This is a genomic window from Brevundimonas sp. NPDC046655 (assembly GCF_044901625.1).
GTDB lineage: Bacteria > Pseudomonadota > Alphaproteobacteria > Caulobacterales > Caulobacteraceae > Brevundimonas.
This window is the reverse complement of sequence record NZ_JBJDPV010000006.1, coordinates 113286-168434: the sequence shown is the minus strand read 5'-3', so window position 1 is coordinate 168434 and position 55149 is coordinate 113286. Positions and strand designations below refer to the sequence as shown.

At 67.8% G+C, this 55149-nt stretch carries 58 protein-coding genes (2 of these 58 running past the window's edge); 21 read left to right on the top strand and 37 right to left on the bottom strand.

The window, feature by feature from the left end; all coding sequences use genetic code 11:
• The 4 genes from ACI2KI_RS15730 to ACI2KI_RS15715 all read left to right on the top strand — a co-directional run.
• Window positions 1–675, top strand: the 3' portion of a protein-coding gene (locus tag ACI2KI_RS15730; protein WP_312062321.1) for a CaiB/BaiF CoA-transferase family protein. The gene continues 420 nt to the left of window position 1, outside the view; only the last 675 of its 1095 coding nucleotides appear in the window; its start codon lies beyond the left edge, outside the window; the stop codon is at window positions 673–675.
• A 110-nt stretch (window positions 676–785) separates the two neighbouring features.
• On the top strand, window positions 786–1064 hold the full coding sequence (locus tag ACI2KI_RS15725) for a hypothetical protein (protein ID WP_313102062.1): 279 nt from the start codon (window positions 786–788) through the stop codon (window positions 1062–1064).
• A gap of 56 nt (window positions 1065–1120) precedes the next feature.
• Window positions 1121–2914 carry an autotransporter assembly complex family protein gene (locus ACI2KI_RS15720; RefSeq protein ID WP_331033499.1) on the top strand — a complete coding sequence of 598 codons (1794 nt, stop codon included), beginning with the start codon at window positions 1121–1123 and terminating at the stop codon, window positions 2912–2914.
• Window positions 2911–7128, top strand: a complete 4218-nt coding sequence (locus ACI2KI_RS15715; RefSeq protein ID WP_404621568.1) for a translocation/assembly module TamB domain-containing protein — start codon at window positions 2911–2913, stop codon at window positions 7126–7128. Before ACI2KI_RS15720 ends, ACI2KI_RS15715 begins: the two co-directional genes overlap by 4 nt.
• Before the next feature lie 3 nt (window positions 7129–7131).
• Here the strand turns inward: ACI2KI_RS15715 and arsC are convergent, their stop codons facing one another.
• From arsC to ACI2KI_RS15700, 3 genes are read right to left on the bottom strand one after another with little or no spacing between them, the layout of a single operon-like run.
• The gene (gene arsC, locus ACI2KI_RS15710; protein WP_404621566.1) at window positions 7132–7473 is read right to left on the bottom strand and encodes an arsenate reductase (glutaredoxin); all 342 of its coding nucleotides are present in this window, start codon (window positions 7471–7473) and stop codon (window positions 7132–7134) included.
• Window positions 7473–8009 carry a hypothetical protein gene (locus ACI2KI_RS15705; protein ID WP_312062311.1) on the bottom strand — a complete coding sequence of 179 codons (537 nt, stop codon included), beginning with the start codon at window positions 8007–8009 and terminating at the stop codon, window positions 7473–7475. The genes arsC and ACI2KI_RS15705 overlap by 1 nt, the downstream gene beginning before the upstream one ends.
• 22 nt (window positions 8010–8031) lie before the next feature.
• On the bottom strand, window positions 8032–8505 hold the full coding sequence (locus ACI2KI_RS15700; RefSeq protein ID WP_404621564.1) for a hypothetical protein: 474 nt from the start codon (window positions 8503–8505) through the stop codon (window positions 8032–8034).
• Window positions 8506–8622: 117 nt separating this feature from the next.
• Between ACI2KI_RS15700 and ACI2KI_RS15695 the strand changes: the two genes are divergently transcribed.
• From ACI2KI_RS15695 to astB, 5 genes are read left to right on the top strand one after another with little or no spacing between them, the layout of a single operon-like run.
• The gene (locus ACI2KI_RS15695; protein WP_404621562.1) at window positions 8623–9873 is read left to right on the top strand and encodes a hydrolase; all 1251 of its coding nucleotides are present in this window, start codon (window positions 8623–8625) and stop codon (window positions 9871–9873) included.
• Between the two features lie 4 nt (window positions 9874–9877).
• A complete protein-coding gene (locus ACI2KI_RS15690; RefSeq protein ID WP_312062305.1) occupies window positions 9878–10885 on the top strand; it encodes an arginine N-succinyltransferase in 1008 nt (335 codons plus the stop codon).
• Window positions 10886–10899: 14 nt separating this feature from the next.
• Window positions 10900–12318, top strand: a complete 1419-nt coding sequence (gene astD, locus ACI2KI_RS15685; RefSeq protein ID WP_404621560.1) for a succinylglutamate-semialdehyde dehydrogenase — start codon at window positions 10900–10902, stop codon at window positions 12316–12318.
• Window positions 12315–12677, top strand: coding sequence for a hypothetical protein (locus ACI2KI_RS15680; RefSeq protein WP_404621558.1), 363 nt, complete (start codon window positions 12315–12317; stop codon window positions 12675–12677). Before astD ends, ACI2KI_RS15680 begins: the two co-directional genes overlap by 4 nt.
• On the top strand, window positions 12674–14011 hold the full coding sequence (gene astB, locus ACI2KI_RS15675; RefSeq protein WP_404621556.1) for an N-succinylarginine dihydrolase: 1338 nt from the start codon (window positions 12674–12676) through the stop codon (window positions 14009–14011). Before ACI2KI_RS15680 ends, astB begins: the two co-directional genes overlap by 4 nt.
• A gap of 327 nt (window positions 14012–14338) precedes the next feature.
• On the opposite strand, the gene phhA is transcribed toward astB, so the two are convergent.
• Together phhA and hspQ are read right to left on the bottom strand one after the other, a co-directional pair.
• Complete coding sequence (gene phhA / locus ACI2KI_RS15670) at window positions 14339–15214, bottom strand: phenylalanine 4-monooxygenase (RefSeq protein ID WP_404621554.1); 876 nt, start codon at window positions 15212–15214, stop codon at window positions 14339–14341.
• Window positions 15215–15286: 72 nt separating this feature from the next.
• A complete protein-coding gene (gene hspQ / locus ACI2KI_RS15665; protein WP_404621552.1) occupies window positions 15287–15601 on the bottom strand; it encodes a heat shock protein HspQ in 315 nt (104 codons plus the stop codon).
• 148 nt (window positions 15602–15749) lie between these two features.
• On the opposite strand from hspQ, the gene ACI2KI_RS15660 reads away from it, so the two are divergent.
• Window positions 15750–16877, top strand: coding sequence for a Ppx/GppA phosphatase family protein (locus tag ACI2KI_RS15660; protein WP_404621550.1), 1128 nt, complete (start codon window positions 15750–15752; stop codon window positions 16875–16877).
• On the opposite strand, the gene ACI2KI_RS15655 is transcribed toward ACI2KI_RS15660, so the two are convergent.
• The 5 genes from ACI2KI_RS15655 to gyrA are packed head-to-tail and all read right to left on the bottom strand — an operon-like array spanning window position 16850 to window position 22752.
• The gene (locus tag ACI2KI_RS15655) at window positions 16850–17734 is read right to left on the bottom strand and encodes a peptidylprolyl isomerase (protein WP_404621548.1); all 885 of its coding nucleotides are present in this window, start codon (window positions 17732–17734) and stop codon (window positions 16850–16852) included. The two genes, ACI2KI_RS15660 and ACI2KI_RS15655, sit on opposite strands and share 28 nt — an antisense overlap.
• Window positions 17735–17758: 24 nt before the next feature.
• On the bottom strand, window positions 17759–18601 hold the full coding sequence (locus ACI2KI_RS15650; protein ID WP_404621546.1) for a peptidylprolyl isomerase: 843 nt from the start codon (window positions 18599–18601) through the stop codon (window positions 17759–17761).
• 14 nt (window positions 18602–18615) lie between these two features.
• Window positions 18616–19098 carry a pantetheine-phosphate adenylyltransferase gene (coaD, locus tag ACI2KI_RS15645; RefSeq protein WP_292084594.1) on the bottom strand — a complete coding sequence of 161 codons (483 nt, stop codon included), beginning with the start codon at window positions 19096–19098 and terminating at the stop codon, window positions 18616–18618.
• 52 nt (window positions 19099–19150) lie between these two features.
• Complete coding sequence (locus tag ACI2KI_RS15640) at window positions 19151–19954, bottom strand: aminotransferase class IV family protein (protein WP_404621544.1); 804 nt, start codon at window positions 19952–19954, stop codon at window positions 19151–19153.
• Between the two features lie 29 nt (window positions 19955–19983).
• On the bottom strand, window positions 19984–22752 hold the full coding sequence (gene gyrA, locus ACI2KI_RS15635) for a DNA gyrase subunit A (RefSeq protein WP_404621541.1): 2769 nt from the start codon (window positions 22750–22752) through the stop codon (window positions 19984–19986).
• 213 nt (window positions 22753–22965) lie between these two features.
• Between gyrA and ACI2KI_RS15630 the strand changes: the two genes are divergently transcribed.
• A complete protein-coding gene (locus tag ACI2KI_RS15630; RefSeq protein ID WP_404621588.1) occupies window positions 22966–23496 on the top strand; it encodes a superoxide dismutase family protein in 531 nt (176 codons plus the stop codon).
• Window positions 23497–23500: 4 nt separating this feature from the next.
• Here the strand turns inward: ACI2KI_RS15630 and ACI2KI_RS15625 are convergent, their stop codons facing one another.
• A complete protein-coding gene (locus ACI2KI_RS15625; protein WP_404621539.1) occupies window positions 23501–24403 on the bottom strand; it encodes a DMT family transporter in 903 nt (300 codons plus the stop codon).
• A 129-nt stretch (window positions 24404–24532) separates the two neighbouring features.
• Here ACI2KI_RS15625 and ACI2KI_RS15620 point away from each other — a divergent pair, with 129 nt between their 5' ends.
• Window positions 24533–25105 carry a nucleoside 2-deoxyribosyltransferase domain-containing protein gene (locus ACI2KI_RS15620; RefSeq protein ID WP_404621537.1) on the top strand — a complete coding sequence of 191 codons (573 nt, stop codon included), beginning with the start codon at window positions 24533–24535 and terminating at the stop codon, window positions 25103–25105.
• 61 nt (window positions 25106–25166) lie between these two features.
• Here ACI2KI_RS15620 and ssb read toward each other — a convergent pair whose 3' ends face one another.
• From ssb to ACI2KI_RS15540, 16 genes are all read right to left on the bottom strand, one after another.
• Entirely contained in the window at window positions 25167–25676 is a 510-nt protein-coding gene (ssb, locus tag ACI2KI_RS15615) for a single-stranded DNA-binding protein (RefSeq protein ID WP_292084601.1), read from the bottom strand.
• A gap of 89 nt (window positions 25677–25765) precedes the next feature.
• Window positions 25766–26188, bottom strand: coding sequence for a hypothetical protein (locus ACI2KI_RS15610; protein WP_404621535.1), 423 nt, complete (start codon window positions 26186–26188; stop codon window positions 25766–25768).
• Complete coding sequence (locus ACI2KI_RS15605) at window positions 26188–26865, bottom strand: hypothetical protein (protein WP_313102244.1); 678 nt, start codon at window positions 26863–26865, stop codon at window positions 26188–26190. The genes ACI2KI_RS15610 and ACI2KI_RS15605 overlap by 1 nt, the downstream gene beginning before the upstream one ends.
• A 132-nt stretch (window positions 26866–26997) precedes the next feature.
• Window positions 26998–29688, bottom strand: coding sequence for a transcriptional regulator (locus tag ACI2KI_RS15600; RefSeq protein ID WP_404621533.1), 2691 nt, complete (start codon window positions 29686–29688; stop codon window positions 26998–27000).
• Between the two features lie 255 nt (window positions 29689–29943).
• Complete coding sequence (locus ACI2KI_RS15595) at window positions 29944–30825, bottom strand: flagellin (RefSeq protein ID WP_404621531.1); 882 nt, start codon at window positions 30823–30825, stop codon at window positions 29944–29946.
• A gap of 133 nt (window positions 30826–30958) precedes the next feature.
• Window positions 30959–31201, bottom strand: coding sequence for a flagellar protein FlaG (locus ACI2KI_RS15590; protein ID WP_292084606.1), 243 nt, complete (start codon window positions 31199–31201; stop codon window positions 30959–30961).
• Window positions 31202–31316: 115 nt separating this feature from the next.
• The gene (locus tag ACI2KI_RS15585) at window positions 31317–32129 is read right to left on the bottom strand and encodes a flagellin (RefSeq protein ID WP_404621529.1); all 813 of its coding nucleotides are present in this window, start codon (window positions 32127–32129) and stop codon (window positions 31317–31319) included.
• Between the two features lie 113 nt (window positions 32130–32242).
• Window positions 32243–33049: a flagellin gene (locus ACI2KI_RS15580; protein ID WP_313412983.1), complete on the bottom strand. Its 807-nt coding sequence runs from the start codon at window positions 33047–33049 to the stop codon at window positions 32243–32245.
• Window positions 33050–33159: 110 nt separating this feature from the next.
• Window positions 33160–33969 carry a flagellin gene (locus ACI2KI_RS15575; RefSeq protein WP_292081752.1) on the bottom strand — a complete coding sequence of 270 codons (810 nt, stop codon included), beginning with the start codon at window positions 33967–33969 and terminating at the stop codon, window positions 33160–33162.
• A 109-nt stretch (window positions 33970–34078) separates the two neighbouring features.
• Window positions 34079–34936, bottom strand: coding sequence for a flagellin (locus ACI2KI_RS15570; RefSeq protein ID WP_404621526.1), 858 nt, complete (start codon window positions 34934–34936; stop codon window positions 34079–34081).
• A gap of 234 nt (window positions 34937–35170) precedes the next feature.
• Entirely contained in the window at window positions 35171–35359 is a 189-nt protein-coding gene (locus tag ACI2KI_RS15565) for a hypothetical protein (protein WP_404621524.1), read from the bottom strand.
• A 22-nt stretch (window positions 35360–35381) separates the two neighbouring features.
• Window positions 35382–35807 carry a hypothetical protein gene (locus ACI2KI_RS15560; RefSeq protein ID WP_404621522.1) on the bottom strand — a complete coding sequence of 142 codons (426 nt, stop codon included), beginning with the start codon at window positions 35805–35807 and terminating at the stop codon, window positions 35382–35384.
• Window positions 35804–36187: a M15 family metallopeptidase gene (locus tag ACI2KI_RS15555; RefSeq protein WP_404621520.1), complete on the bottom strand. Its 384-nt coding sequence runs from the start codon at window positions 36185–36187 to the stop codon at window positions 35804–35806. The genes ACI2KI_RS15560 and ACI2KI_RS15555 overlap by 4 nt, the downstream gene beginning before the upstream one ends.
• Complete coding sequence (locus ACI2KI_RS15550) at window positions 36184–36456, bottom strand: hypothetical protein (protein WP_292081761.1); 273 nt, start codon at window positions 36454–36456, stop codon at window positions 36184–36186. Before ACI2KI_RS15550 ends, ACI2KI_RS15555 begins: the two co-directional genes overlap by 4 nt.
• Window positions 36453–36608 (bottom strand): hypothetical protein, encoded by a 156-nt coding sequence (locus ACI2KI_RS15545; RefSeq protein ID WP_292081763.1) that lies wholly within the window; start codon window positions 36606–36608, stop codon window positions 36453–36455. Before ACI2KI_RS15545 ends, ACI2KI_RS15550 begins: the two co-directional genes overlap by 4 nt.
• A gap of 5 nt (window positions 36609–36613) precedes the next feature.
• Complete coding sequence (locus tag ACI2KI_RS15540) at window positions 36614–38113, bottom strand: DUF2793 domain-containing protein (RefSeq protein ID WP_404621517.1); 1500 nt, start codon at window positions 38111–38113, stop codon at window positions 36614–36616.
• Window positions 38114–38334: 221 nt separating this feature from the next.
• Here ACI2KI_RS15540 and ACI2KI_RS15535 point away from each other — a divergent pair, with 221 nt between their 5' ends.
• Window positions 38335–39294, top strand: coding sequence for an endonuclease/exonuclease/phosphatase family protein (locus tag ACI2KI_RS15535; RefSeq protein ID WP_404621515.1), 960 nt, complete (start codon window positions 38335–38337; stop codon window positions 39292–39294).
• On the opposite strand, the gene ACI2KI_RS15530 is transcribed toward ACI2KI_RS15535, so the two are convergent.
• The 6 genes from ACI2KI_RS15530 to ACI2KI_RS15505 are packed head-to-tail and all read right to left on the bottom strand — an operon-like array spanning window position 39269 to window position 44137.
• The gene (locus ACI2KI_RS15530; RefSeq protein WP_404621513.1) at window positions 39269–40474 is read right to left on the bottom strand and encodes a CCA tRNA nucleotidyltransferase; all 1206 of its coding nucleotides are present in this window, start codon (window positions 40472–40474) and stop codon (window positions 39269–39271) included. The genes ACI2KI_RS15535 and ACI2KI_RS15530 overlap by 26 nt on opposite strands.
• Window positions 40471–41133 (bottom strand): NUDIX hydrolase, encoded by a 663-nt coding sequence (locus ACI2KI_RS15525; protein WP_404621511.1) that lies wholly within the window; start codon window positions 41131–41133, stop codon window positions 40471–40473. Before ACI2KI_RS15525 ends, ACI2KI_RS15530 begins: the two co-directional genes overlap by 4 nt.
• Window positions 41130–41681, bottom strand: coding sequence for a DUF1285 domain-containing protein (locus ACI2KI_RS15520; protein WP_404621509.1), 552 nt, complete (start codon window positions 41679–41681; stop codon window positions 41130–41132). The genes ACI2KI_RS15525 and ACI2KI_RS15520 overlap by 4 nt, the downstream gene beginning before the upstream one ends.
• A 48-nt stretch (window positions 41682–41729) precedes the next feature.
• Window positions 41730–42239, bottom strand: coding sequence for a GNAT family N-acetyltransferase (locus tag ACI2KI_RS15515; RefSeq protein ID WP_404621507.1), 510 nt, complete (start codon window positions 42237–42239; stop codon window positions 41730–41732).
• Window positions 42240–42290: 51 nt separating this feature from the next.
• Window positions 42291–43067 (bottom strand): enoyl-CoA hydratase, encoded by a 777-nt coding sequence (locus ACI2KI_RS15510; protein ID WP_404621505.1) that lies wholly within the window; start codon window positions 43065–43067, stop codon window positions 42291–42293.
• A complete protein-coding gene (locus ACI2KI_RS15505) occupies window positions 43064–44137 on the bottom strand; it encodes an MBL fold metallo-hydrolase (RefSeq protein WP_404621503.1) in 1074 nt (357 codons plus the stop codon). The genes ACI2KI_RS15510 and ACI2KI_RS15505 overlap by 4 nt, the downstream gene beginning before the upstream one ends.
• Before the next feature lie 131 nt (window positions 44138–44268).
• Here ACI2KI_RS15505 and ACI2KI_RS15500 point away from each other — a divergent pair, with 131 nt between their 5' ends.
• From ACI2KI_RS15500 to ACI2KI_RS15485, 4 genes are all read left to right on the top strand, one after another.
• Window positions 44269–45231: a hypothetical protein gene (locus ACI2KI_RS15500; RefSeq protein WP_404621501.1), complete on the top strand. Its 963-nt coding sequence runs from the start codon at window positions 44269–44271 to the stop codon at window positions 45229–45231.
• A 103-nt stretch (window positions 45232–45334) separates the two neighbouring features.
• Window positions 45335–46120: an exodeoxyribonuclease III gene (locus tag ACI2KI_RS15495; protein ID WP_404621499.1), complete on the top strand. Its 786-nt coding sequence runs from the start codon at window positions 45335–45337 to the stop codon at window positions 46118–46120.
• A gap of 3 nt (window positions 46121–46123) precedes the next feature.
• On the top strand, window positions 46124–46639 hold the full coding sequence (locus tag ACI2KI_RS15490) for a hypothetical protein (protein ID WP_292081786.1): 516 nt from the start codon (window positions 46124–46126) through the stop codon (window positions 46637–46639).
• 76 nt (window positions 46640–46715) lie between these two features.
• The gene (locus ACI2KI_RS15485) at window positions 46716–47636 is read left to right on the top strand and encodes a cobalamin biosynthesis protein CbiG (protein ID WP_404621497.1); all 921 of its coding nucleotides are present in this window, start codon (window positions 46716–46718) and stop codon (window positions 47634–47636) included.
• A 155-nt stretch (window positions 47637–47791) separates the two neighbouring features.
• Here the strand turns inward: ACI2KI_RS15485 and ACI2KI_RS15480 are convergent, their stop codons facing one another.
• The 3 genes from ACI2KI_RS15480 to ACI2KI_RS15470 form a co-directional block, all read right to left on the bottom strand.
• Window positions 47792–48097 (bottom strand): GIY-YIG nuclease family protein, encoded by a 306-nt coding sequence (locus tag ACI2KI_RS15480; RefSeq protein ID WP_404621495.1) that lies wholly within the window; start codon window positions 48095–48097, stop codon window positions 47792–47794.
• Between the two features lie 5 nt (window positions 48098–48102).
• Window positions 48103–49800: a DNA repair protein RecN gene (gene recN / locus ACI2KI_RS15475; protein WP_404621493.1), complete on the bottom strand. Its 1698-nt coding sequence runs from the start codon at window positions 49798–49800 to the stop codon at window positions 48103–48105.
• Between the two features lie 87 nt (window positions 49801–49887).
• Window positions 49888–50703 carry an outer membrane protein assembly factor BamD gene (locus ACI2KI_RS15470; protein ID WP_404621586.1) on the bottom strand — a complete coding sequence of 272 codons (816 nt, stop codon included), beginning with the start codon at window positions 50701–50703 and terminating at the stop codon, window positions 49888–49890.
• Between the two features lie 241 nt (window positions 50704–50944).
• On the opposite strand from ACI2KI_RS15470, the gene ACI2KI_RS15465 reads away from it, so the two are divergent.
• From ACI2KI_RS15465 to pth, 4 genes are all read left to right on the top strand, one after another.
• Window positions 50945–51880 (top strand): ribose-phosphate pyrophosphokinase, encoded by a 936-nt coding sequence (locus ACI2KI_RS15465; RefSeq protein WP_292081794.1) that lies wholly within the window; start codon window positions 50945–50947, stop codon window positions 51878–51880.
• 108 nt (window positions 51881–51988) lie between these two features.
• The gene (locus ACI2KI_RS15460) at window positions 51989–53023 is read left to right on the top strand and encodes a hypothetical protein (protein ID WP_404621491.1); all 1035 of its coding nucleotides are present in this window, start codon (window positions 51989–51991) and stop codon (window positions 53021–53023) included.
• 145 nt (window positions 53024–53168) lie between these two features.
• The gene (locus ACI2KI_RS15455) at window positions 53169–53777 is read left to right on the top strand and encodes a 50S ribosomal protein L25/general stress protein Ctc (RefSeq protein ID WP_292081799.1); all 609 of its coding nucleotides are present in this window, start codon (window positions 53169–53171) and stop codon (window positions 53775–53777) included.
• 87 nt (window positions 53778–53864) lie between these two features.
• Window positions 53865–54470 carry an aminoacyl-tRNA hydrolase gene (gene pth, locus ACI2KI_RS15450; protein WP_404621489.1) on the top strand — a complete coding sequence of 202 codons (606 nt, stop codon included), beginning with the start codon at window positions 53865–53867 and terminating at the stop codon, window positions 54468–54470.
• Window positions 54471–54514: 44 nt separating this feature from the next.
• On the opposite strand, the gene ACI2KI_RS15445 is transcribed toward pth, so the two are convergent.
• A protein-coding gene (locus ACI2KI_RS15445; protein ID WP_404621487.1) for a DUF4139 domain-containing protein crosses the window boundary here: on the bottom strand, window positions 54515–55149 show its final stretch. The gene runs 991 nt beyond the window's last position; 635 of the gene's 1626 nt are visible here — the last part of the coding sequence; the start codon falls outside the window, past its right edge; its stop codon occupies window positions 54515–54517.

Below are 55149 nucleotides of genomic sequence, written 5' to 3'. Positions count from 1 at the left end.
CTCTATCCCATGGGGGCGGGCGATCAGCCGCCCTGCCCGCCGTTGAACCTAGTCGGTGACTACGGCGGCGGAGCCATGATGCTGGTCAGCGGCGTGTTGGCGGCCCTGCTGGAGGCGAAGACCACCGGACGCGGGCGCGTGGTCGACGCCGCCATGACCGACGGCTCGGCCCTGCTCACCAGTCTGTTCCACGCCCTGAGGGCGCGCGGCCTGTGGAGCGAGCGGCGTGAAGCCAACCTGCTGGACGGCGGCACGCCCTTCTATCGCTGCTACGCCTGCCGCGACGACGGCTTCGTCGCCGTCGGAGCGCTGGAGCCGCGCTTCTACGCCGCCCTCATCAGGGGGCTTGGCCTGACGCCTGACGAAGCGCCGCAGTTCGACCGGGAGAACTGGCCCGCCCTGCAGGCCCGCTTCACCGCTCTGTTCGCCACGCGCGACCGCGACGACTGGGCGGCGCATTTCGCCGGGACCGAGGCTTGCGTCACCCCCGTCCTGTCCCTGAGCGAGGCGCCGGCGCACCCTCACAATCAGGCGCGCGGGACCTTCGTGAGCGCCGGAATCGATCAGCCCGCCCCCGCGCCGCGCTTCGCCGCCGCAGCCGCGCCGATCAGCGCCGACCGCCCTCTCCTGCCGCTGGATCAGGCCCTGGCCGACTGGACGAACGAAAACGCCTGAAGCCGTGACGAAAAGGGTTCAGTTGCGGTTCATTCTCGTTCGGTAGACAAGCCGAGGGAACCCAGCCGGGCAGACGACGTTTGCCACCCCACAGGGGGAAGAAAAACCAGATGAACCGATTGATTGTAAAACGTTTGCTCCTGGCCGCAGGCCTGGCCGCCGCCACCACCCTGGCGGCTTGCGATGAGCCGCGTTCGGAAAACGACTACGAGGCCGTCGAGGTCCAGACCGAAGAGCCCGCCGCCCCCGCCGCCGAAGACTCGGCCGCGCCCGCCGTGGCCGAGGCTCCGGCTGCGACCGAGGCCCCGCCTCCGGTCGACGCCCTGCCGCCCGAAACCCGCACCTCGGAACAGACGGTGCAGCCGGAAAGCGATACGCTGTTCTACTGATTCCGCTTGAGCGGCGTTTGCTTCCGGTTGTCGCGCCCTGAACCCAAGGCTCCAGTTTGACGTCGAGGTCTCATCTCCTTCTCGCCAGCGTGGCGCTCTGGGCCGTGTGCGGCCACGCGGCGGTCGCCGCCCAGCCCAAGGCCGAGATTCGCGGCGACGTCGACGCCGAACTGCGTCGACGGCTGGAGCAGGCCGTCGGTCAGGTCGACGAAGCCCCCGCCAACCGTTTCGAGGCCCGCCGCCGCGCGCGCTCGGCCATGGAGGCGGCCCAGGCCCTGCTTCGCTCTGAAGGCTATTACCAGCCGACGCTGCAGGACGACGTCGAGGGCGAGGAAAAGCCGGTCGCCGTCGTCACCGTCATGCCCGGACGGCGCTTTGAACTGAGCGAGACCAAGGTCAACTGGGTCGCCCCCGTGCCTGACCCCGCCGCACAGTCCGCCGCCACCGCCGACATCGGCCTGAAGCCGGGCGATCCGGGTCGCGCCGCCGACATCCTGGACGCCGAAGGCCGGATCGTCGCCAACCTGACGCGCGAAGGCTACGCCGACGCCAAGGCCGAACCCCGCCGGGTGGTCGTCGATCACGCCACCTTCACCGTGCAGCCCAATTTCAACATCGCTTCGGGCGAGCTGGTGCGGCTGGACGGCGTGCTGGTGCGCACCCGGGGGCCGACCAACCCAGACTGGGTCGCCAATCTGGCCCCGTGGAAGGCCGGCGACCGCTACGACCCCGAGGACGTGGCCGAACTGGAGCGGCGTCTGCTGGACACCGGCGTCTATGACGGCGTCAACGTCTCCCTGGCCTCGCTGGATCAGGTGACGCCCGAGGGACTGCGCCCGGTCGTCGTCGGCCTGTCGGACCGTCCGCGCAGCCTGCTGGAGGCCGGCGCCACCTATTCGACCGCCGAAGGCGTCGGCGTCGACGTCTTCCAAACCCGCTACAACCGCTTCGGCCGCGCCGCGACGCTGAAGTACGGCGGCCGCTACGCCAGCATCGACAGCCGCCTGGGCGCCGAGGCCAGCTTCCCCCACTGGGGCAAGGCCGGCCGGACGTTGAAGCTGTCCGGCTACCTCATCAACGAGCAGACCGACGCCTATGACCGCAGCGCCGTCAGCGTGAACGCCGACCTGTCGCAGCGCATCGGCAAGACCTCCTTCTTCACCTACGGCCTCGGCGTCGACGCGGGACAGTACACAGAGAACCGCTTCGACCCGATCACCCAGGCGCCGATCACCTTCGATCGCGACCTGGCCATCGTGACGGGGCGCGCCATCGCCTTCATGGATCGCTCCAACGATCCGCTGGATCCGACCCGCGGCTATCGTCTCTACGTGTCGGCCCAGCCGACGGCCGTGACGGGCGAGGACACCGTCCTGTTCCTCAAGACCGAGGGCCAGGCCACGGCCTACCTGCCCCTGCAGGACGGGGCCAAAACGGTGCTGGCTGGCCGCGCCCGTATCGGTTCGATCGTCGGCGGCGAGGAGCTGACGGTGCCGTCGGACCGCCTCTTCTATTCCGGCGGCGGCGGCTCGGTGCGCGGCTATTCCTATCAGAGCATCAACCCTCGCCTGCCCGACAACACGCCGCGCGGCGGCCTGTCGCTGTTCGAGACCTCGATCGAGGTGCGCCACGACATCGGCCAGAAGTTCCAGGCCGTCGGCTTCGTCGACGCCGGAGCCATCGGCTTCCAGGAGACGCCCAACCTGACCAACATGCGCTACGGCGCAGGCGTCGGGGTCCGTTACAAGCTGCCGTTCGGCCCGGTGCGCGCCGATATCGCCGTCCCGCTGAACAAGCGCGAGGGCGACGCGGCCTTCCAACTCTACATCAGCATCGGCCAGGCGTTTTGACCGACACTCCTCCGCCTCATGAACCCGAAGCGGAAACGCCGGCCAAGGCCGAGAAGCGCAAACGCACGCGTCTGCAGCTCATCGCCTTCGTCTCAGGCGTCGTGGTCGCCGCCCTGCTGGCCCTGAGCATCGTCCTGGCGATTGGCGGGCGAATGTATCTGGTCTCGGATTCCGGCCGCGAACTGATCACCAGTTTCGTCGCCGGCAAGAAGATCAGCCGCTATGGCCGCATCAACGTCGAGGGCCTGAAGGGCGACCTGTTCGACGACTTCACCCTGGAGCGAGTGACCATCACCGATGCGGACGGCGTCTGGCTGGAGGCGACCAATGTTCGCCTCGACTGGTCCTACTGGCCCCTGCTGATGCGGCGCTTCCATGCGACCGAGATCCGCGCGGACCAGATCCGTCTGCTCCGTCGTCCCCAGTTCGAGCCGCGGACCGAGCCCGGCGGCCCCCAGGCCCTGAGCATCGACATCGACAAGTTCAGCGCCAAGGTCGAGCTGATGGAGGGCTTCTCCAAGGAATACGGCCGCTGGACCCTGAGCGGCGACGCCGAGGTTCCGCGTCGGGGCGACAAGAAGATCAACGTCGACGCCTTCAGCCTGAACCGCCAGGGCGACCATTTGCTGCTCAAGGCGATCATCGGCAAGAAGCCCGAGGACCTGCGGGTCAACCTGCGCGCCGGCGAGGCCCAGGGCGGCCCGATCGCCGGCGCGCTGGGCTATTCCCCCGACAGGCCCTTCTCGGCGATCGCCGTGGTCAACGGCGAACGGGTCGATGTCGAGGTGAAGACCGGCGACTTCATCCCCCTGACCGTCAAGGGCCGCTACGGCAAGACCGGCGCCCGGATCGGCGGCGCCGCCGATTTCTCGGGCTCGGACCTGCTGGAGCCCTTCGCCCGCCGCATCGGCCAGACGGCCCGCTTCGGCTTCGCCAGCCTGCCGGTTCGGGACGCCGAGGATGTCCAGGCCATGAGCTGGACCCTGACCGCCGAGAACATCACCACCCGCGCCTCGGGCCTGATCAACCTCAAGCAGCGCGCCGCGCCGGACGGCGTCAAGCTGACGGTCGCGACGCCCTCGCTCACCCGTCTGGCCGGCCCGACCCTGGCTGGTGCGACCATCTATACGGGCGTATTCAAGGGCGACGCCAACCGCTGGAGCCTACAGGGCTCGGCCAGCCTTCAGGACACAGACATCGCCAGCTATCGCGCCGCCCGCGTCTCGGGGCCGCTCGACCTCAGCTACAACAAGGGCCAGTTCGATGTCGTCACCGACGCCCGCGCCGTCGGCGGCTCGACGGCCGGCATCATCGGCGCCCTGCTGGGTGCCACCCCCCATGTGAAGCTGGAAGGCTCGCGCACTTCCGACGGCGCCTATCTGCTGAAGAAGATCGACGGGCGAGGCCAGGCCCTGACCCTGACCGGATCGGGCGGCCGCAACCTCACCGGCGGCCTCAGCTTCCGCGGTGATGCAGACATCACCGACATCTCGCGTATCCGCCCCGGCGCCAAGGGCTCCTTCAAGGGACCGATCCAGGCGGGCAAGGCCCGAAACGGCCCCTGGACCATCAGCTTCGACGGCCGCGCCTCGCGCCTGAGCGTCGGCATGGACGAACTGGATCGCCTTCTGGGTCAGACCCCGCGTCTGGCCATGGCCGGAACCTATGACCGGGGTGTCCTGGCCATCAACCGGGGCGAACTGACGGGCGCCGCCGGGCGCATGGGCGCCAAGGGCCTGATCGAGGGCGGCAAGCTGCGTCTGGCCCTGGACTGGGACGCGCACGGGCCGTTCGGCGTCGGTCCCGTGGCCATCGACGGCGCCATGAGCGGAAACGGCGCCCTGACCGGCACCCTGGCCCAGCCCAGGGCTGACCTGCGCGCCGCCTTCGACAAGGTCGCGGCCGGCGGCCTGATCCTGACCAACGCCGATCTGATCCTCAGCTTCCGCAGGGGCGCCGACGCGTCTGACGGACGGATCGTGCTCAACTCGGGCTCCAACTACGGCCCGGCGCGGGCGTCGGGGAACTTCTTCCTCGGCGGCAAGAGCCTTCGCCTGACCGAGGTGGACGTCAACGCGGGCGGCGTGACGGCCCAGGGGGCCATCGCCCTGTCCAACAACTATCCCTCCAGCGCGGACCTGACCTTCACCGCGCGTCAGGGCGCCTTCCTGGCCTCGGGAGAAGCCAATGGCCGGGTGCGCCTGACCGACGGAGGCGGAGATCAGAGCGCCGTCCTGGACGTCACCGGCCGCAACGTCCGCCTGGCCGGCTCAACCTGGGTGGTCCGCAACCTGTCGCTCAAGGGCCAGGGCACGCTGGAGCGCCTGCCCTTCTCCCTGGCCGCCGACGTCGGCGGGCCCAATCCGGTCCAGTTCAACGGCACGGGCGAATATTCGCGCCAGGGCCCGGCCCAGAGCGTCACCCTGCGCGGTGGCGGCCGCGTGCGCGAGGTCGCCTTCACCACCCGCGCCCCCGCCGTCATCGCCCTGAACGGCGACGGCCGCGTCATCCGTGTCGACCTGGGCGTCGGCGGCGGCGTCCTGACCGGCGAGCTGCGTCAGGACAAGGCCGGCAGCGCCATCCAGGCCGAGCTGACCAACGTCGAAATGGGCTCTCTCGTCCCCGACCTGCGCGGCCAGGTCACCGGCCGTGTTTCGCTGCAGGGCGCGGGCGACAGGCTGAACGGCTCGGCCAATGTCGACCTGAAGCAACTTCGCAGCATCGACGCCCCGCGCGGCCTGGCCGTGGACGGCACCCTGAACGCCGACCTCAACGACAATGTCCTGCGCATCCGCGCCCAGGCCAATGACGGCACGGCGGTTCAGGCCTCCGCCGACGTCAGTCTGCCGGTCGTGGCCTCGGCCGCGCCGCTGCGCCTGGCGGTCGAGCGCACCCGCGAGATGTCCGGTCAGATCGCTGTCAACGGCCAGATCCAGCCCATCTGGGACCTCTTCCTCGGCGGCGCCCAGTCGCTGTCCGGCCAGATCGCCAGCCGCGCCACCCTCGGCGGCACGCTGAACGACCCCCGCCTGAACGGCCGTCTGGACCTGACCCAGGGCGCCTTCCGCGACAGCATCACCGGTCTGCGTCTCGCAGGCGTCAGCCTGGCCAGCCGGTTCGACGACAACCAGGCGGTGATCGAGCGCTTCGAGGCCGCCGACGGCGTCAAGGGCACGGTGACCGGCAACGGCAACCTGGGCCTGCGTCAGGGCTCGGGCTCGACCCTGAGGCTGGAGCTGACCCGCTTCCGCGTCATCGACAACGATATCGCCGAGGCCCGCGCCAACGGAGTGCTGACCGCCGTGCGCGGCGCGGACGGCAATATCCAGCTGAGCGGCGATCTGAACATCGACGAGGCCAATATCTCGCCCAACCTGCCCGGCTCGAACGGCGTGGTGAAGATGGACGTGGTCGAGATCAACCGCCCCGGCGGCGATCCCATCGAGGTGGAGACTCAGTCGCGCGGCCCGCAGATCGGCCTGAACCTGAACCTGACCGGGCGCGAGATCCATGTGCGCGGACGCGGCCTGAACGTCGAGCTGACCGCCAACGCCCGCGTTCGCGGCACCATCACCCGCCCGCAACTGACCGGCACGGCCAATGTCGTGCGCGGCGACTATGAGTTCGCGGGCAAGCGCTTCGTCTTCGACGACAGCGGTTCGGTCATCCTGTCCACCGATCCGGCGCGCATCCGCCTGAACCTGGCGGCGGTGCGCGAAGACCCGGCCCTGACCGCGACCATCAAGGTCACCGGCACGGCGGCCCAGCCCAAGATCGAGCTGACCTCCAGCCCCTCCCTGCCTCAGGACGAAATCCTGTCCCAGGTTCTGTTCGGGCGTTCGGCGTCCCAGCTGTCAGGGTTTGAAGCGGCGCAACTGGCCTCGGCCGTGGCCTCTCTGGCGGGCGGCGGCGGGTTCGACGTCATCGGCAATCTGCGCCAGTTGGCGGGTCTGGACCGCCTGTCCTTCGGCGGCGAGGCTTCCAGCCTGACCATCGCTGGCGGTCGCTACATCACCGACGACGTCTATCTGGAGATCATCGGCGGCGGCGAAGGCGGGGCGGCGGTCAATGTCGAGTGGCAGGTGCGCCGCAACCTGGCCGTCAGCTCCAAGTTCGGCGGCGAAGGCGACGCCAGCATCTCGGTCCGCTGGCGCCGCGAAAGCGACCGGCCCGGCGGCGGCGCAACCGACCGGCGCCGCAACCGCAGTCGCTAAGCCCTAGAGGATTTCCAGAATGCTCTCGACGGGGCGCCCGATCCGGGCGCCCTTGTCGCTCTCGACGATGGGGCGTTCGACCAGCACCGGCTCGGCGATCATGGCCGCGCGGATCACGTCGTCCGACGCCCCGCTTTCCAGCAGTTCGACCGCCTTGGCCTCGCGCTTGCGCAGCATCCCCGACAGGCCCACGCCCGTCTCCTTGGCCAGCCGGTCCAGCGTCGCCGCGTCCCAGCCGGTCTTCAGATACTCGACCACCACCGGCTGGACGCCCTTCTCCTGCAGCAACGCCAGCGCCTTGCGCGAGGTCGAGCATTTCGGATTGTGGAAGAGGGTGACGGTCATCAGTAGGTCCGTTTCAGTTTTTCAAACATGCGTCCGCCGCGGAACGCAGCGACATACATGGCTATTGTCGCGAGATTGACGAGCCACATCAGCGCACTGACGAAGGCGAACTCAAACTCGATCGACGAGCCGATTTTCAAAAGGGCGCCGAACCCGCTCAAGAGGCCATAGGCCATGAAGGCGAGCATGATCGTCGGGATCACCCAGGTCATGCGCCGCCACTGCGCCACCGCCAGAACGACATAGACAACTGCGAGCACCAAGGTGGTGACCAGCATGAACACGGGTAGCATGCCCACGATGGCGTCCTGAATGGCGACTTGCTGAGCCGTCATGACCTGCCCCTTTTGCTGAGCAGCCAGCACCTGAGCCAGCGCCTCGGCCTTCGGCATAGACAGCAGGCCGACGAACAACTGCACTAGGCCGATCCCCAGCGCCACCGCGCCAACTCGCGCCGCCCTCTGCGCCTCGGCCATGCCACGCGGCGGCGTGAACGGATTGGCCGCGCGCAGCCACAGTTTGGCGTTTTGGTTCATCATCGCCCCCCGGCTGCAAACCCTATCTCTTAGACGCAGTCGGCGCCGTGGCAAGCCGCGCCAGCGCAGCCGAGCCGCGCAGGCCGCCGACATGCAGGATCGCGCAGGCCAGCATGGCCGTCGCTGCGATCATCCCGCCCCAGGCGGGCACGCCCGCCACGCCCAGCGGCGCCCCGACCATCAGGCTGACGCCCGTGGAGCTCAACTCATACAGCGCCCAGGCCAGGCCGAAGACCGGCAGGATGCGGTTGGGCCGTCGCCATTGCGCCCAGCCCAGAACCCCGGCGATCAGGGCGAAAAAGATCGCGAACCCCGTCGTCGCGCCCCGGAACTCGGCATAGGCGGCGTCAGAGGCGTACCAGACCAGCCCCGCCTGCATCAGACCCGTCGCCGCCCACAACCCGAAGCCCAGAGCGCTCAACCGCGCCATGTCCACCGCCGTCGAACCCGAATCGACGGGACCGAAGGGGTTGGGGAAGCTGAAACGACGGTTCATGCGCGACTCCTCGACTGCGGCGGCAAACCTATCCCGCGCGCCCCCTATTTCCCAAGCCTGTGAGCGAGAAACCGCCTCGCCTTCACCTTTGCCCCGCCCCCGTCTAGGGTCGCCGTCATGCGGATCGAACCCCACGACCAGGCCGTTCTCGACCACGTCGCGGCCCAGGGCGACGTGATCGTCGCGCGGACCATCGAATGGGCCAATATCAACTCCGGCAGCCGTAACGCCGCCGGTCTGGCGCTTATGCTGGACGTGCTCGAGGCCGAGGCCCGCCGCCTGCCCGCCGCCGTCGCGCGCGTACCCACGAAGGCCTCGACCACCGTGGCCGACAGCGGCGCGGTGATCCCCGAAAGCTACGCCGACTGCCTGACCATCACCGCCCGCCCCGAGGCGCCGATCCAGGTGGTCCTGACCGGCCACTACGACACCGTCTTCCCCGCCGACAGCGCCTTCCAAAAGGTCGTCATGCGCCCCGACGGCGCTCTGAACGGTCCCGGCGTCGCCGACATGAAGGGCGGGATCAGCGTCATGCTGGCCGCGCTGGAAGCCTTCGAGACCCACCCGGACAAGGCCCGCGTCGGCTGGACGGTGCTGCTCAGCCCCGACGAAGAGATCGGCTCGCCCGCCTCGGCCCCCCTGTTGGCGACCCTGGGCGCGCGCGGCCATGTCGGCCTGACCTACGAGCCCGCCCTGTCGGACGGGACCCTGGCGGGCGAGCGCAAGGGCAGCGGCAACTTCCACCTGATCGTCACGGGCAAGGCCGCCCACGCGGGCCGCGCCTTCCACGAGGGCGCCAACGCCGTCGCCGGCGCCGCCATGATCGCCGCCCGCCTGCACGCCCTGAACGGCCAGCGCGAGGGCGTCACCGTCAATGTCGCCAGGATCGCCGGCGGCGGCCCCCTGAACGTCGTGGCCGACAACGCCGTGGTCCGCTTCAACGTCCGTGTGCCGGACGCCGACAGCGCCGCATGGATCGACGAGACGGTGCGCGCCATCGCTGCCGAGCCCCCCTTCCCCGGCCTGAGCCTTGACCTGCACGGCGGCATGACCCGCGCGCCCAAGCCGATGGACGCGTCGCAAACCGCCCTCTTCCACGCCGTCCGCAACGCAGGCGAACTGCTGGGGCAGACCATCGCCTGGAAACCCTCCGGCGGCGTTTGCGAGGGCAACAACCTGCACGCCGCGGGCCTGCCCAATGTCGACACCCTCGGCGTCGTCGGCGGCGAGATCCATTCGGATCAGGAGTTCGCCTGGCCCGCCAGCTTCGTCGAACGCGCCCAACTGTCCGCCCTGATCCTGTGCAAGATCGCCTCGGGCGAGATTGACGCGTTGAAACTGAAACAGCTCCGACTGGAGACCATGTAACCGCATGCTCGTTGTTCGCCCCGCCGGTCCCGCCGACCTCCACCACCTGCTCGAACTGGCCATCCTGTCCGGCCCCGGCTTCACCAGCCTGCCCGAAGACGCCGACGTCCTGAGCGAGCGCCTGGAACTCAGCCAGGCCAGCTTCGAGGGCCGCGTCCCACCGCAGGAGGCCTGGTACACCCTCATGCTGGAAGACGGCGACACGGGCGACATCGACGGCATCGGCTCGGTCAAGGCGACGGTGGGGCTGAAGCGCCCCTTCTTCTCGTTCCGCGTGGTCAACAACACGGTCCAGTCACCCTCGCTGGGCATGAAGCTGAACCATCAGACGCTCGTGCTGGTCAACGAATGCACCGGCTGGACCGAGGTCGGCTCCCTCTTCCTCAAGGCCGACCGTCGCAAGGGCGGCGCCGGGCGCCTGCTGAGCCAGTCGCGCTACATGCTGATCGGCGCCCAGCCGGATCTGTTCGCCGACAACGTCCTGGCCGAACTGCGGGGCGTCTTCACCCCCGATGGCTACTGCCCCTTCTGGGACCATGTGGCGCATAAGTTCTTCCCCATGGACTTCGACGACGCCGACCGCATGAGCGGCTCGACCGACAAGCAGTTCATCCTCGACCTGGCCCCCCGCCACCCCATCTACATCGACCTGTTGCCCGAACCGGCCCGCGCCGTGATCGGCAAGGTCCACCCGCAGGGCGTGCCGGCCATGGCCCTGCTGGAAAGCGAAGGCTTCCGCCCCAACGGCCTGGTCGACATCTTCGACGCCGGCCCCACCGTGGCCTGTGGTCGCGACAACATCCGCACCGTGCGCGACGCCCGCGTCCTGACGGCCCGCATCGAAAAAGAGGTCGAGGTCGAACTGCCCAGCCTCGTCTCGACCGACAGCGTCTCGGCCTTCCGCGCCGTCCGCGCCCGCGTCCTGATCGACGGCGATGTCGCCCGCATGACCCCCGACGTCGCCGCCGCCCTGAAGATCAAGGACGGCGCCGTCGTCCGCGTGAAATCCTGAACCGAGTAGCCGCCATGACCCGCTTCGCCTCCACCAATCCCGCCACCGGCGAAACCGTCTGGGAAGGCGAAGCCGCCAACACCGAGCAGGTCGGCGCCGCCGTCGAGGCCGCCCGCGCCGCCTTCCCTGACTGGGCCGACCGCCCGCGTCAGGACCGCATTGACGCGGTGAAACGCTATCAGGCCATCCTGAAAGACCGCGCCCCAGAAATGGCCGAGGCCATCAGCCGCGAAACCGGCAAGGCCCTGTGGGAGACCAAGACCGAGCTGGCCTCGATGGCGGGCAAGGTCGACATCTCCATCCGCGCCTATGACGAGCGCACCGGCGAGCGCACCACCGACACCGCCTTCGGTCGCGCCACCCTGCGTCACCGCCCGCATGGCGTCTCGGCGGTGCTCGGCCCGTTCAACTTCCCCGGCCACCTGCCCAACGGCCACATCGTCCCGGCCCTGCTGGCGGGCGACACGGTCGTGTTCAAGCCGTCCGAGGAAACGCCCCTGACCGGCCAGCTGATGGCCGAATGCCTGGACGCCGCCGACCTGCCCAAGGGCGTGTTCAACATGGTGCAAGGCGGGCGGGCTGCCGGCGCAGCCCTGCTGGACCAGCCCATCGACGCCCTGATGTTCACCGGCTCGGGCGCGGCGGGCGCCCACTTCCGGCGCAAGTTCGCCGACGATCCCCACGTCATCCTGGCGCTGGAGCTCGGCGGCAATAATCCTCTGGTCGTCTGGGATGCAGCTGATGCCGAAGCCGTCGCGGGCATCGTGGTCCAGTCCGCCTTCGTCACCACCGGCCAGCGTTGCTCGTGCGCCCGCCGCCTGATCCTGCCGGAAGGCGCCGCGGGCGACGCCATCGTCGAGGCCGTGGCCGCCATGTCGGACCGACTGAACTTCGCCCCCTGGGACAGCGATCCCGAGCCCTATGCCGGGCCGCTGATCTCGGAGAAGGCCGCGACCGCTGCGCTCGCCGCCCTGCAACAGCGCATCGACCTGGGCGCCAAGGTCATCCGCGCCTCAGGCCCCATCGACAACCTGCCGGGCGCCTTCGTGAAGCCCGCCATCATCGACGTGACCGGCGTCGCGGTCGAGGACGAAGAGATGTTCGCCCCCTTCCTGCAGGTGATCCGCGTTCCGACCTTCGACGCCGCCATCGCCGCCGCCAACGCCACCAAATACGGCCTGTCCGCCGGTCTGGTCAGCGACGAAGCTAAGAACTGGGATCGCTTCATCAACCGCATCCGCGCGGGCGTGGTGAACTTCAACCGCCCGACCACGGGCGCCGCCGGCGACATGCCCTTCGGCGGCCTCGGCGCCAGCGGCAACCACCGCCCCAGCGCCTACTACGCCGCCGACTACTGCGCCTACCCCGTCGCCAGCTTCGAAGCCGGCGCGGTCAAGAACATCGAAAGCGAGATCAAGGGCTTGCGGGGATGATCGGAGGTTGGCGCTCCAGTCGTCGCATCGGCCCTCCTAGCTTCATCGAACAGCTAAGAGAGAATGCGCGCTGGCCCGCCATAATCGTTATCGGCAGCGCCGTGATGGCAACAACCACCGTCCTGATAAAATTTGATGATCTTTGGAATCAAGTAGCGGCCTGGCCCGTTATGTTCCTGGTGATTTCCATAGTCTTGGCCATAAAGATTTTATGGATCCGAGGCTGGAACTGGTTTGAGACCTTCGTCACAATAGGGCTCATTGCCTTGATGTTCTTTTCCGCCTCCAAGCTAAACCTCTCTATTTATATTGCCATTCTTGGCCACGAACCTGCGATGATTATTCCGGCAACGCCATGACCCAAGCCATCGAAGCCAACGCCGACGGTCTGATCGGGCCGACCCACTCCTATGCGGGCCTGTCGCCGGGCAACCTCGCGTCCAGCCTGAACAAGGGCGAGGCGTCGAACCCGCGCGCGGCGGTGCTTCAGGGCCTCGACAAGATGAAGCGGCTGGCCGACCTGGGCCTGCCCCAGTTCGTCCTGCCGCCGCACGAACGGCCCAACATCCCCTTCCTGCGTTCGCTCGGGTTCTCGGGCAATGACAGGACGGTGCTGGCCAAGGCCTGGCGCGACGCTCCGGCCTTCGCCGCCGCCGCCTGTTCGGCCTCGCCCATGTGGGCCGCCAACGCCGCGACCGTGACGCCCAGCGCCGACGCCGCCGACGGCCGGGTCCACTTCACCCCGGCCAACCTGCACACCAACCTGCACCGCTCGCTGGAGCACGCCCAGACCAAACGGGCGCTGGACGCCCTCTTCCCCGACGCGACCCGGTTCGCCGTCCACGACGCCCTGCCCGCCGTCGCCCATCTGGCCGACGAGGGCGCCGCCAACCACGTCCGCCTGTGCGCCGAGCACGGCGGTCGCGGGGTCAATCTGCTGGTCTGGGGGCGTGAAGCCTTCGAGCCCTGGGACGGTCGCTTCCCCGCTCGCCAGACGCGCGAGGCGTCCGAAGCCATTGTCCGCCGTCATGAAGCCGGTCGCCCGGTTCTGGCCCAGCAGTCACGCACCGCCATCGACGGCGGCACCTTCCACAATGACGTGGTCTGCGTCGGCGCCCTGGACACCCTCTTCTTCCACGAACTGGCGTTCGAAGACACGGACGCCACCAAGGCCGCCATCCGCCGCGCCGCCGACGGCCTGTTCGAGCCGAAATTCGTCGAGGTCTCGGCCGCCGACCTGCCGCTGGCCGACGCCATCAGCAGCTACCTGTTCAACTCCATGCTGATCCAGATTCCGGGCGAGGACCGCCTGACCCTGATCTGCCCGACCGAGACCCGCGACAATGCTCGCAGCCATGCGGTCGCCGAGCGCATCGCCGCCTCCAACGGCCCCATCGGCCGGGTCGAATATGTCGATGTGCGCCAGTCGATGCGCAATGGCGGCGGCCCCGCCTGCCTGCGCCTGCGCGTCGTGCTGACCGACGATGAACTGGCCGCGACCAACCCGGCCATGCGCATGACCGACGAACTGCACGGCGCCCTCAGCGTCTGGGCTCTGCGCTGGTATCGCGACAGCCTGACCGCCCAGGACCTGGCCGACCCCGCCCTGCTGGACGAGACACGCGGCGCCCTGGACGAACTGACGGGGATTCTGGGGCTGGGCGGCGGCTTCTATCCGTTCCAGCGGGATTAAGTCTGTTGCCCCGCCGTCATCCCGGGGCGGCGCAGCCAAACCCTGGACCCAGGCGGCAAGTCACTAGTGCGTCCCGTCCAGCTTGAACGCCTGGGTCCCGGCTCTCCCCTCGCTGTCGCGAGGCGAGGCCGGGATGACGGCAAGAGAAGATCGGAAGTCGCGCATATCCGCGACCAGAAAATTAAAGACTTTCAAAGCCTAGGGCAAAGCTAGAGCCAAACCGCGCACCCCACCTTCGCCACGCGTCATCATTCCCTCCCGGTCAGCGCCACGGAGGGGATTTCAGACGATTCAGACGAATTGGACTCTGTTTTTCGCCCGCCGCCCTCAGGCTGCGAAGCGCCCGCCCTTGGCTGCATAGGCCTGGGTCCCGCGCGTGAAGACGCGATCGCTCGGCAGAACCGACTCGATCGGCAGCTCTTCGGCCCCCTTCAGTCGCTCATAGATCGGCCCGAAGTCCTGCAGGGTGACTTCCTTCAACTCCTCGATGCTGTCGATGACGAAATAGACCTGCTGGAAGTCGTCGATCCGGTAGAGGGTCTTCATCACCCGCTCCAGGTCGAAGCCCAGGCGGTTGGGCGAGGCGTCCTCCAGGCTGAACACGCTCTCGGTCGCCGACGAGACGATGCCTGCGCCATAGATGCGAAGGCCGTCGGCCTCCTTCATCAGGCCGAACTCGACCGTGTACCAATAGAGGCGGGCCAGGTTCTTCAGCATCCCCAGGGACTGCGCCCGCTGCCCGCCCTTGCCATAGGCCTCCATATAGGCGGCGAAATCGGGGTCGGTCAGCATCGGCACATGGCCGAAGACGTCGTGGAAGATGTCCGGCTCCTGCAGGTAGTCCAACTGATCCGGCTTGCGGATGAACTGGCCCGAGACGAAGCGACGGTTGGCCAGATGGTCGAAGAAGACGTCGTCCGGCACCAGACCAGGCACGCAGACCACGGTCCAGCCGGTCAGGGCCTGCAGCTTGGGATTCATCACCTCGAAGTCGGGGATGCCCCCCATGTTCAGATCCAGCGCGTCCAGCCCGCGCATATAGGCCTCGCAGGCCCGCCCGGGCAGAATCTTCATCTGCCGGGCATAGAGGGTGTTCCAGGTCTCGTGCTCGACGTCGGTATAGGCCGCCCAGTTCTGCGGGATGGTCCAGTCGGCGGCGGCGCCTTCGGGCGGGGCTTCAAAGACGTGTTCGAAATCGGACATGGGAACGCTCCTCGCGGCTCTGACGGCCGTTGAGGGCAGATTAGCGCGCCCTCTAGCCGTCGTCACGCACGTCTATTGCAGCGTTTGGAAACGCGGCGCGTGCCGCCCCTGCGCATCGACGGTGAACCACTCCCCCTCATCCTCGGGCGACAGAGGCTCGATCTCGGGCGTCGCCACCAGGGCCTCCTCGGCGGCATAGGCGATCACGCCGCCCTCGGTGTCGGCGATGAGGATACGATAGAAGGGCTGATCGCTGGCGACCACGCCCGTCTCTGCGGCCGGGCCTGCGTAGGACGCGTCCACATCCATGACCAGGCCGTGGAAGGCGTGGTCGCGATGTCGGACGATCTGTCCGAGGCCGAACCGGGCTGTGTGAACCTGGGTCATGCTGCCACCAATACGCCCGGCGAGTTGAAGCGGATGCATCGCAGCCTGTTCATCTTTCCGACAGGAAGGACTTGGCGTCGCCGTCGCTCCCGGTCTAGGCTGATCGCGACGGGCGCCGCTCTGGACCGCCCACATGAAAGCTCGGCCCATGCCGGAGACCCCTGGCGCGCCTGCACGGCGCGACGCGCGGTCCCAGCCCACGAAGTCCCGCGATTCAGGGACTTCCGGTCGCGATGCGCCCCTCTATGGCGCGCTCGACCTGGGGACCAACAATTGCCGCCTGCTGATCGCGCGCCCCGCGCGCGACGGGTTCCGGGTGGTCGACAGCTTCAGCCGCATCGTCCGGCTGGGCGAAGGCCTGTCCCTCACCGGCCGCCTGGACGATCGCGCCATGGATCGGGCCTATGAAGCCCTCGCCCTGTGCGCCGAACGCGTGGCCCGCAAGGGCCTGGACGCCAGCCGCCTGACCGCCGTCGCCACCCAGGCCTGCCGCGCCGCCGACAACGGCGAGGCCTTCATCGAACGGGTGCGTCGCGGCACCGGCCTGAAGCTTAGGATCATCGACCCGGCCGAGGAGGCCAGCCTGTCGGTCGCCGGCTGCCTGAACCTGTTCGACCCGCGCGCCGAGGCGGTTCTGGTCATCGACGTGGGCGGCGGCTCGACCGAATTGTCCTGGATGGCCCGCACCGCGCGTGGATTCGAGAACCGGGGCTGGATGTCGGCCCCCATGGGCGTCGTCACCCTGGCCGAGCGTCATCCCGAACCGTCTGGCGACACCGAGGCCTGGTACGAAGCCATGGTCGCCGACGTCGGCGCCGCCCTGGCGCTCGGCGGCCCCAGCGACTCCTCGGTGCGCCCTCTGTTCGACAGCGGCCGCGTGCACATGGTCGGCACCTCGGGCGCCATCACCAGCCTGGCCGGCATCCATCTGGGCCTGCGCCGCTATCAGCGCGATCTGGTGGACGGCCTATGGATGACGCGCGCCGACTGCGAGGCGGCGGCGCTGCGCCTCAAGCGGCTGGGCCCTGCGGGCCGGGCGGCGGAAAGCTGCATCGGGCCCGATCGCGCCGACCTGGTGCTGGCGGGTGCGGCGATCCTGGAGGCCGTGCAGCGCGCCTGGCCCTGCGAGCGCGTGCGCGTCGCCGACCGGGGCCTGCGCGAAGGCCTGCTGCTGCAAAGGATGCGCGAGGACCGCCAGAAGCCCCGCCGACGCCGTCGCCGGGGCCGCAACAACGGCCAGGCCGGCAATCAGGCGGCGGGCGCTCCGGCGACCTGAACCGGCAGGTCTATGTCGCAGACCGAGAAGTCGGCGCCTTTGGCCTGACGCGCCGCGTCGGCTAGCGCGCGGAACTGCGGCGACGCCGTATCCAGAACGCGAACGGTCGGGCGTTCGGCCGGCGGCAGGTCGGACGCGGCCCTCACCCGCTTCATCTGATCGGGACCGGTGACGATGCCGTCGGGGTTGGAGCTGAACTTCAGGGCGCGCACCACGTCCAGACCCGACACGACCCGGCCCCAGATGGTGTAGCGCTTGTCCAGCGAGGGGTAGGGCTGGCGCATCAGGAAGAACTGGCTGTTGGCGCTGTCGGGCGCCTCGTCGCGCGCCATGCCGGCGACGCCGGGGCAATACAGGCCCCAGGCGTGGACCTTGCGGTCCGCCGTCGTGGCCATATAGGCGTCGGGCTGGGTATGGACCGGCAGGGAATGCAGGAAGCCCAGCACCGCCCCGGCGGGCGCGGCCACCGCCGCGAACGGCGTCTGACCGTCGCGGCGGAAGGTGAACTCGGCCTTCAGGTCAGGATAGGCGCTCTGGCCCTCGCCCGTGCCCAGGGGATCGCCGGTCTGGGCCATGAACTGATCAATGACCCGGTGCCAGACCTGGTTGTCATAGAAGCCGCGCCCCGCCAGCAGCCGGATGCGCTCGACATGGCCCGGCGCCACCTCGGGGGCCAGCTCAACCAGAATGCGGCCCTTGTTGGTGTCGATCACCAGCAGGTTCTCGGGCGCGACCGTGCGCCACTCGCTGGCGACGACGGCCGGCGCCGAGGCGCTCGGCGCCGCCTCCTGCGCCCAGGCCGATCCGGCCAGCATCAGGACGGACGCCGCCGCCAACCCCGTTGAAAAGCGCATCATCATCCCCTCCCCCGATTGGAAAACTCAGCGGCCCGTGACCTGAACCACAGGCTGCACGTCGCAGATGCTGAACTGGGCGCCGCGTGCGGCGCGTGCTGCTTCAACAGCGGCGTTGAACGGCGCAGAGCCCGGCACGGCCACGCGCACGCTCGGCCGCTGTCCCTCCGGCAGGGCCGAGGCCAGTTGCACCTTGGTCATGACGTCAGGATCGACGACCTTGCCGTCCTCGGCGTCGCTGCCCGCTTTCAGCGACTTGACCACGTCCAGACCCTGAAGGACGTGGCCGAAGGTCGTGTAGCCGCCGTTCAGGTTGTCGTTCTGGCCCGTCATCAGGAAGAATTGACTGTTGGCGCTATCCGGCGATCCCGCCCGGGCCATCCCCGCAACCCCTGGACAGAACAAGCCCATGACGCCGACCTTGAAGTCGGCGGTGACGAACATCTGGGCGTCGGGTTGAGTCACGACCGGCAGGCTGCCCATGATGCCGCGCACGCCGGGACCGCTGTTTTCAACGGGCGCAAAACCGCTGTCGCGTCCGCGGCGGAAACTGAACTCGCCCTTCACGTCCGGCAAATCGCTGCCGCCCGCGCCGGTGCCCTCGGGGTCGCCCGTCTGGGCCATGAACTCGGGGATGACGCGGTGGAACTTCAGCCCGTCATAGAAGCCGCGATTGGTCAGGGTGCGGATGCGCTCGACGTGGTTCGGCGCCGCCCGCGGCTCAAGCTCGACCAGAACCCGGCCCTTGGAGGTGTCGATCACCATCAGGTTCTCAGGCGCGACCGTGCGCCATTCCGAAGCGGTCTGGGCGGCGGCGGCACCCGCGATCAAGGAGACCGCGGCGGCGGCCAGAAGCGTCTTGAAGGTCATGTCTATCCTGAAATCTAGCGCTGCACCTTGGCGCGCACCTGGGCGGCGACCGCCGGGCTGACGAAGCTCTCGATCGCACCGTCCAGACGGGCGATCTCCTTCACCAGCCGCGAGGCGATGGCCTGATGGCGCGGATCGGCCATCAGGAACACGGTCTCTATGTCGCTGTTGAGGCGCTGATTCATGGCCGTCATCTGGAACTCGTATTCAAAGTCCGCGACCGCGCGCAGGCCGCGCACGATGACGTTGGCGTTCATCTCCTCGGCGAAATGCATCAGCAGGCTGCTAAAGGGCTGGACCTGAATGTCGGCATCAAACCGCGCGACCTCGGCCTTCAGCATCTCGACGCGCTCAGCGGTCGAGAACAGGGGGCCCTTGTCGTCGTTCTGCGCCACCCCGATGACCAGGCGATCGACCAGTTTGATGGCCCGCCCGATGATATCCATGTGGCCGTTCGTGACCGGGTCGAAAGTCCCCGGATACAGTCCGATGCGCATGGCCTTCGCCTCCCCGCGTTTCGACCCGTTTAGCAGGTGCGAAATCAACGGCCTAGATTTTCTGACGCGGGTTTGATCGCCAGGCGTCGATCAGCCGGGCGATCAGGGCCTCGGCCGGGAGAAAGACATGGCCGCCAATGGCCGCCACAGCACAGGCGGGCGTGGCGCTGTTGCAGATGAAGGCGGCGTCGAAGGACGGCAGATCGGCCAGAAACACCGGACGCTTGATGCTGTTCAGGCGAAGGCTTTCCATCCCGCGTTGCAGCAGGGTCTGGCCCGTTCCAGCCAGCATCGGCGCCTCGGGCCAAATCACCGTGTCGCCCTGAATGAAGCCGATGTTCCAGATGGAGCCTTCGGAAATCCGCCCCTCGGCGTCGACGAACAGGGCGTCGTCGAATCCGGCCTGAAACGCCTGCCGCCGGGCGCGGGTCAAACCGAAGGTGGCGGCATGCTTCAGATGCGGGACTTCGCGTGCATAGACCTGGATCTGAAGCCGCAACGGCGCCGTCAGCGGCGCGGCGGGCGGCGACAGGGTCGTCAGGACGCGTGGCTGAACCACTGCCTCAGGCGCCCGTAGGCTGATGGCGTCGGAGAAGAGATTGACCCTCAGGCTGAACGGTCCGGAACGCCCGTCCAGCGCCTGTCGCATCCGTTCACGCAACAGGGCTTCGGGCACAGCGAGGCCGAACAGGTCGACGGCTTTGGCTTCCAGACGGGCCAGATGCAGGTCCAGGCCCCGCACCGTCCCGTCCTCGACCTGCATCGAGGTGAAGGCGCCGTAGTTGGACAGGACGAAATGGCCCAGGTCGGCGGCGCTGGCGGGCCGGCCGTCGATCTGCATCAGAACGTCAGCCATGCCCGCCGTCATGCTCGCCTGAGAGCCGATCAGCCCTCGCCGCCCTCTTCCGTCACGGCGTCGTCCGCGCCGTCATCGTCGCCGCCCGAGTCGGGCAGGCGTTCGACCGAGACGACCTTCTCGTCCTTGCCGGTGCGGAAAATGGTCACGCCCTGGCTGGACCGGCCGACGATGCGGACCTGGCCGACCGGGGTGCGGATCATCTGGCCGCCGTCGGTGACCAGCATCAGGTCGTCGCTGTCCTCGACCGGGAAGGCGGCGGCAAGGCGAGTGCCGGCGCGACCGCCCAGGCCGTGGGCCGTCAGCCCCTGCCCGCCGCGACCGGTGCGGCGATACTCATAGGCCGAGGACCGCTTGCCGAAGCCGGTTTCCGTGACCGTCAGGATGAACTGCTCAGCCGCGCCCAGTTCGGCGATGCGCTCGACCGACAGGGCGGCGTCGCCGACAACTTCGTCGTCGGCCTCAACAGCCGTAACCTCTTCGTCCACGTCCGCGCCGGCCAGGGCCTTGCGCATGGCGTTGGCGTGCTTGACGTAGGCGGCGCGTTCTTCCGGCGAAGCATCCACACGGCCCAGAACGGCCATCGAGATGACCTCGTCGTCGCCTTGCAGACGGATGCCGCGCACGCCGGTCGAATCCCGGCCCTTGAAGACGCGCACGTCGTCGGCCTTGAAGCGGATGGCTCGGCCCAACTGCGTCGTCAGCAGGATGTCGTCGTCAGCGTTGCAGATGGCCACGCCGACCATGCGGTCGCCGTCTTCCAGCTTCATGGCGATCTTGCCCGCGCGGTTCACCGTGGCGAAGTCGCTGAGCTTGTTACGCCGCACGTCGCCCGACTTGGTGGCGAACATGATGTCGTAGTTGTCCCACTCGGACTCGTTTTCCGGCAGCGGCAGCACGTTCATGATGCTGTCGCCCGGCTCGATGGGCAGAAGGTTGACGAAGGCCTTGCCGCGCGACTGCGGGTTACCCAGCGGCAGGCGCCAGGTCTTCAGCTTGTAGGCCTTGCCGTTGGTGGCGAAGAACAGAACCGGGGTGTGGGTCGAGGCCGAGAAGATGCCGGTGATGGCGTCCTCGTCCTTCATCGTCATGCCCGACTTGCCCTTGCCGCCGCGATGCTGGGTCCGATAGGCGTTCAGGGCCACGCGCTTGACGTAGCCGCCGTGGGTGACGGTGACGACCATGTCCTCGCGCGGGATCAGGTCCTCGTCCTCCATCTCGGCGTCGCCTTCCCCGATCAGGGTGCGGCGCGGCACGGCGAACTGATCCTTCACCAGCAGCAGGTCTTCGCGGATGATGGCCAGGACGTTGGCGCGATCCGACAGGATGGTCAGGTGGCCCTGGATGGTGTCGGCCAGGCCGCGCGCTTCACCGAAGATGTCGTCGCGGCCCAGGCCGGTCAGACGCGACAGGGTCAGGGCCAGGATGGCGCGGGCCTGTTCGTCGGTCAGGCGGATCTTGTCGCCGTCCACCAGCACCGTGCGCGGGTCGGCGATCAGTTCGACCAGGGCCATCATGTCCCCGACCGGCCAGGCCTTGGCCTGGAGACGCTCGCGCGCTTCCGCCGGATCAGCCGAGCTGCGGATGATGTGGATGACTTCGTCGATGTTGGCGACGGCGACGGCCAGACCGACCAGGACGTGGCCGCGATCGCGGGCCTTGGCCAGCTCGAACTTGACGCGGCGGACGACCACTTCCTCACGGAACTCGAGGAAGAGCTCCAGCAGCTTGCGCAGGCCCATCTGCTCGGGACGGCCGTGGTTCAGCGCCAGCATGTTGACGCCGAACGAGGATTGCAGCGCCGTATAGCGGAACAGCTGGTTCAGGATAACGTCGCCCGAAGCGTCGCGCTTCAGCTCGATGACGATCCGCATGCCCTGACGGTCGGACTCGTCGCGGACGTCGGAAATGCCTTCCAGACGCTTCTCGCGCACCATTTCGGCGATGCGCTCGATCAGGGTCTGCTTGTTCACCTGGAACGGCAGTTCGGTGATGACGATGGCGTCGCGATCCTTGCGGATCTCCTCGACCGAGGCGCGACCGCGAACGATGACCGAGCCGCGTCCGTCGCGCAGCGCATTGCGCGGCGCGGTGCGGCCCATGATCTCGCCGCCCGTGGGGAAGTCGGGACCGGGCACGATGTCCAGCAGGGCCTCGTCGCCCATGTCAGGGTTGTCCAGCAGCGCCACGGCCGCGTCGACGACTTCGCCCAGGTTGTGCGGCGGGATGTTGGTCGCCATGCCGACGGCGATGCCGCCCGCGCCGTTGACCAGCAGGTTCGGAATCCGCGCCGGCAGGACGACGGGCTCCAGCTCCTTCTCGTCGTAGTTCGGCTGGAAATCGACCGTGTCTTTTTCGATGTCGGTCAGCAGGGCCACCGCCGCCGGGGCCATCTTGGCCTCGGTGTAACGCATGGAGGCCGGCATATCGCCGTCGACCGAGCCGAAATTGCCCTGACCGTCGACCAGCATCAGTCCCATCGAGAAGGGCTGCGCCATCCGCACCAGAGCCATGTAGACCGAGGCGTCGCCGTGCGGGTGGAAGCGGCCCAGCACGTCACCGACGACGCGCGCGCACTTCGAATACGACCGCTCGGGCGTCATGTTCAGGTCGTGCATCGAATAGAGGATGCGACGGTGAACCGGCTTCAGACCGTCACGCGCGTCCGGCAGGGCGCGGCTGACGATCACGCTCATGGCGTAGTCGAGGTAGGAGCGTTTCAGCTCGTCCTCGATCGTGATGATGGAGATGTCGCCGGGCGCCGAAGGTGCGGCGTTGTCGTAGCTGTCGTCGGTCAAGGAAATCAGGCTTTAAATGGCCGGAATCGGAACGTGATCCGCTGTTCCGGTTTCTAGCATCCGGGGGCCGTTGTGGCAAAGAAACGCCGCTGATATCCCCATGCCCAAAAGGACAGGAAAACCATGCGTCTGACTGCTGCCGCCTTTACCGCCTTCGCAGCGACTTCGCTGCTCGCCGCAAGCGCCTTCGCCCAGAGCCATGATCACGCCGCCATGGGCCACGGCGCTCAGGGTCAGGCCGCCGCCATGGACCATTCCGCCATGATCCCGCGCGCCACGCCGGGCCAGACGGGTCAGGCCGCGATCATCAACGGCGCCGGCGCCGAAATCGGCAAGGCGACGCTGACGCAGGGCGCCACCGGCCTGCTGATCAAGGTCGAAGCCACGGGCCTGACGCCCGGCTGGCACGGCATCCACATCCACGCCACGGGCCAGTGCGCCGCCCCCTTCACCTCGGCAGGCGCCCACATCAACCATACCGATCCCAAGACGCCGCACGGCCTGCTGAACGCCCAAGGCCCCGACGACGGCGATCTGCCCAACCTCTTCGCCGCCGCTGACGGCTCGGCGAAGGCTGAGGTCTTCACCACCAAGGCTCGCATCAGCCAGGACGGCCCCGGTCAGTGGCTGTGGGACGCCGACGGCTCGGCCCTGGTCATCCACGCCAACCCCGACGACCACAACAGCCAGCCCATCGGCGGCGCGGGCGACCGCGTGGCCTGCGCTGTCCTCAGCGCGAACTAAACGATCAGACCTTGGCGGGGGCGCCGGCGCGCAGGCCGCGCTCCCCCAGGGCGACCGTGACCACGCCAATCAGGGCAATGGCCACCCCGGTCAGGATCTGCGGCGTCAGCACGTCGCCCATCCACAGCCAGCCGATCAGGATGGACACCAGGGGCGAGCCCAGCAGATAGGGCGTCACCCGCCCCGCCTCACGCCGCTGCACCAGCCAGAAGACCAGACTGGTCGCGAACACCGACGAGATCAGACCGGCCCAGACCAGGGTGCCCCAGACGATGGGCGGCGCGACCTGCGCCGCCTCCCACTGCCCCGTCTCGAACACCAGCGACCCGATGGTCAGCGCCGGGAAGGCCATCAGGGCCAGCAGCCCCTGCATCTTCAGCGGCGGGATGGAGGTGGTGCGGCGCGCGATCACCGTCGTCAGCGCCCAGGCCGAGGCGCCCAGGGCCCCGACCGCGATCGCGTTCCAGTCCTGCAGGGCGTGCGGGTCCAGCGTCATCCAGGCCACCCCGACGAAGGCGATGACCAGACCGATGGTGGCCATCCGACTGATCCGCTCGCCCAGCAGCAGAAAGGCGAACAGCGAGGTCAGAGGGATCCACAGCTGGGTCGCCACCGTCACCGGACTGACGTCGTGGGCCAGCCAGAAGGCCAGATAGATCAGGCCATAATGGATAGGGCCGCCCACCACGGCGATGATCAGCAGGCTTTTCCAGTTCGGAAAGGGCGGCCGCACGAACCAGACCAGGCAGGCGGCGGCGATGGCGAAGCGCAGGGCTCCCACCATCAGCGGCGGCATGACCTCGGTGGCGATCTTGGCGGCGGCGTTGTTGACGCCCCAGATCAGCATCACCGCGATGATGGCGGCGATCTCGAGCAGGCTGAGCGGGGAATGGCGATGGCTGGACACCGTGACCTGATGCCACAGGCCGCCGCGAAAGGCCCGTCACGTTCGATGACCGCTCTTTTCCGTCGCCGTCGCCCTACTCTTAGCCCGACGAGATGCTATGCCCCGCCCCTTCGCGAACCCGAGGCAGACATGAACCGCACGCTGGCCGCTCTGATGATCTCCGTCGCCGCCATGGCGGCCACGCCCTCGCTGGCGCAGACCGCCAAGGGCCCCAGCAACGTGGTCTCGCCCCAGCCCCTGCCCATCGACGACAGCCGTCCGCGCCTCTTCCTGGGCGGCAGCATCGACATGGGCGGCGCGCCGGACTGGCAGGCGGCCATGACCTCGGCCCTGGCCGACATGGACGTGGTGATCCTGAACCCCCGCCGTCCCGACTGGAACCCGAACTGGCGCCCCGAGGCCGACGAGCCCGAGTTCCGCCGTCAGGTCGAGTGGGAGCTGGCCGCGCTGGAATCCGCCGACGTCATCGTCATGTATTTCGCCCCCGGCACGCAAAGCCCCATCAGCCTGCTGGAAATGGGTCTGCACGCGCGCGGCGGAAAGCTGATCCTCCTGGCTCCCGAGGGATTCTGGCGCAAAGGCAATGTCGACATCACGGCCCAGGCCTACGGCGTCAAACAGGTCCAGTCCCTGCCCGAACTGACCGCCGCCGTCCGCGAGGCCTTGAGCGACGCCGCGTCCAAGGGCCGCTTCGCGCGCTGACACGAAAAAGGCCGCGCCCTCCTCTCGGAAGACGCGGCCTGATCTTTCGGTCGACCCGACCTTAGAACGGGATGTCGTCGTTCAGGTCGTAGCTTTCCTTGGGACCCGACGGCTTGTTGGCGCCGCCGGTCGAGAAGCCCGAGGAGTAGTCGTCGTCGTTGCGGCCGCCGCCGTAACCGCCGCGATCGCCGCCGCCCATGCCGCCGCCCTGGCTGTCGTTACGACCGCCCAGCATGGTCAGCTGACCGTTGAAGCGTTGCAGCACGATCTCGGTCGAGTATTTCTCGACGCCCTGGGCATCGGTGTACTTGCGGGTCTGCAGCGAGCCCTCGATGTAAACCGTCGAGCCCTTCTTCAGGTAGTTCTCGGCCACCTTGACGATGTTCTCGTTGAAGATGACGACCTGGTGCCACTCGGTCTTTTCCTTGCGCTCGCCGGTGGCCTTGTCGCGCCATTGTTCCGAGGTGGCGATGCGCAGGTTGGCGACGCGGTCGCCGCTGTTCAGCGTGCGGATTTCCGGGTCGCGGCCCAGATTGCCGATGAGGATGACCTTGTTGACGCTGCCGGCCATGACCGATGTCCTTTTATGTTCTTGCCGTCGATCCCTAGCGGATATCGGCGGAATGTTCCAGTTTTGTTCACGCCCGAGCGGGCGGAATTCTAGTTGGGGGCGACGGGACGACCGTCGATCTCACGCTGAATGGCGCCCGGAATGGCCAGACGGCCGTCGCCCGTGCGCGTCAGGGCGAAGAAGCGCTGCCCCGTCAGCGTCTTGCCGAACTTCACACCGCCCCGGTCGATGAAAATGAACTGCCCCTGATAGGCGCCGATCATGTCGCGATTGTTGCCGCCCATGCGCAGGAAGCGCAGGCGCATTTCCTCAAGCCGCGCGGCGCAGAACTCGATCTGCGGCTGATCGCGGGCGACGACGTTGATCAGGGGGGCGGACTTGCCGTCCTCGGGCATGACCACGTGATAGCAGACGCCCGGCTCGGTCGGGGCCTCGACGCCCTTCTGGGCGCAGGCTGAGACGGTCAGGCCCAAAAGGGCGATTGCAGCGGCGGAAAGGATCTTGCGGCTCATCAGCCCAGCTCCGGGAACTGGCAGCTCCGGTCCTGTTGAGCCAGGGTGCGGAAGCGGGTGTTGTCGTTCGACTGCTCAACGCGACGCGGGACCAGACGCAGGGTCGTATCGCCCCAACGCCCGTACTGGGCCTCGCCCGGACGGACGCAGGTGCCAGCGTAAAGGGCCTGAACGCAGGCGCCCAGGCTCATGCCGTTGCCAATCGAGCGCCATTCCGAGCCGGTGTGCCGCAGACAGGCCGTGGCCGAGGCGGCCGCCGGCGCCGGACGGCTGGGCTCGGCGGGCGACGCGCCCTCCTCCGTCGGCGTCACCGTGACGCTCGGCTCGGCCGGAAGCTCCGGCGGCGGAGCAAAGGCGGCGGTGGGCGCGGCGGCCAGGGCGCCGGTGGCGTCCAGACCCACGTCCAGGGCGCTGGTGGCCACGCCGTTGCGCTGGGCGCAGTCGGCGAGGGTCGCCTGGCCCACGAACTGGCCGTCAACAAAGCAGCGCAGCTCGCGCGCCGGCTCCAGCGTGGGGGCCTCGGCCAGGTCGATGGTCAGCCCGCCCTGCGACGCAGGCGGCGCCTCGGTCGGCTTGTCCCGTCCGGCGCTGAACACCAGGGCGGCCGCCACGGCCGCCACGACGGCCAGGCCGCCCCCGACCAGCAGGACGGTGCGATTGTCTTTAGGAAGGGCCATGCGGGACTCGACGCCAATGATGGCCCCAATAACCCCGGCGACGCCGCGCGCGTCAACCTAAAGCGGGGGTCCACGCCTCCCGAGCCGGATCGGCTGGGGAGGAATCGCCTCTCCGCCGCGTCTCGCCGGGGATCAACCCGTCAGGCGGGCCAGCGCAGCCTGATAATTGGCCAGTTGCGCCTTGAGATAGGGCGGCGCCGACCCGGTGACCTTGGGCTTGCTGCTGTCGGGGTCCAGGGCCTTGTAGGCGTCGCGCAGGGCCTTGATCGCCAGCTGAAGGGTGCTGGTCGCCGCCTTGGCGGCCTCGGCGTCCTTCAGGCTCATGGTCTTGGGCAGGTCCAGGCCGAAGGTCTTCAAATCGCTCGTGCTCGGGCCGATATAGCCCGGCGTCAGGCCCAGGCCGGCCAGAGCGTCGCGCCCTGCCTCGCCCGCCCGCAGCACCGCGCCTTCGCGGCCATCGGCATAGGTGATGGACAGGCGCTGCACGCCGCCCGCCGTGATCTTGGTGTCGCCGTCCAGACCGGTGACATGGTCCTTGTCGGTCTTGATGGTGACCTTCAGCGTACGGCCCGAGGCGGTCTCGATCTTGCGCGCCAGGGTCTGCAACGTCTCCTTGGCGTCGATGGTGACGGCGACCGAACGCCCGGTCGTGCCCGAGGTGACGTAGAAGCGATCGCCCGCCCGCAGCGAGGTGGCGTCCACCAGTTGCTTGGAATCCGACTGCGGTATCTCGCCCTGAGGCAGGCCCAGCCGATCCAGGACGCTGGCCCCGCCCGAGGCCACGGCGATGGTGGTGGGGGCGGCCTGACGGTCCGCCCCAGTCCAGGTCTGGCTCCACTCCACCGCGCCCGTCGCGGGATCGAGACGCGCCAGATAGCCCGAGGTCGGATCCTCGGCCTTGGCCCCGACGGTGCGGTCGGAAATCCCGGTCAGCCAGACCTTGCCGTCGACGATCTTCACATCGGCGACGGTGTCGTCGCCCGCCCCGCCGTAGTAGGTCAGCCGGTCGTTGGCCGAGACGCTCAGGTCGCTGTTGATCACCGCGACGAAAGCGTCCGTGCCGCCGGAATGGGCGGTGTTGACCTGGCCGATGTCCAGGGCGCCGTTACGCGTCGTGCCCGCCAGGATCACCTGACCGTTGGAGACCGAGATGCCCGCAATCTCGCCGCTGGCGTGGCCCAGGTCGCGCGACGACAGCAGGGTCGGCGAACCCGTGGCGTCGATCTGGAACTGGCGCACCACCATGCGGCCGTTCTCGACCCCGGCGGTGTAAAGCTTGTCGCCGTCCGTGGTCATGGCCTGGACATTGTCGTCCCCGGCCGTGCCGAACTGATTGATCCCGGTCGCCGTCGCCGTGATCGGCGCCAGGCTGTGGATCTGGCTTTCGCTAAAGGCCTGGACATAGCCGTCCCAGCCGCCCGATCCGAGCGCGCCCGGCATGGAGGACTGCGAGCGCCCCGCGACATAGACGCGGCCGTCGGCGCCGAACGAAACGGCCGTGGCTTCGTCTGCAGCCTTGGCGCCGCGCCGCTGGGTCCATTGTTCCACGCCCTTGGCGTCGAAGACGGTGACGAAGCTGTCGGCCAGATTGGCGTCGGCGCCTGAGGCGCCCGGCACCAGAGCCCCGACCACGGAGCCGGCCACGGCCACACGGCCGTCAGCGTCCACGGCGATGGCGTAACCGCTGGCGGTGGAGGCGGCGCCCAGGGCGCGGCTGAGCACCACCTTGCCCGCCGAATCCAGCTTCATCAGGACCACGTCGCCCTGCCCCTTGATCGGCTGGGTCGAGGTCCCGGCGCTGACGTCGGCGACGATCCACATGGAGCCGTCCGGTCCGGTAGCGCTGGCGCGCACGGTCTCGACCCCGTCCGGCAGCCCCGACTGACCGACCTGACCATCGACCCAGAAGGCCTGGCCGCTGGTCTGGCCGGCGCCTTCCTGGAATTTCAGAACCTCATGCCCGCCGCTCTTGCCTACGCCCTGCACCACATAGACGGCGTCCGACGAGGCCACCGGCGAGAAACTGATCTTCTCATAGGACACCCCCTGAAGGTTCAGCGCCCATTTATCCGGCCCGGCCGGCAAGGTGATGGTGGTCTCGCCGGACTTGATGACCTTGGGCTCGGACGGCAACTGCTCGCGGCCCATGCGAGTCTCGACGCCCGCCGCCTCCAGCTTGCTGTTAATGTGGGTCACCACCGACTGCATGGTACGCGGGTCAGAGCCCATCTCGGCCAGATCGATGGCGATGACCTGATCGCCACCGGTCTTCTTGATGGTGATGTTGAATTTCACGTCGCCCTGGAAGGCGGCGACCTCGTCCGTGAGAGCGCCCGTGTGGACCGCCCCCGTGACGTATTTGGCCGAGTCGCGTGGCACGGCGGCGCCGGTCTGGGCCTTGGTTTCGGACTTGCCCTGGACCATGCGTACGCCGTCGAACTGGGCCGCGCCCAGATAGGCCGACAGTTCAGCCAAGCCGGCGTCCATGCGTTTGGTCAGTTGCGCGCGTTCAAGCGCCGACAGGTTCTTCTGCCCCGCCCGATCTGCCACGGCTTCCAGCATGGTGAGGCCCTGATACATGGCGAAGATCTTGCGGTAGTCGCCGGACGAGGCGTTCTTCACGTCCAGGACAGCGTTGTCCTCATTGATCAGGCGACGCCCGCTGAGGGCCGCGCGCAGCAGGTCCGATTGGCTCTGCGGCTTGACCGAGGTCGACCATGGCGCGGTCGGTTGCTTCTTCACGGCGACCGACGTCGAGCCCAGCCCCCCCGAGAAGGTCGAGGTTCCGCCGTACAAACCCAGAAGATAGCTGTTGTTGATCACAGTCCGACGCTCCTGCGTTCAGTCTGCCGCCAAGCTGGTAACGAAGTGTTTAAGATTGGGCGCGGAACAGCCAAGGCTGGTTCACGTTAGGCGACAGTCAAGCTCCGGTCACCGGTCAGGGATTTCGCCCTATGGCTTATGTGCGTTGGTTGCTCATGAAGTTGGCCAGCCTTTACGGGCTGACCCCGCGCCCAAGCAGGCGCAAGCCGCCGCCGATTTCACTCGGCCACGGCGCGCCTCGCTATTTCAGATAGATCAACCCTTGAACAGGGACAGGATGATCTGTGGCGCCTGGTTGGCGATCGACAGGGCTTGCGCGCCCAACTGCTGCTGGACCTGAAGCGCCTGCAAGCGGGCGCTTTCCTTGGCCATGTCCGCATCGACCAGGTTGCCGATCCCGACTTCCAACGAGTCCATCAGCTTGCCGACGAAGATGTTGTGCTTCTCGATCTGCTTGGACTGTGCGCCCAGCTCAGCCAGCTTGGCGTTGGCGTCGTCCAGGGCGGACACGACAGCGGTGAAGGCTTCCTGAGCGTTTTCCAGCGTGTCCAGCAGCGGCGGGCCGGCGGGACGCGCCGTCACGACCGGCGGACCGGCGCTGGCCGCGCGCGCCGGCAGTTGCAGGCCGACACCGTTCAGCGACAGGTCCTGGCGGTTCATCGAGATGGTTTCGGTGGCGCCGACGTTGGCCAGGAAGTCCAGGGCCGTCGTGGCCGTGCCATTCAGGATGTTCTCGCCGTCGAAGGTGGCGTTCTTGGCGAAGGAGTCCAGCGACTTCAACAGCGACTGGAACTCATCGTTGTAGGCCTTGCGCGACGCGGCCGTCGCCGAGGGATCGGCGGCGGCCGTCGCCTTTTCGCGCAGTTCGATCAGCAGGTCCGAAATCTGCGCGCCGGCCGCCAATGACACGTCGGCCAAAGACGTCGCGCGGTTCATGCTGGTCTTGACCGATTCCAGAGCACCGGTGTCCGCTCGCTGGTTCTGGGCGATAGCCCAGGTGGCGGCGTTGTCCTTGGCGCCCTGCACCTTCAGGCCGGTGTTCACGCGGCTCTGGGTCGCGGCCAGCTTATTGTTCGTCGAATTGAGGTTCTGGAGCGCTATGAGCGCGGACGCATTGGTGAGAACGCTGTTGGTCATGGCTTCTAGCCCCAGTTCAAATTCTGACGTGCAGAATGAAACTGATTCCTGAGCGTATGGTTAACGGCGTGGAAACGAACGCGGCGCCGTCCGGCGAGCCGGCGGCGCTGCGGTTCCAAGCTACTGTCGAGGATCAGACCTTGGTCTTGATCACTCCGCCTGCCCCGTAGGCCGGACTGGCGCTCATCTTCATCACCTCTTCGCGCGGCAACTGGCGGATGACTTCGCCGGTGACGCGATCCAAGGTCTTGTAAACAAACCCGTTCGGCCCCTCCTCAATCGTCAGCCGATAGCGGCCGGCGTCGGGTTCGTCCCGCACCGGTTTCGGCTGCGCCTCGACGCCCTGACCATAGGCGTCAGGCTGAACGAGGGTCACGTTCGGCAGTCTTGCGACATTATCTGCCATTTCCCCTTAACGCGGCGACGCCGCGCCTCCTGTCTCCTGATGTGCGAACGGAGGCGGGCCCGAAGACCCGCCCCCGACCACTTTGTTAACGGAACAGGCCGAGCAGAACCGAGCTCGACTGGTTCGCGATCGACAACGCCTGCACGCCCAGCTGTTGCTTGGTTTGCAGGGCGGTCAGCTTGGCGCTTTCCTTGGCCAGGTCGGCGTCCACCAGGTTGCCGACGCCGACTTCGAGCGCGTCCTGGATCTTGCCGGTGAAGGTCAGCGAGCGTTCCAGCGATTTCGACTTGGTGCCGAAATCACCGAGGACGGCCGTGAAGGCCTTCAGAGCCGTGTCCACGGCCGCAGCCGTGGCGCCGGCACGAGCGACCCCACCACCGGCCGTCGCTACCGCGGTAGCTGCGCCCGAGGCTGCCTTCAGAGTGAAGGTGTCGCCGGCGGCCGTCCCGGTCTTGACCGAGATGGCGTCCGTCGTCGTCGCCGAGAACAGGTTGACGCCGTCGAAGGTGGCGCCGCCCAGGGCCTTGGTGATTTCATTGCCCAGGGCGTTGAAGTCAGCCAGGTAGGCCGTTTCAGCCGCCGAACCGGCGACCGAGGATTCAATCGCCACCGCCAGGCTCTTCTGCTCTTCAAGCGCCTTGGTGATGGTTTCGCCGGCGGCCAGGGCCACGTCGACGATCGATTGGCCGCGCTGCATCGACTGCTTGACGGCGTCCAGGGCGCCCATCTCGGCGCGCTGGTTGGTGGCGATGGCGAAGATGGCGCCGTTGTCCTTGGCGGACGACACCTTCTGGCCGGTGTTCACACGATTTTGCGTTACCGCAAGATCGCGGCTCGTGTTGTTGAGATTTTGTAGAGCAATCAGAGCGCCCGCATTGGTATTGATGCTGTTAGCCATTTTAGCTTTTCCTTCTTTGTCTTCGACATTTCCGACGCCGTTTTGGCGGTCGGGAGCATTCTGCTCGAGTTAGTCTCATCAAGCCCGGGGCCGTAGCCCCGGCCTCAATTCGGTTAGCGGAACAGGCCGAGCAGAACCGAGCTCGACTGGTTCGCGATCGACAGCGCCTGCACGCCCAGCTGCTGCTTGGTTTGCAGGGCGGTCAGGCGGGCGCTTTCCTTGGCCAGGTCGGCGTCCACCAGGTTGCCCACGCCCACTTCGAGCGCGTCCTGGATCTTGCCGGTGAAGGTCAGCGAGCGTTCCAGCGACTTGGACTTCGTGCCCAGCGAACCGAGCACGGCCGTGAAGGCCTTGATCTCGGTTTCAACCAGAGCCGCGGTTGCGCCTGCGCGAACCGTGGTGCCGCCGGCGGTGCCGACGGTCGTGGCCGCGCCGGTGGCCTTCAGGACAAACTTGTCCGTCGCGCCGGTGCCGGTCTTGACCTCGATGTCCGCGGCCGCGACCGAGAACAGGTTGACGCCGTCGAAGTTGGCGCCGCCCAGGGCCTTGGTGATTTCATTGCCCAGGGCGTTGAAGTCAGCCAGGTAGGCCGTTTCAGCCGCGGAACCCGCGACCGAGGATTCAATCGCCACCGCCAGGCTCTTCTGCTCTTCAAGCGCCTTGGTGATGGTTTCGCCGGCGGCCAGGGCCACGTCGACGATCGATTGGCCGCGCTGCATCGACTGCTTGACGGCGTCCAGGGCGCCCATCTCGGCGCGCTGGTTGGTGGCGATGGCGAAGATGGCGCCGTTGTCCTTGGCGGACGACACCTTCTGGCCGGTGTTCACACGATTTTGCGTGACCGCAAGATCGCGGCTCGTGTTGTTGAGGTTTTGCAGAGCAATCAGAGCGCCCGCATTGGTATTGATGCTGTTGGCCATTTTGGCTTTCCTTTGTCTTTGACATTTTCAACGTCGTTTTGACGTCGTGAGCGTTCTGCTCGGGGTAGTCTCCTTCATCAAAAACGGGCCCGCAGGCCCGCCTTCAATTCTTATCCGCGGAACAGGCCGAGCAGGACCGAGCTCGACTGGTTCGCGATGCCCAGCGCCTGGACGCCGAGTTGTTGTTTGGTCTGCAGCGCCGTCAGCTTGGCGCTTTCCTTGGCCAGATCCGCGTCGACCAGGTTGCCGATGCCGACTTCGATCGAGTCCTGAATCTTGCCGGTGAAGGTCAGCGAGCGTTCCAGCGACTTGGACTTGGTGCCCAGGGCGCCCAGCTCGGCCGTGAAGGCCTTCAGCGCCGTGTCCACAGCCGTGGCAGTGGCGCCGGCGCGGACGATCGCGCCGCCGGCCGTGGCGACGGCCGTGGCCGCGCCGGTGGCCTTCAGGACGAACTTGTCCGTTGCGCCGGTGCCCGTCTTGACCTCGACGTCCGCCGCGGCGGCCGAATACAGGTTCACGCCGTCGAAGGTGGCGCCCGCCAGGGCCTTGGTGATTTCATTGCCCAGGGCGTTGAAGTCAGCCAGGTAGGCCGTCTCAGCCGCCGAACCGGCGACCGAGGATTCAATCGCCACCGCCAGGCTCTTCTGCTCTTCAAGAGCCTTGGTGATGGTTTCGCCGGCGGCCAGGGCCACGTCGACGATCGATTGGCCGCGCTGCATCGACTGCTTGACGGCGTCCAGGGCGCCCATCTCGGCGCGCTGGTTGGTGGCGATGGCGAAGATGGCGCCATTATCCTTGGCCGAAGAAACCTTCATGCCGGTGTTCACACGGTTCTGGGTGATCGACAGATCACGGCTCGTGTTGTTCAGGTTTTGCAGGGCAACGAGAGCGCCGGCGTTCGTGTTGATGCTGTTGGCCATACTGGTGATCCTTACTTTTTATATGGACGACGCCGTTCTGGCGCCGCGAGCATTCTGCTCGGGGGAGTGCTTATCGAAAGGCGAGCCTCTTGAAACCCGACCCCAATTCTTAACCGCGGAACAGGCCGAGCAGGATCGAGCTCGACTGGTTCGCGATGCCCAGCGCCTGCACGCCGAGTTGTTGTTTGGTCTGCAGCGCCGTCAGCTTGGCGCTTTCCTTGGCCAGATCGGCGTCGACCAGGTTGCCGATGCCGACCTCGACCGCGTCCTGGATCTTGTTGGTGAAGATCAGCGAACGCTCGAGCGACTTCGACTTGGTGCCCATGGCGCCCAATTCGCTGGTGAAGGAGGTGATCGAGCCAGTGACGACGGTCGTCAGGCCCTGCATGGCCGTGATGTCGGCGGCGCTGGGCGTCGTGTAGTTGGAAATGACCAGGGCGGTGGCGCTGGCCGGAGCCGTAGCGGTCGTGGCGGCCGCGCCGCCCTTCAGCACGAAGTTGTCGGTCGAACCCGTGCCGGTTTTGACGCTGATGGTGGCGCCGGCGGCCGTGGTATCGGTCCACAGGTTCACGCCATCAAAAGTGGCGCCGGCCAAGGCCTTGGTGATCTCGGCGCCCAGGGCGTTGTAGTCGGTGACGTAGGCCTTCAGGGCGTCGCCCGTGGCGTTCGAAATGGCGACCGCCAGGCTCTTCTGCTCTTCCAGAGCCTTGACCACGGTCTCGCCGGCGGCCAGGGCCACATCGACGATCGACTGGCCGCGCTGCATGGAATTCTTGACGGCGTCCAATGCGCCCATCTCGGCGCGCTGGTTGGTGGCGATGGCGAAGATCGCGCCGTTATCCTTGGCCGAGGAAACCTTCAGGCCTGTGTTCACGCGGTTTTGCGTGACGTTGAGGTCACGGCTGGTCGCGTTGAGATTTTGCAGGGCGACAAGAGCCCCGGCATTCGTATTGATGCTGTTAGCCATTTTGGCTGTCCTTGTGTCTTCGACATGTCCGACGCCATTTTGGCTGCCGGGAGCTTTCTGCTCGGGAAGACACTCAGCAAGGACAGGGCCAGAAGCGACGACACCCCTTCGCTTTCTAAGTTACTGATTTTTATGCGTTAGTTTTGATAAACCACGTTTTCAGCCCGGCATATTTTGCCGCCCAACGACCATGCCCGGCAGATTTTTCCGGGTCGCCCGGCAAAAAGCGCTGCATCAGCCGGGTTTGGGCCGTTTCTTCCAGCCCTTTCCCGCCCCGGCCCACCGGTCCTGCATCGCCCGCTCGGCCATCAGGGTCTCGGCCGCCAGCCGCCGCGCGCCGTCACAGGCGAGGATCTGGGCCCCGCGCATCAGATACGCCGCCTCCAGATCCGCCAGACTGGGCGCTTCAGGCAGGGTCGCCATTGCGCAGGGGAGCGTCGCCGCCTCAGGCAGGACCAGGCGAGGCGGCGCAACCGTCGAGATCGGGGGCGAGCCGGCACAGTTCGCGGTCATGAGCGCGCAGGCGATCAGACCGCACAGGGTCCAGCAGGTCGTTCGCATCCTCGGCGCTCCTCGCCTGTGTGACGGCCGCGACGGTCGCCCGTTCCACGGCCAAGGTTTGTCGGTGATAGATGTCGAGACGCGCCGTCTGCCCCGCCCTGCCCTCGGCCTCCAGGCGACGGGCCTCGACATCCTTCGCGGCCTGGGTCGCGCGCGCCTCCACGACTTCCAGCCGCCGCTGCTGCAGGTTGAACGGATCCCATCTCAGCCCCAGCCCCCGCCCGGTGATCGTCAACAGCAGCGCTGCCGCTCCCGCCAAGGCCAGCCAGCCCAATGGCGTCAGCGTCCGCATCAAGTCCCGCACCCTCATGGATAGGCCCTCCGGTCCAGTTCGAAGTGCGGGCCGTCCCGCAGCCGGGTCCAGTCGCCGCCCCATGTGAGCGGAATGCCTAGATCGCGCGCCGCCGCCTTGAAGGCCTCGGCGATACGGCCATACAGCGGCCAATCCCAGCGCACCTGGCCCTCGACCAGGGCAGCCACGTCGACCGCGTGACCGGTCAGATGGCGCGAGTTGATCGTGCGGCTGGCCCCCGCCCTGACAAGGGCCGCCTGACGGGCCGCATCGCGCAAGCCCTCCGTGACCATGAAGTCCACCTCGGTCCGGCGGATCGCTGCCTCGACAACAGCAATCAGGTCCGGGTGAACACCCCGCATCCGCGCTCGCGAACGCTGCGACAGGCGAAAGCTCATGCCTTGCCTCCCGCCGCCAATCTCAGCCGCAGATTGGCCAGCATGGCCACCATCTGCTGGGCTGTCGGCGCCACGAGATAGAGGACCAGCATCAGGGCGATCAGCCCCATCAAGCCGTCCGCCACGCGCGGCAGGTCGGCGGGGGCCGTCCGCCCCACCGCCCGCGCCAGCAACCACCACAGCGCTGCGCTGGCGATGAAGATATAGAGACGCCGCCACAGCCAGCGCCCTTCGGCCAGGCCCATCTCGTTTCCACCGGCCACCCTCATGCTTCATCCTCCGGGTCGCAGGGAGCGACGGGCCTGCGCCAGTCGCTGCCCAGTTGGTCAAAACAGTCATCGGGGGTCAGCCGCTCGGGCGCGGCCCAGACCTCTTCGTCCAGCAGGTCGGGTTCGAGGAGGCGGTCGAAATATCGGGTCATGGCGCTCATCCGATCGCCGTCAGCCAGATGACGCCCGCTGCGCCCGCGCCGCCTGTGCCGACCGTCGTCACAGCGCCGCCGCCCCCGCCACCGCCGCCGCCGTACAGACCCCCGGACGCGCCGGCGGACCCGGCCCCGAACAGTTCAACGGCCCCGCCGCCGCCGCCGCCGCCGCCGCCGGCCCACGACAAGCCCGGCAGAGGCGAAGACTGGCCCGCCAGGCCCGTCGTCGTCCGCCCCAGCCCGCCCGCCGCGCGGACGTGCAAGATCGCGCCATCGCCGCCCGATCCGCCGCTGGTTCCCGCATTCGAGGTGCTGACGCCGCCGCCGGCGCCGCCGCCTCCCGGCCCATCCGGCCGGATCGACGCCGCCCCCCCGCCCCCCGCCGCCGCGATCGACGAGTCGCCGCCCGCGTTTGAACGAACCAGGCCACCCCCGCCCGCGCCGCCCAGACCAGACGCCGCGCTGCCGCCCGCACCGCCCTTGCCGCCTTCGCCTGTCAGAAGGGCGGTCCCGCCCAGGGACAGACTGCTGTTCGCCCCGACAGCGCCGTTTGCGCCTGCCGCTGCGCCTCCGGCCCCGCCGCCGCCGATGACGGCCGTCAGCGCCCCCGTCAGAGCCTCAACCGGCCAGCGGGCAACCGAGACGCCGCCCGCTCCGCCTCCGCCGCCACCATAGCGCGCCGTGCCCAATGCGCCCGCCGCGCCAGCGCCCCCGCCTCCCCCGCCGCCCACGCAGACCGCCTCGACCCACCGCGCCCAGACCGGAGGCGTCCAGGCCCCGGTAGCCGTCAGAACCGTCGTCTCGCATCGGGCCGCGCCGCGCGCGAACGTCATCCGCCCGGTCGCGCGCTCCACCCAGAAGGCGTCGCGCCAGGTTCCACCATCAGCGCTGACCTTGAGCCTCAGGTCGTCGTCGCCGATCAGGCCCAGTTCGGCCCGGCCGCCCCAGCCGCTCTGGAAGAGCAACGACAGAACGTCGGACGCCCCCTGCTTGTTGAAGGTGAAGCGCAGGTCGCCGTCGCCGCCGCTCTCGCTCTCCAGCGCGGTCCACAGCGTCTTGTTCAGGCGCGCCGCGAAGACGTTGGTCGCATCCGCCGTAGTGTTCACGCCCAAACGAGTCAGGTTCTGCAAGGCCGTCACTGGCTCGACTGCCCCGGACAGCGGCGCCCAGGTCCCGGCGCGACGCACCAGCACCTCGTCGCTGTCCAGCACCACGGCCAGCAGGCCGTCGGGCGCGTCGAGCGCCAGCCAGCCACCGGCCTCGGCGCGCATCAAGGCGCCCGCCGGACGTCCGACCCAGTCCGCGCCAGTCGCGCCGGGCGGCAGGATGTAGAGGGCGCCATCTGCTGGCGATGTCGGTTGCGCGGCGGTCGTGCGGCTGACCACCGCCGTCTGGGTCAGGGCGTCCAGACGCGTCAACGCCTCGTTCAGGGTCACGTGTTTCTGCAGTTGCCCTGCCGCCAGATAGGGCAGGCCCAGGCGCGCGCTGACGTCGTCGCTCATCAAAGATCTCCAAGGATTGGAGGATCAGTCTGCTGACGACCGTCGCTGCGGCGCGCTGAACACGTCGGGCGCCCCGCAAACCCGGAAATTAGAAGGCATTGGCGCGTCCGATTGCGCGCGCTGTCGCGCTTGGGACTTGCAGGAAAGCCCCTCGACACGACGCGTTCGGGTCGGATAGGCCAAGGGGGCGGTCCGCCGCGTCAGTCCGCGAGGAAGTCCGCTTGATCTCTCCTTTGAAGGCCGCGATCCACCTGGCAGCGCTGGGCCTGATGGCCGCGCCCGCCGCCGTCGCCATGTCCGCCCTGACGCGGATCGGGCACCGCTGGACAGACCTGCTGGCCCAGTTTCCCGCCCCGGCCCTTGGGGCGACGCTGGTTCTGACGCTGGCCTATGCCCTGCTGCGACTGCGACCCGGCATGATCGCGGGGCTGGCGGTCACCGGCCTGCTGGTTCTCGCCGTCTGGCCCCAATGGTTTCCACGCAGCGCTGCCCTTCCGCGCGAGGACGCGCCGACGTTGACGCTCTACTCCGCCAATCTCTGGGCGCCCAATACTGACGTCGTGGCGATCACCCGCTCCATCACCGAGTCCGATGCTGACATCGTCATCCTGGTCGAGTTGGGCGACACGCCGGCGGCTCAGCTCGACCAGGTGCTGGCGCGCTATCCGCATCGCGTCCTGAACGCCCGCGTGGACCGGCCCAGCGGAGCCGCGCGGGCCGCGATCGCCTCACGCTATCCGCTGACCGCCATCGCTGACCGCCCCGACGGCCTGGTCTCGGTCGCCGCTATGGCCCACACGCCGCTAGGCCCCGTCAACATCATCGGCGCCCACCTGACCCGTCCCTGGCCTTTCCAGTATCAGTGGGGACAGATCAATCAGGCCACGGCCCTGGCCGCCATTCGTCGCGATATGAGCGGCCCTGTCATCGCAGCGGGCGATTTCAACAGCGTTTCCAGCGCCCGCATCGGCCGTCAGGTCCAGGCTGAGACCGGCCTGATCCCCGCCCCCGGCTGGCCCGGCACCTGGCCCTCCGCCCTGCCGGCGGGCGCCGCCATGACTATCGATCAGGTCTGGCGCTCGCCCGACCTCGCCCTGTTGGAGCGCAGACTGGGCCGCAAGAACGGCTCGGACCACCGCCCGGTCGTCACCCGTTTCACGCTGGCGGCAGAAGCGCCCTGAGCCGGTCGTCGTGGCCATGATCAGGGAAGTCGTCCGCGATCCAGCCGGCCTCAAAGGCCTTCAGCACCCGCCCCGTCTCCGGCCCCGGCTTCAGACCCAGCCGCACAAGGTCCCGTCCGCCGACAGGCATGGTCGGCAGCGTCCAGTCTTTCGACAGCGCTAACAGACGCTGCGCCGCTTCCGGGTCGCCCCCTGCCGCCCAGGCCCGCATGACGCGGTCTTCGAACGCCTGTCGTCCGTCGCTATAGACAACCGCGCGCGCCTGCGAATCCGTCAGGGTCGTCGTCGCCTGGCCAGCCACCGCCTCGACCAGACGGCGGCGTTGCGCATTGGATAGCCGCAGCGCTCGGGCGACTGCCGCCACCCCCGCCGGATCGTCCGGCAACAGGGCCGACAGCCGCAGTACCGCGTCGCCGCTCAGCTCTGTCATCGCCTCGAACAGCGCCAGCTCGACAGGTTGGCGTAACACACGTTCCAAGACGCTTGCTTGATCCATCAGCCGCACAGCCGGACGCGGATCAGGCGCCCCCAGCAGCTTCAGCAGTTCCTTGGACACCCGCTCGGCCGACAACTGCTCGACGCCCTCGGCCAGGGCCGCACAGGCCGCCACCGCCGCCGCATCGGGCTCGCCGCGTCCGTACCAGGCATAGAAGCGATAGAAGCGCAGGATACGCAGATAGTCCTCGCGGATGCGGCCCTCAGGCTCGCCGACAAAGACGATCCGCCCCGCCACGGCGTCGTCGAACCCCAGCCCCGTCGGGTCCAGGATGACGCCTTCCGCGTCGGCATATAGCGCGTTCAGGCGGAAATCGCGCCGCCCTGCATCCTCGGCCCAGTCGGTCGTGAAGGCCACGGTGGCGCGCCGTCCGTCGGTCGAGACATCGCGGCGCAGGGCGGTGATCTCGAACGGCTGATGCTCCGAGATCGCCGTCACGGTGCCGTGCTCGATGCCGGTCGGGACAGATCTCAATCCTGCCGCCTTCAGCGCCGCGACCACGGCGTCGGGCGTCAAGGTCGTGGCGATGTCGATGTCGTCGATGGGCGCGCCGATCAGGGCGTTGCGCACGCAGCCGCCGACGAAACGGGCGCAGTCCGGCCCGCCCGCCGCCGCCAGCGCCGCCATGACCGCACGCGTCGCCGGAGCCGTCAGCCAGTCCTGTCCTTGCAGTCGTCGGCTCACGCGGCGTCCTCGGCCGCGGCCGACAGGGGCTCGACCTCGTCGCCGTACAGACGCCCGAACAACCCCTTCAGAATGCCCGCTGTCACGCCCCAGATATAGCGGTCCTCGAACGGCATGGCCCAGAACCAACGACGCGGCCCCTCCTCCGGGTCGTAGTAGTCCCGACGATGATTGACCGGGTCCATCAGGAAGTCCCATGGCGCCTCGAACACCTCGGCCACCTCAGCCGGTGAAGGCGTGACCAGCGGCGGTTTCGTCAGCCAGCCCACCACCGGCGTCACCAGAAACCCGGTCCCCGTCTCATAGGGATCGCCTAGCCCCAGCAGTTCGACCACGCCGGGGTCCAGCGCCACCTCCTCGAAGGCTTCGCGCAGCGCCGCCTGCCCCGCCGTCTCGCCCGGGTCCAGCCGTCCGCCGGGAAAGGCGATCTGGCCGGTGTGGCTGGCCAGGCTGTCCGAGCGCCGCGTCATCAGAACTGTCGGGCCGTCATCATGCATGATGATCGGCACCAGAACAGCGGCGGGCCGCAGCTCGCGCGCGGGTCGTGCCGCGCCAGGGTTCAGGTCGTAATCGGACCGGATCGCGGTCCGTTCGGGCGTCCATGAGGTCACCGGGTCCAGCCGGGCCTCCAGCCGCTTCCTCAAGCTGTCGCAGCTCATTCCAGCCCTCCCAGAGCGAAGGCCTCTCCGCTGGATCGCACCACCAACTGCCCATCGATCGCCTCGGCTCCCTCGACCAGCTCATAGAAGACCGGCCGCGCGATCCGCGCCCAGAGATCAGCCCGTACATGAACGCGCGGCGACGGCTCGCCGGTTTCGGCGTCGGTCTCGACCACGAGGGGATGATCCGCCCCTGCCTCGACCACGTCGCCGACGTCGGTCGTGAAGCTCAACACGCCGTTCGCCGCCTGCACGGACACAGCCCGAAACGGCAGGTCCTCGACCTTGATCTTCAGCTTTTCGGCGGGCGTGACCAGATGATAGCCGTCCTGATCCTTCCGCAACACCGTCGAGAACAGGCGCACCAGTTCAAGTCGCCCGATGGGCGAGCCCTCGTGCAGCCAGACGCCATCGGCCCGGATCAGGATATCGATGTCGCCGCAATGTTCGGGATGCCACAGATGCACCGGCGGCAGGCCGTGCCCCGGCGCCTGTCGCGCGGCTTCGGCGACGCCGGACAGGCCAGGCTTTGTCGCAGGGTTCGTCATATCCAGACTATGGGGCGCGTCGCCCGGCAAAGGAAGGTCAGTCCGACCTCAGGCGACGGGACGCACCGCCCCGGCCGGCTCGACCTCGCTGATCGGCAGCCACATCACCCGGCGCTGATCCACCGGCCCAGCGAACACGGCCCGGGGCGCCGCGACAAAGCCGAAGCGTGAGAAATAGGGCGGATCACCGATCAACAGCACACCGTCCAGCTTCATTGCCCTGGCCTCGACGATGCAGGCCTGCACCAGTTCGGCGCCCAGTCCGCCGCGGCGGCTGGAGGCGTCCACGGCGATGGGACCGAGAAACACCGAGCGCGCCGCGCCGACCATGATCGACCACAGCCGCACCGAGCCGATCAGCCGTTCGCCCTCAAAGGCCGAAAAGCCCGCAGTCAGAGCCGCGACTTCCCGCAGCCGCTCCGCCGTCTTGGCGAACCGGCCGGGACCGAAGGCCGCCAGCACCAGGGCGTCGATCGCCGCCGCGTCGCCCGATCGTTCTCGCTGGATGCGGACGGGCGTTGCGGATTCGACAGACACGGGGGCGACGACGGCGTTCATGCGCGGCGCCTAGACCCCCAGCCCCCTCGAATCAATCGCGTTTGCGCGAATTCAGCCGGCTTTCGAGAAATCCGGCGCCCGTTTCTGGCTGAAAGCCATGAAGGCCTCCATCGCCTCGGGGCTACGCATCTGCGAGCCGAAGGCCTTGGCCTCGCGCTGCATCAGGTTCCACAGGGCCTCGGCATCGCGCATCAGGACCTTGGTCTTGCGTATCGAGTTGGGCGCTCGCGCCGCCAGCTTGCCAGCCAGTTCGCGCGCCGTGGCATCGACCTGATCGGCCGGAACCGCCCGATTGGCGATGCCCCAGGCCAGGGCCGTCTTGCCGTCGATGGCCTCGCCCAAGGCGAACAGCTCGAACGCTCGTTGATGGCCGATGGTCGCCGGTAACAGCAGAGACGACGCTGCCTCGGGGGCCAGGGCCAGATTGACGAAGGGAACGGAAAGCAGAGCATCCTCGGCCACCACCACCATGTCGCAATGGAGCAGCAAGGTCAGGCCGATGCCCACGGCGCGCCCGCGCACTGCCGCCACGGCGGGCTTGTCCAGATCCGCCAAGGCCTTGAGGAACCGGAACACGCCCATCTCGACCAGATCGCCGCTGCTCTGAGAGCCGAGGGCGATGAAGTCGGCGATGTCGTTGCCCGCTGAGAAGGAGTCGCCCTCGCTGCGGAACAGGACGACGCGCACGGCGTCGTCGGTCTTGGCGCCTTCGACGGCCTCGGCCAGAGCAGAATACATGGCCTGGGTGATGGCGTTCTTCTTGTCTGCTCGGTCGAAGGCGACCGTCAGGACGCCGCCGTCCCGTTCGAGTTTGATGTGCTCGCTCATTGTCCAGCCTCCGTCAGCATCCACCAATCGACGCCCGCTTCATCGCGGCTGCGCCGGGCCCGCCCCTCGCGGGCCAGATAGTTCAAGTGCGCGATCGCCTCGCCCGTCGCCATGCTCAGCACCTCGTCGCCCACCGGGCGTGCGAACAGGGCCGGAAACACATCCACGGCGCGCGAGGGCGTCCTCAGTGTTCGCTCCAGTCGTTTCAGCGCCACCTCATGACCCCGGATCAGGGCCTCCAGCCGCGTGGTGACGCCATAGAAGGGCTCGCCGTGCGACGGCAGGACGAACAGGTCGCCGGGCAACCGCGCCTTCAGCGCCGCCAGGGACCGCAGCCATTCGCCGAGGGGATCGCCCTCCGGCTCGGTCGGCCAGACGGAGACGTTCGAGGAAATGCGCGGCAGGATCTGGTCGCCCGACAGAAGCACGCCGTCGCGCTCGCGCCACAGACAGACATGTTCGGGACAGTGCCCCTCCCCAATCACCACGCGCCATTCCTGGTCGCCGATGCGCACCACATCGCCTTCGCTGAGCCGAAGATAGGCCGAAGGCATGGCCGCCACCGCCTTGCCGAACCCGCCGTAGCCGGTGCGCCAGCGCGCGATCTGCTCGTCGTTCCAGCCGGCGGCGCGATAGAAGACCGCGCCCTCGTCAGGCGCGGGACGCCCTTCGTCGGCGATCAGCATCCGCGCCGTCACGTACTCCAGCCGCGACATCAGCAGCGGTGCGTTAAACCGTTCACACAGCCAGCCTGCCAGGCCGATGTGGTCAGGGTGCATATGGGTGCAGATGACGCGCTTGACCGGCTTGTCGCCCAACGGCCCCGCAAACGCCGCCTCCCAGGCCTCGCGCGAGGCGGTGGTCTTCAGCCCCGTATCGACCAGAGTCCAGCCGTCGCCGTCGGCCAGGGCGTAGACGTTGATGTGGTTAAGCGTCATCGGCAGCGGCAAACGCAGCCACAGCACGCCCGGCGCAACCTCGACCGCGTGACCAGCCTCGGGCGGCGGCCCCGATGGATAGGTCAGGCCGCGCTCGGTACGCCCCTCTGATCCTGCGACACCGTCGGCCAAGTCCGTCTCCAAAAAAAACTGTTTTAGCCAACAGCTATTTCAACGTCCAGCGAGTTTCAGCCCCCCATCGCTATCTTGACCGCGAGGAATCCGGTCGCCAAGGCTAACGGAATTGGTTTGAGGAGAACCCCGTGTTGAACAAAACTCTGGCGGCGCTGGGCGGCGCGCTCACCCTGGCGGCTCTGGTCGCCTCACCTGCCAACGCGCAAGACGGCACCGGGACCGGCAACGGACCGGCCTCCTCACAGTCCGCGATCTCGGCTCCGTCCAGCCGCGTCACCCCGTCACGCATGGATCGCCAACGCCAGAATCGCGAGCAACGCAACCAGGCGCCCGCTCCAGTGGATCCGGCGGTCATCAAGGCCGAAGCTGAAGCGGTTCTCGCTTCTGCATCGGTCACGTGCCAAGTGACCGACGCGAAGTTGCTGGGGCAAACTGCTGAACAGACCAAGATTTACGAAACGGCCTGCTCCGGCGCGCCGGGCTATATCGTAGTCGCCTCCACGCCGCCCCAAGCCGTCGACTGCGTCATTCTCGACAGCCAAGCTCAAGCCGCTCGCACGGCCAATCCTGAAGCCCCCACCGGGCCGACCTGCACCCTCCCGGGCAACCTGGACATTCAAGGCTTCCTGAAGGCCTATGCGACCCAGGCCAGCGTCCCCTGCACCGTCGATGAAGTCAAAGTGAGGGGCCAATCGGGCGATGGCGCCGTCATTTATGAAGTGGGCTGCGCCGGCGCTGACGGCTACTGGATCGAAAAGAGCGTTTCGGGCTGGGAAAAGACCGAATGCCTGCAAATTCTCAGCCAGAACTCGACCTGCCTGTTCACCACGCCCGCTGAACAGGCTGCGACGGTTAAGGCCTGGCTGCCCGGCACGGACGCCGCCGCCTGCGACGTGCAGCAGGTCCGTCTGATGGGTCAGAACGCAAACGGCCGTTTCATCGAGATGACCTGCGCCGGCGCTGACGGCTTCATCATTCGCCAGAACGCCGAGCGCGTCGTGCAACAGGTCTATCCCTGCGCCACGGCCCAGCAGATCGGCGGCGGCTGCAAGCTGACGACCACGCCTCCGGCCGCGACGCCGCAAGCCTAAACGAGGCCTGATCGTCGAACGAAGCGCCGCCGGAGCAATCCGGCGGCGTCTTTGTTTTTGGCGACCTCTTTTCGCCGAACGCGACGCGGCTTAGCCTTGGGCCATGCGCATCGCCACCTGGAACGTGAACTCGGTCAACGCCCGCCTGCCCACCGTGCTGGCCTGGCTGGAAGCCGCCAATCCCGACGTCGTCTGCTTCCAGGAAATCAAATGCGTGGACGAAAAATTCCCGCGCGAGGCCTTCGAGAGCCTAGGCTACAACGTCGAGACGCACGGTCAGAAGACCTATAACGGCGTCGCCATCCTGTCGAAATTTCCTCTGTCCGACATCCGGCGAGGCCTGCCGGGCGACGACGCAGACGAACAGGCCCGCTATATCGAAGCCCTGATCGAGGCCCCGGTCCCGGTGCGCGTCGCGTCCATCTATCTGCCCAACGGCAATCCACTGGGCACCGAGAAGTTTCCCTACAAGCTGGCCTGGTTCCAACGCCTGCACGACCACGCCAAGGCCCTGCTGGCCTTTGAAGAGCCTCTGGCCCTGTGCGGCGACTACAACTGCATCCTGACGCCCGACGACGCGGCCAAGCCCGAGGACTGGGCCAACGACGCCCTGTTCCAGCCGGAAACCCGCGCGGCGCTGAACGCCATGAAGTGGCTGGGCCTGTCGGACGCCCATGAGCTCGGCGACGAGCCCAAGGGCACCTATACCTTCTGGGACTATCAGGCCGGCGCCTGGCAGAGGAACAACGGCATCCGCATCGACTACGCCCTGCTGTCTCCGCAGGCCACGGACCGGTTCCGGGGCGTCGAGACCCATCGCGAGGCCCGCGACATGGACAAGCCCAGCGACCACGTCCCCGTGGTGGTCGACCTCGATCTGGAAGCCTGATCCATGGGCGAGACGTTCAGGGTCATCCTGCTGATCGCCCTGACCGCCGCCTTCCTGACGACCGGCGCCCTGTTGCTGTCCTGGTGGATGGAGCCGGAACGGCGGCTGAAACGGGCCCTACTCAAGTCGCTGGGCGTCAAGGCCGACACCGAAGCCCTGTCGCCCGCCGAGGGCCGCGCCGCGGGACTCGATTTCGACGGCGGACAGGTTGTGGTGCTGTGGAAGCGCGGTTCGCAGGGGCTGGTCTATGCCTTCGATGAGGTCGAGGGAGGCGAGATTATCGTCGATGGCCATGTGGTCGCCCGCGCCCGGCGCGGCGCCCTGCGCAAGGACCTGGACGTGGTCGTGCCCGAGGCGGAACAGGTGGTGCTGCGCCTGATGTTCGCCGACACCCGCAGCCCCGAGTTCGAACTGGCCCTGTGGAACGCCGACCTGCCGGCCTCGACCGGCTCGCCGACCGAGGCCCTGCGGCTGGGGCGGCGCTGGTTGTCGCATGTCGAAGCCCTGATGAAGCGCTGATCGCCCTTCCCGCCTCCTTCGCGGGAGGCTAGAACCCCCGCCTCTGCTGTTTACTGCGTTTCTTCAGGAGCCCGCCGTGGCCCGTCTCTTCGACGCCTACATCATCGCTGACTGGACCGCCGCCGAAGGCAAGAAGCTGGGCGAGCAGACCCTGTGGGTCGGCGTGGCCAAGCGCGACGTGCGTTTCCGCCTCTATACCGAGACCCACAACGTCGCCACGCGCGCCGAGGGCGAGAAGCTGATCGCCGACCTGCTGGCTGAACACCGCAAGCGCGGCGACCGCGTCCTGGTCGGCTTCGACTTCGACTTCGGCTTCCCCGCCGGCACGGCGGCGCGTCTGAAGCTGGACGGTCGTCCCTGGGACGCCATGGGCAAGTTCCTGGCCGCCAACATTGTCGACAAGGCCGACAACACCAACAACCGCTATCAGGTCGCGGCCAAGATGAACCGTCTGATGACGGACGAGGCCTGGCCCTTCTGGGGCTCACCCGCCAGCCAGGCGCAACGCTGGCTGACCACGACCAAGCCGCCCGAAGGCGCCGGCGCCGACATTCCCGAGTTCCGCGCCACCGAACTGGCCGCACGCAAGGACAAGCTGCCGCCCAAGAGCGTCTGGCAGATGCACGGCGCGGGCGCCGTCGGCGGCCTGACCCTGCTGGGCGTGCCCATGCTGCGCCGCCTGCTGGACCAGCTGGGGGCCTCGGCCGCCGTCTGGCCCTTCAACACCGGCTGGCGTGAACTGACCGAGGCCGACGTCGAGCCCCTGTCCGCCGTCGTGGTCGAGGTCTGGCCTGCCCTGTTCGACGCCAAGCGTCAGGTCAGCGCCGAAGGCGTCAAGGAATACAAGACCCAGGCCCAGGTCCGCACCGCCGCCGAAGCCTTCGCCCAGATGGACGACGCCGGCGACTTGCAGAAGGCGTTTGCGCCGCCGAAGACCGCGGACGAAGCCCTGATCGCGCAAGTCGAAAGCGAAGAAGGCTGGATCCTGGGGGTCTAAGCTCTCCTTTTCCGCTCATCCCGGCGAAGGCCGGGATCCAGATTATATGGCGAGACGGCAGGCTCTAAGGACTGGATGCGCCATTTGGAGCATCTGTCGCGTCTTACAATCTGGATCCCGGCGTTCGCCGGGATGAGCGATTTTAGGGGAACGGACTACGTCACGTAATCCGCCAGCATGTCGCGCCAGGTCGGATTGCGTTCTTCGATCAGGCGCAGCTTCCATGCGCGTCGCCATTCCTTGATGGCGCGCTCGCGCCGAAAAGCGCTTTCGCGGGTTTCGTGCCATTCGGCCCAGACCAGGGTCTTGCATCCGTGGTCGCGCGTGAAGCCAGGCATCAGGCCAGATGCGTGCTCATGCGCACGACGCCCCAGGTTTTCTGTGTGGCCCGTGTAGATGGCGCCGTTGCGGTGATTGGCGACGATGTAGATCCAGAAACCTTCCGTGCCGTCGTCGCGCATCTCAGTTACCCGATCAGCACACGCGCCGCCGCCCGCGCCTCGTCGGTGATCTCGGCGCCCGACAGCATCCGGGCGATTTCTTCCTGGCGGGGATGGGATTCCAGCACATCGATGGAGGTGCGGGTGTGGCCGTCCACGTCGGCCTTGCGGACCTTCCAGTGGGCGTGGCCGCGTGAAGCGACCTGGGGGCTATGGGTCACGACCAGGACCTGGGCGCCCATGGACAAACGTTGCAGGCGCCCGCCGACGGCCTCGGCCACGGCGCCACCGACGCCCTGATCCACCTCGTCGAAGATCATGACCGGCTGGCGCTGATCCTCGCGGCTGGCGAGCGCCGCCTTCATGGCGAGCGCGAAGCGCGCCAGTTCGCCGCCTGAGGCGACAGTGTCCAGCGGGCCGAAGGGCGTGCCGGCGTTGGTGGCGACCTCGAAACGCACCGTCTCGACGCCCAGAGAGCCGCGCCGGCCTTCGACAGGCTCCAGCGTCACGCGGAACCGAGCGCGATCCAGCTTGAGCGGACCCAGCTCGGCCATGACGGCTGCGACCAGACGATCGCCCGCCGCCTCGCGCGCCGAGGTCAGCAGCATGGCGGCCACGTCATAGGCCTCGACGGCCGCGGCCACGTCACGACGGGCGTTGGTCAGGGCCTCGGCCCCGTCCTCGATCAGGCGCAGTTGCTCGCGCAGACGGACGCGCAGCGCCGGCAGGGCGTCGACCGTGGTGTTCAGCTTGCGGGCGGCGGCGCGCAGGCTGAACAGGCGCTCCTCGGCCTTGTCCAGACGGCCCGGCTCGAAGTCGAAGGCGTCGGCGGCGGCGTCGACGGCGGCGACGGCCTCGGTCGCCTCGACGAGCGCGCGGTCCACGGCCTCGGCCGCCAGGGCCAGCTTGACGATGATGGGGTTGTCGCCCTCAGCCCCGGCCTGAACGGCGCGCTGGCGGGCATGTTCGACGGCGCGCAGGGCCGAAGCCAGACGCTGGCTCAGCTTGTCCCCGCCTAGCAGGTTGCGGGCGTCGGCCAGGTCGGCGACAGCCTTTTCCGCCGCGCCCAGGATGGCGCGTTCGCCCGCCAGTTCGGTTTCCTCGTCAGCTTGCGGGTCCAGGGCGTCGAGGTCGGCGAGGTTGAGCGCGATCTCCTCCGCCTTGGCGGCGGCTTCAGCGGCGGAGGCTTCCAGTTGGTCCAAACGCCCCTGAGCGGCCTTCAGACGCTCGGCGGCGGCGGCCACGCCCGACAGCTGGGGCTGCAGGCCGCCATAGTTGTCCAGCAGGGCGCGGTGTGTCTTCCAGTCCAGCAGGCCGACCGTCTCGTGCTGCCCGTGGACCTCGACCAGCAGGGCGCCGATCTCGCGCAGGGCGGTGACGCCCGCGGGCTGGTCGTTGACGTAGGCGCGGCTGCGGCCGTCGGCCGAGACGACGCGGCGCAGGATCAACTCCTCGCCCGGCGCGACCTCGAAGCCGCGCTCGGCCAGAAGGGCGATCAGGGCGGCGTCGTCGGGGGCGGTGAAGACGGCGGTGGCGACCGCCTGCTTGGCGCCCGCGCGCACCAGCCCCGCATCGCTGCGCGCGCCGAGCGCCAGGCCCAGAGCGTCGAGAATGATGGATTTGCCGGCGCCGGTCTCGCCGGTCAGCACGGTCAGCCCCTCGCCGACCTCCAGGTCGAGGGCGTCGACGAGAACGACGTCACGGATCGAGAGTGTGGTCAGCATGGGCCAGCTTGATTCGACTTTACAGCCCACTGTAGCCGGAAACAGAAAGGGAACGCAGCGTCTTTCCGCATGCGCTCCCCTAAAGCATCAGGCCCCGCCGGGGATGATCCGCTGCAGCCAGCTCTCACGCTTGCTCTCGGGCCGGACGCCCGGCTGCTGACCGCGCTCGGTCAGAAGGGCGTAGGCCTCGGCGTACCAGGGGCTGCCCGGATAGTTGTGACCCAGGACGGCGGCGTTGCGGGTAGCCTCTTCGTTCAGGCCCAGGGCGAGGTTGACCTCCACCAGACGGTACAGGGCTTCCGGTGTGTGCGAGCTGCGCTGGAAGGCTTCGCTATTGATGACCGTCTTGTAGCGGTTGATCGCGGCCAGCGGCTGGTTGGCCCGCTGATAGAAACGGCCCACGGTCATCTCCTTGCCGGCCAGCTGGTCGTTGACCATGTCGATCTTGACGCGGGCGTCGGTGGCGTAGGGCGTGTTGGGATAGCGGCGCGCGACGTCGCGCAGGCCGGCCAGTGCGGCCTCGGCGTAGGCCTGGTCCCGGCCCACGTCGACGATCTGCTCGAAGTTGCAGATGGCGCGCATGTAGAAGGCGTAGGCCGCAGACGGGTTGCCCGGGAACAGGGCGATGAAACGATCAGCCGCCGCCATGGCGTCCTGATAGTTGTTGTTCTGATAATAGGCGTAGACCTGCATCAGGATCGCCCGACGCGACCATTCCGAATAGGGGTGCTGACGCTCCACTTCCTGGAAATAGTCCACGGCGTCGGTCCAGCGCTTGGACTGCAGTCGCTGATAGCCGGTGTTGTAGAGCGCCTCGACGGGGCGCTCCTCATAGGCCAGTCGCTGGCGCGGCTTGGTCCCGGAACAGGCGGAAACCGTCAGGGCGGCGACGGCGACCGTCATCAGGGTCAGGCCGGTACGGGACTTCGAAGCGGGCAAGGGCGACCTCTTAAGATGCCTTGGTCACGGCGCACCCCCGGTGCGCCGCAGTCGTTACGGCGATCTCTATAGCAGCGACGGCGACCATGCCAATGCAGCGAAATCCGTCATGACGGGTTGATGCGAGGCGATCCGCTGCTAAAGAGCGCGTCCAGAAACGACTGCGCTCATTGGCGCAGCGATGACGGCAAAAGGATGACCGGTCATGAAGCTGCTCTCTGGCAATTCGAACCGGACTCTGTCCCAGGCCATCGGGTCCCACCTCGACATGCCCCTGACCAAGGCCCAGGTGAAGCGATTCGCCGATAATGAGGTTTTCGCCGTCATCGAGGAGAACGTCCGCGGCGAAGACGTCTTCGTCATCCAGTCGACCTCCTATCCGGCCAACGACAACCTGATGGAGCTGCTGATCATGACCGACGCCCTGGTGCGGGCGTCGGCGCGGCGGATCACGGCGGTCATGCCCTACTTCGGCTACGCCCGTCAGGACCGGAAGACCGGCGGCCGCACGCCGATCTCGGCCAAGCTGGTGGCCAACCTGATCACCCGCGCCGGCGCTGATCGCGTCCTGACCATGGATCTGCACGCCGGCCAGATCCAGGGCTTCTTCGACATTCCGACCGACAACCTGGTGGCCACCCCGGTGCTGGCTCAGGACATCAAGGACCACTATCCGCGCGGCGATGATCTGATGATCGTCTCGCCGGACGTCGGCGGCGTGGTGCGCGCCCGCTCGCTGGCCAAACGTCTCGACGCCGACCTGGCCATCGTCGACAAGCGCCGTCCCAAGGCGGGCGAGAGCGAGGTGATGAACATCATCGGCGACGTCGAAGGCCGCCGCTGCATCCTGTTCGATGACATCGTCGATTCGGGCGGCACCCTCGTGAACGCCGCCCAGGCCCTGATTGATCGCGGCGCCACCGAGGTCTCGGCCTACATCAGCCACGGCGTCCTCTCGGGTCCGGCGGTGCAGCGCGTCACCAATGGCCCGCTCAAGGAATTGGTGATCACCGATTCCATCGAACAGCCTGACGAAGTTTTGAAGTGCGGGAAGATCCGCACGGTTTCCGTGGCCCCTCTGATCGGCGAAGCTATCCGCCGTATCGCCAATGAGGAATCGGTCTCGAAGCTGTTCGATTAACCTTCGAATAACCATTCCCTCAGCGATATAAGACGCATCAGTTTCTGGAGCGCGCCCACCTTGGCCTCAAGGGGCGCGCCCCGCGTTTGATTTGAGGGAAGTTCGCCGATGACCCAGGCCTTCTTGCGCCGCGGCCTGTCCGTCGCCGCCATCGCCGCCGCCGCCCTTCTGGCCAGTTGCTCGACGCCCGAACCGGAAGCGCCGCCGCCGCCGCCGGTGGTCGCCCCCCTGCCCGCGGTAAGCCTGAACCAGGGCGTGGCCCAGGCAGCCTCGGTCTATGTCGCCTACGTGCGCGAAGTCGGCACCATACAGGCGGGATTCGCCGACGCTGAGTCCATTCAGGCGGCGATCCGCAAAGGCGCCGCCTCCGAGCCAGGCCAGCTGTCGCGCGGCATGATCGCCTACGGCTCGATCCTCGCGCTGCAATCGCCCGAATATGTCGCCGGCGTACGCCAGTTCGCCTCGACGCCTGCCCTGCGGCAGGAAATGATCTCGCGCATCGTCGCCGACCCGGCCTACGCCGCCACCCTGCCCGGCGCCGACGCCGCCGCAGGCCTGATCACCTCGACGCTCGGCAAGGACATCGCCGCTCTGACGGCGATCGCCGAAGCGGTTGAAGGCGACGCCTATACGATTCAGGAACGTCGCGACCCGCGGCGCCGCTGGGCGGTGCAGCCCGTGGCGGACCGCAGCGGCCGACTGGAAGGCGCCAAGGCCCTGTCGGTGGCGCGCCTGCCCTCGGCAGAGGAAAGCGCCCGCCTGTTCGCCGCCGCCAACAGCGGCTCGGGGCTGAACCTGACGCCGGCGCAGCGCGGCGCGCCGTTCACGCCTGCAGTGGTCAACTCCCTGGCGATCGCCGCCCTGGCCGCCCTGGGAGCCGCCGGCGAAGACGCGCAAGCCAACACGAACGCCCTGTCGACCGAATCGAACAACGAGTTCTGCCTCAGCATGTCGAAGCTGATGCTGTACCAGTGCCTCGCCGCATCGCGCCCCAGCTATGAGGACATGTTCTGCACAGGTCGCCACATCCTGCGCGATCTGGCGACCTGCACGGCCCAGTATACCGGGCCCGCGCCCGCTCAAACCACCCCGACCGTCACTATCGCCGAGACCAATCCCATGCCGGGAAGCGGCATGAAGTGACGACAAGGCGGGCTGAAACGACCGGGGCGGTTGCGTCCTCCCCATGTTCCGTGTAATAGCCCGCCCTCTTGAATTCGAGGGTTCATGACCCCGCTGCGCGGGCCCCGGTTGGCGCGGCGTTACTGTTGTTGTTGAGGCGAGCCCGATGGCCGAGATCATTCTGAACGTTGACGTCCGTGAAGGCGTTGGTACCGGCAACGCACGTGCAGTGCGTCGCGCGGGCGCTGTCCCTGGCATCCTGTACGGCGGCGACAAGGCCCCCGTCGCCATCTCGGTGAACGAGAAGGACTTCCGCAAGTCGCTCTACACCGGCAAGCTGCTGGGCCACCTGGTGACCCTGAAGTACGGCGAAGAGACCCAGCCGGTCATCGCCAAGACCGTCGACTTCGACCCGGTGTCGGACCGTCCGATGCACTTCGACCTGATGCGCGTCGACGCCAAGGCTCCGATCAAGATCGAAATCAACGTTCACTTCAAGAACGCTGACGAAGCGCCCTACACCCGCGCCGGCGGCATGCTGGAAGTGGTCCGTCACTCGGTCGAGATCCTGGTCGCCGCCGACCAGATCCCGGAAGAGCTGGTTGTCGACCTGAAGGGTCGCGAAATCGGTGAGACCATCCGCATGTCGGACATCGCCCTGCCGAAGGGCGCCTCGGCGACCATCACCGACCGCGACTTCGTGATCGCCACGATCAAGAACTCGGCTGCCTCGCAGTCGGACGCCGGTGACACCACCGCTGAAGCCGAAGCCTGATAGGCTTCTTCTTCGTAAGATTTCAGCCCCGCCCGGTTCGCCGGAGCGGGGCTTTTCTTTGCGCTAAGCACAGGGCATGAGGTCCGCATGATCATCATCGCAGGGCTCGGCAATCCGGGCGCCAAGTACGAAAAGAACCGCCACAACATCGGCTTCATGGTTGTGGACGAGATCGCCAGCCGCTGGCGCTTCGGCCCCGAGCGGGCCAAGTTCCAGTCCATCGTCAGCGAGGGCGAGGTCGAAGGGACCAAGGTCCTGCTGATGAAGCCCCAGACCTATATGAACGAGAGCGGCCGGGCGGTCGGCGAGGCGGCGCGATTCTACAAGATCAAGCCCAGCGAAATCATCATCTTCCACGACGAGATCGACCTGGCCCCCGGTCGTTTCCGCATGAAGACCGGCGGCGGCGCAGCGGGTCAGAACGGTGTCCGCAGCCTGATCAGCCACCTGGGCGCCGACTTCCGCCGCGCCCGCATGGGCATCGGCCACCCCGGCGAGCCGCAACTGGTCCACACTCACGTCCTGGGCGACTTCCACAAGGCCGACAAGCTCTGGCTGGACGCCATGCTGCAGGCCTGCGCCGACGCACTGCCCTTTGCGGTGAACGGCGACGACGAACGCTATCAGGGCGAGGTCATGCGCCTGGCCCCGGCGCCCAAGTTCAGCCCCAGGCAGGCGGCGCGGGGGGAATAGCGCAAGCCTCTCTCTCCCCATGAAGGGGAGCGAGAATCACAGTCTCAGTCCGTCGTCGTCCAGGTCGCCTTCAGGGTCGCCGCGCCGTTGGCGGGCACGGTCATGGTCCAGACCGGATAGCCGGTGTCGTCGATGCGGCTGCGGATCGACTGGCTGAGAATGCGGAAGCCCCGCCGTCCCGCCCCCTGAGGCGACAGATCGACGGTCACGGCCTCACTGCGCGCATTGGTGACGGTGATCTCCATATCCGCGCGGCGCGTGCGGATCCCCTTGTCCCGGGTGGAACTGGACGACACGCGCCGCGTCGCGACCCGCACGTCAGGTGACTGGCCGAACGTCAGACGCACCGGCAAGCCCACGCCCTTGTCCTCGAATCGGTCCTCGCCCGCCAGCAGGGCGCCGCCCGCGCCGTCTGGCTGCATCACCGCCACCGTGCCGCCAGGCAGGGCCAGGCCCAGGCCCGTGCGGGCCTCGTTGCGAAGTCGCAGCTGGATCTCGGCCGGTTCCGCCTCGGCGCTGTCATTTTCATCAATCCAGGCGCGATAGACGCGGTCATAGGCCACACCCTCGCGCTCCATGAACCGCACCTGCTTGGTCTGGCGCGCGGCCACCGTGGTCGGCTCCGGCAGGGTGTAGATCTTGTAGTCGCCCAGTTCGCCCTGACGAACGACCCGGCTGC

Coding starts and splice junctions, on each gene's coding strand:
- ACI2KI_RS15580 (WP_313412983.1), bottom strand. CDS start 33,049: ATGGCCAACAGCATCAATACCAATGCGGGCGCTCTGATTGCTCTGCAA.
- ACI2KI_RS15515 (WP_404621507.1), bottom strand. CDS start 42,239: ATGAACGCCGTCGTCGCCCCCGTGTCTGTCGAATCCGCAACGCCCGTC.
- arsC (WP_404621566.1), bottom strand. CDS start 7,473: ATGACCGTCACCCTCTTCCACAATCCGAAATGCTCGACCTCGCGCAAG.
- ACI2KI_RS15630 (WP_404621588.1), top strand. CDS start 22,966: ATGGGCCACGGCGCTCAGGGTCAGGCCGCCGCCATGGACCATTCCGCC.
- ACI2KI_RS15680 (WP_404621558.1), top strand. CDS start 12,315: ATGATCGGAGGTTGGCGCTCCAGTCGTCGCATCGGCCCTCCTAGCTTC.
- ACI2KI_RS15545 (WP_292081763.1), bottom strand. CDS start 36,608: ATGACCCGATATTTCGACCGCCTCCTCGAACCCGACCTGCTGGACGAA.
- ACI2KI_RS15490 (WP_292081786.1), top strand. CDS start 46,124: ATGGGCGAGACGTTCAGGGTCATCCTGCTGATCGCCCTGACCGCCGCC.
- ACI2KI_RS15560 (WP_404621522.1), bottom strand. CDS start 35,807: ATGAGGGTGCGGGACTTGATGCGGACGCTGACGCCATTGGGCTGGCTG.
- hspQ (WP_404621552.1), bottom strand. CDS start 15,601: ATGACCCAGGTTCACACAGCCCGGTTCGGCCTCGGACAGATCGTCCGA.
- ACI2KI_RS15695 (WP_404621562.1), top strand. CDS start 8,623: ATGCGGATCGAACCCCACGACCAGGCCGTTCTCGACCACGTCGCGGCC.
- ACI2KI_RS15605 (WP_313102244.1), bottom strand. CDS start 26,865: ATGGCCCTTCCTAAAGACAATCGCACCGTCCTGCTGGTCGGGGGCGGC.
- ACI2KI_RS15510 (WP_404621505.1), bottom strand. CDS start 43,067: ATGAGCGAGCACATCAAACTCGAACGGGACGGCGGCGTCCTGACGGTC.
- coaD (WP_292084594.1), bottom strand. CDS start 19,098: ATGCGCATCGGACTGTATCCGGGGACTTTCGACCCGGTCACGAACGGC.
- ACI2KI_RS15705 (WP_312062311.1), bottom strand. CDS start 8,009: ATGAACCAAAACGCCAAACTGTGGCTGCGCGCGGCCAATCCGTTCACG.
- ACI2KI_RS15550 (WP_292081761.1), bottom strand. CDS start 36,456: ATGAGGGTGGCCGGTGGAAACGAGATGGGCCTGGCCGAAGGGCGCTGG.
- ACI2KI_RS15595 (WP_404621531.1), bottom strand. CDS start 30,825: ATGACCAACAGCGTTCTCACCAATGCGTCCGCGCTCATAGCGCTCCAG.
- ACI2KI_RS15570 (WP_404621526.1), bottom strand. CDS start 34,936: ATGGCTAACAGCATCAATACGAATGCCGGGGCTCTTGTCGCCCTGCAA.
- ACI2KI_RS15585 (WP_404621529.1), bottom strand. CDS start 32,129: ATGGCTAACAGCATCAATACCAATGCGGGCGCTCTGATTGCTCTACAA.
- ACI2KI_RS15470 (WP_404621586.1), bottom strand. CDS start 50,703: ATGACGGTCGCCGTCGCCGCCCTGACGGTTTCCGCCTGTTCCGGGACC.
- ACI2KI_RS15610 (WP_404621535.1), bottom strand. CDS start 26,188: ATGAGCCGCAAGATCCTTTCCGCCGCTGCAATCGCCCTTTTGGGCCTG.
- ACI2KI_RS15480 (WP_404621495.1), bottom strand. CDS start 48,097: ATGCGCGACGACGGCACGGAAGGTTTCTGGATCTACATCGTCGCCAAT.
- phhA (WP_404621554.1), bottom strand. CDS start 15,214: ATGTCCGATTTCGAACACGTCTTTGAAGCCCCGCCCGAAGGCGCCGCC.
- ACI2KI_RS15525 (WP_404621511.1), bottom strand. CDS start 41,133: ATGAGCTGCGACAGCTTGAGGAAGCGGCTGGAGGCCCGGCTGGACCCG.
- ACI2KI_RS15650 (WP_404621546.1), bottom strand. CDS start 18,601: ATGACCTTCAAGACGCTTCTGGCCGCCGCCGCGGTCTCCTTGATCGCG.
- ACI2KI_RS15455 (WP_292081799.1), top strand. CDS start 53,169: ATGGCCGAGATCATTCTGAACGTTGACGTCCGTGAAGGCGTTGGTACC.
- ACI2KI_RS15520 (WP_404621509.1), bottom strand. CDS start 41,681: ATGACGAACCCTGCGACAAAGCCTGGCCTGTCCGGCGTCGCCGAAGCC.
- pth (WP_404621489.1), top strand. CDS start 53,865: ATGATCATCATCGCAGGGCTCGGCAATCCGGGCGCCAAGTACGAAAAG.
- astB (WP_404621556.1), top strand. CDS start 12,674: ATGACCCAAGCCATCGAAGCCAACGCCGACGGTCTGATCGGGCCGACC.
- ACI2KI_RS15655 (WP_404621548.1), bottom strand. CDS start 17,734: ATGATGCGCTTTTCAACGGGGTTGGCGGCGGCGTCCGTCCTGATGCTG.
- ACI2KI_RS15465 (WP_292081794.1), top strand. CDS start 50,945: ATGAAGCTGCTCTCTGGCAATTCGAACCGGACTCTGTCCCAGGCCATC.
- ACI2KI_RS15495 (WP_404621499.1), top strand. CDS start 45,335: ATGCGCATCGCCACCTGGAACGTGAACTCGGTCAACGCCCGCCTGCCC.
- ssb (WP_292084601.1), bottom strand. CDS start 25,676: ATGGCCGGCAGCGTCAACAAGGTCATCCTCATCGGCAATCTGGGCCGC.
- ACI2KI_RS15565 (WP_404621524.1), bottom strand. CDS start 35,359: ATGGCGACCCTGCCTGAAGCGCCCAGTCTGGCGGATCTGGAGGCGGCG.
- ACI2KI_RS15700 (WP_404621564.1), bottom strand. CDS start 8,505: ATGAACCGTCGTTTCAGCTTCCCCAACCCCTTCGGTCCCGTCGATTCG.
- ACI2KI_RS15620 (WP_404621537.1), top strand. CDS start 24,533: ATGAACCGCACGCTGGCCGCTCTGATGATCTCCGTCGCCGCCATGGCG.
- recN (WP_404621493.1), bottom strand. CDS start 49,800: ATGCTGACCACACTCTCGATCCGTGACGTCGTTCTCGTCGACGCCCTC.
- ACI2KI_RS15540 (WP_404621517.1), bottom strand. CDS start 38,113: ATGAGCGACGACGTCAGCGCGCGCCTGGGCCTGCCCTATCTGGCGGCA.
- ACI2KI_RS15555 (WP_404621520.1), bottom strand. CDS start 36,187: ATGAGCTTTCGCCTGTCGCAGCGTTCGCGAGCGCGGATGCGGGGTGTT.
- ACI2KI_RS15640 (WP_404621544.1), bottom strand. CDS start 19,954: ATGGCTGACGTTCTGATGCAGATCGACGGCCGGCCCGCCAGCGCCGCC.
- ACI2KI_RS15575 (WP_292081752.1), bottom strand. CDS start 33,969: ATGGCCAACAGCATCAACACGAACGCCGGCGCTCTCGTTGCCCTGCAA.
- ACI2KI_RS15725 (WP_313102062.1), top strand. CDS start 786: ATGAACCGATTGATTGTAAAACGTTTGCTCCTGGCCGCAGGCCTGGCC.
- astD (WP_404621560.1), top strand. CDS start 10,900: ATGACCCGCTTCGCCTCCACCAATCCCGCCACCGGCGAAACCGTCTGG.
- ACI2KI_RS15660 (WP_404621550.1), top strand. CDS start 15,750: ATGCCGGAGACCCCTGGCGCGCCTGCACGGCGCGACGCGCGGTCCCAG.
- ACI2KI_RS15460 (WP_404621491.1), top strand. CDS start 51,989: ATGACCCAGGCCTTCTTGCGCCGCGGCCTGTCCGTCGCCGCCATCGCC.
- ACI2KI_RS15690 (WP_312062305.1), top strand. CDS start 9,878: ATGCTCGTTGTTCGCCCCGCCGGTCCCGCCGACCTCCACCACCTGCTC.